The 57517-nt window shown below is 72.9% G+C and carries 49 protein-coding genes (2 of these 49 only partly in view); 27 read left to right on the plus strand and 22 right to left on the minus strand.

Annotated elements, in window-relative coordinates; translation table 11 throughout:
- Both qcrC and ctaE read right to left on the minus strand, forming a co-directional pair.
- Positions 1 to 234, minus strand: partial view of a cytochrome bc1 complex diheme cytochrome c subunit gene (qcrC, locus tag QRN89_RS08980; protein WP_290348820.1) — the 5' portion only. The gene continues 576 nt to the left of window position 1, outside the view; the window shows 234 of its 810 coding nt (coding positions 1–234); it begins with the start codon at positions 232 to 234; the stop codon falls past the left edge of the window.
- Positions 235 to 300: 66 nt separating this feature from the next.
- Positions 301 to 921: an aa3-type cytochrome oxidase subunit III gene (gene ctaE / locus QRN89_RS08985; RefSeq protein WP_093653333.1), complete on the minus strand. Its 621-nt coding sequence runs from the start codon at positions 919 to 921 to the stop codon at positions 301 to 303.
- 189 nt (positions 922 to 1110) lie between these two features.
- Here ctaE and QRN89_RS08990 point away from each other — a divergent pair, with 189 nt between their 5' ends.
- Entirely contained in the window at positions 1111 to 1509 is a 399-nt protein-coding gene (locus QRN89_RS08990; protein WP_290348821.1) for a hypothetical protein, read from the plus strand.
- Positions 1510 to 1532: 23 nt separating this feature from the next.
- Here the strand turns inward: QRN89_RS08990 and QRN89_RS08995 are convergent, their stop codons facing one another.
- From QRN89_RS08995 to ctaC, 4 genes are all read right to left on the minus strand, one after another.
- Positions 1533 to 2786, minus strand: coding sequence for a L,D-transpeptidase (locus tag QRN89_RS08995; RefSeq protein WP_290348822.1), 1254 nt, complete (start codon positions 2784 to 2786; stop codon positions 1533 to 1535).
- A 120-nt stretch (positions 2787 to 2906) separates the two neighbouring features.
- Positions 2907 to 3305, minus strand: coding sequence for a cytochrome c oxidase subunit 4 (locus tag QRN89_RS09000; protein WP_290348823.1), 399 nt, complete (start codon positions 3303 to 3305; stop codon positions 2907 to 2909).
- Positions 3302 to 5032 carry an aa3-type cytochrome oxidase subunit I gene (gene ctaD, locus QRN89_RS09005; protein ID WP_290348824.1) on the minus strand — a complete coding sequence of 577 codons (1731 nt, stop codon included), beginning with the start codon at positions 5030 to 5032 and terminating at the stop codon, positions 3302 to 3304. The genes QRN89_RS09000 and ctaD overlap by 4 nt, the downstream gene beginning before the upstream one ends.
- Positions 5029 to 6033, minus strand: a complete 1005-nt coding sequence (ctaC, locus tag QRN89_RS09010; RefSeq protein ID WP_390702472.1) for an aa3-type cytochrome oxidase subunit II — start codon at positions 6031 to 6033, stop codon at positions 5029 to 5031. Before ctaC ends, ctaD begins: the two co-directional genes overlap by 4 nt.
- A 282-nt stretch (positions 6034 to 6315) precedes the next feature.
- On the opposite strand from ctaC, the gene QRN89_RS09015 reads away from it, so the two are divergent.
- Entirely contained in the window at positions 6316 to 7683 is a 1368-nt protein-coding gene (locus QRN89_RS09015) for a cysteine desulfurase/sulfurtransferase TusA family protein (RefSeq protein ID WP_290348826.1), read from the plus strand.
- 152 nt (positions 7684 to 7835) lie between these two features.
- Here QRN89_RS09015 and QRN89_RS09020 read toward each other — a convergent pair whose 3' ends face one another.
- Positions 7836 to 8810 (minus strand): carbohydrate kinase family protein, encoded by a 975-nt coding sequence (locus QRN89_RS09020; RefSeq protein ID WP_290348827.1) that lies wholly within the window; start codon positions 8808 to 8810, stop codon positions 7836 to 7838.
- Positions 8811 to 8939: 129 nt separating this feature from the next.
- On the opposite strand from QRN89_RS09020, the gene QRN89_RS09025 reads away from it, so the two are divergent.
- Positions 8940 to 9170: a hypothetical protein gene (locus QRN89_RS09025; protein WP_290348828.1), complete on the plus strand. Its 231-nt coding sequence runs from the start codon at positions 8940 to 8942 to the stop codon at positions 9168 to 9170.
- 108 nt (positions 9171 to 9278) lie between these two features.
- Positions 9279 to 10763, plus strand: coding sequence for a hypothetical protein (locus QRN89_RS09030; protein WP_290348829.1), 1485 nt, complete (start codon positions 9279 to 9281; stop codon positions 10761 to 10763).
- Positions 10764 to 10907: 144 nt separating this feature from the next.
- On the opposite strand, the gene QRN89_RS09035 is transcribed toward QRN89_RS09030, so the two are convergent.
- A complete protein-coding gene (locus QRN89_RS09035) occupies positions 10908 to 11264 on the minus strand; it encodes a HesB/IscA family protein (RefSeq protein ID WP_017950180.1) in 357 nt (118 codons plus the stop codon).
- Between the two features lie 298 nt (positions 11265 to 11562).
- Between QRN89_RS09035 and nadA the strand changes: the two genes are divergently transcribed.
- On the plus strand, positions 11563 to 12783 hold the full coding sequence (nadA, locus tag QRN89_RS09040) for a quinolinate synthase NadA (protein ID WP_384146308.1): 1221 nt from the start codon (positions 11563 to 11565) through the stop codon (positions 12781 to 12783).
- Between the two features lie 599 nt (positions 12784 to 13382).
- On the opposite strand, the gene QRN89_RS09045 is transcribed toward nadA, so the two are convergent.
- The 5 genes from QRN89_RS09045 to QRN89_RS09065 all read right to left on the minus strand — a co-directional run bounded on the left by QRN89_RS09045 (position 13383) and on the right by QRN89_RS09065 (position 19977).
- The gene (locus QRN89_RS09045) at positions 13383 to 16538 is read right to left on the minus strand and encodes an efflux RND transporter permease subunit (RefSeq protein WP_290348830.1); all 3156 of its coding nucleotides are present in this window, start codon (positions 16536 to 16538) and stop codon (positions 13383 to 13385) included.
- 171 nt (positions 16539 to 16709) lie between these two features.
- Positions 16710 to 17396: a response regulator gene (locus QRN89_RS09050; protein ID WP_290348831.1), complete on the minus strand. Its 687-nt coding sequence runs from the start codon at positions 17394 to 17396 to the stop codon at positions 16710 to 16712.
- Positions 17393 to 18664 (minus strand): sensor histidine kinase, encoded by a 1272-nt coding sequence (locus tag QRN89_RS09055; protein WP_290348832.1) that lies wholly within the window; start codon positions 18662 to 18664, stop codon positions 17393 to 17395. The genes QRN89_RS09050 and QRN89_RS09055 overlap by 4 nt, the downstream gene beginning before the upstream one ends.
- Before the next feature lie 227 nt (positions 18665 to 18891).
- The gene (gene pspAA, locus QRN89_RS09060) at positions 18892 to 19170 is read right to left on the minus strand and encodes a PspA-associated protein PspAA (protein WP_290348833.1); all 279 of its coding nucleotides are present in this window, start codon (positions 19168 to 19170) and stop codon (positions 18892 to 18894) included.
- A gap of 12 nt (positions 19171 to 19182) precedes the next feature.
- The gene (locus QRN89_RS09065) at positions 19183 to 19977 is read right to left on the minus strand and encodes a PspA/IM30 family protein (protein WP_290348834.1); all 795 of its coding nucleotides are present in this window, start codon (positions 19975 to 19977) and stop codon (positions 19183 to 19185) included.
- Between the two features lie 289 nt (positions 19978 to 20266).
- On the opposite strand from QRN89_RS09065, the gene QRN89_RS09070 reads away from it, so the two are divergent.
- From QRN89_RS09070 to QRN89_RS09080, 3 genes are all read left to right on the plus strand, one after another.
- On the plus strand, positions 20267 to 20863 hold the full coding sequence (locus tag QRN89_RS09070) for a DUF3043 domain-containing protein (protein WP_290348835.1): 597 nt from the start codon (positions 20267 to 20269) through the stop codon (positions 20861 to 20863).
- 140 nt (positions 20864 to 21003) lie between these two features.
- Positions 21004 to 21714, plus strand: coding sequence for a class I SAM-dependent methyltransferase (locus tag QRN89_RS09075; RefSeq protein WP_290348836.1), 711 nt, complete (start codon positions 21004 to 21006; stop codon positions 21712 to 21714).
- A gap of 358 nt (positions 21715 to 22072) precedes the next feature.
- On the plus strand, positions 22073 to 23839 hold the full coding sequence (locus tag QRN89_RS09080; RefSeq protein ID WP_290348837.1) for an ABC transporter ATP-binding protein: 1767 nt from the start codon (positions 22073 to 22075) through the stop codon (positions 23837 to 23839).
- 243 nt (positions 23840 to 24082) lie between these two features.
- Here QRN89_RS09080 and QRN89_RS09085 read toward each other — a convergent pair whose 3' ends face one another.
- On the minus strand, positions 24083 to 24289 hold the full coding sequence (locus QRN89_RS09085) for a hypothetical protein (RefSeq protein ID WP_290348838.1): 207 nt from the start codon (positions 24287 to 24289) through the stop codon (positions 24083 to 24085).
- Positions 24290 to 24405: 116 nt separating this feature from the next.
- Between QRN89_RS09085 and QRN89_RS09090 the strand changes: the two genes are divergently transcribed.
- The 4 genes from QRN89_RS09090 to QRN89_RS09105 all read left to right on the plus strand — a co-directional run bounded on the left by QRN89_RS09090 (position 24406) and on the right by QRN89_RS09105 (position 28226).
- On the plus strand, positions 24406 to 25605 hold the full coding sequence (locus QRN89_RS09090) for a bifunctional adenosylcobinamide kinase/adenosylcobinamide-phosphate guanylyltransferase (protein WP_290348839.1): 1200 nt from the start codon (positions 24406 to 24408) through the stop codon (positions 25603 to 25605).
- Positions 25606 to 25894: 289 nt separating this feature from the next.
- A complete protein-coding gene (cobT, locus tag QRN89_RS09095) occupies positions 25895 to 27037 on the plus strand; it encodes a nicotinate-nucleotide--dimethylbenzimidazole phosphoribosyltransferase (RefSeq protein ID WP_290348840.1) in 1143 nt (380 codons plus the stop codon).
- 281 nt (positions 27038 to 27318) lie between these two features.
- The gene (locus tag QRN89_RS09100) at positions 27319 to 27510 is read left to right on the plus strand and encodes a hypothetical protein (protein WP_290348841.1); all 192 of its coding nucleotides are present in this window, start codon (positions 27319 to 27321) and stop codon (positions 27508 to 27510) included.
- Entirely contained in the window at positions 27507 to 28226 is a 720-nt protein-coding gene (locus QRN89_RS09105; protein WP_290348842.1) for a hypothetical protein, read from the plus strand. Before QRN89_RS09100 ends, QRN89_RS09105 begins: the two co-directional genes overlap by 4 nt.
- Here QRN89_RS09105 and QRN89_RS09110 read toward each other — a convergent pair.
- On the minus strand, positions 28145 to 28933 hold the full coding sequence (locus tag QRN89_RS09110) for a hypothetical protein (protein WP_290353634.1): 789 nt from the start codon (positions 28931 to 28933) through the stop codon (positions 28145 to 28147). The genes QRN89_RS09105 and QRN89_RS09110 overlap by 82 nt on opposite strands.
- Positions 28934 to 29001: 68 nt before the next feature.
- Here QRN89_RS09110 and QRN89_RS09115 point away from each other — a divergent pair, with 68 nt between their 5' ends.
- Entirely contained in the window at positions 29002 to 29796 is a 795-nt protein-coding gene (locus tag QRN89_RS09115) for an adenosylcobinamide-GDP ribazoletransferase (RefSeq protein ID WP_290348843.1), read from the plus strand.
- A 227-nt stretch (positions 29797 to 30023) separates the two neighbouring features.
- On the opposite strand, the gene QRN89_RS09120 is transcribed toward QRN89_RS09115, so the two are convergent.
- The 4 genes from QRN89_RS09120 to QRN89_RS09135 form a co-directional block, all read right to left on the minus strand.
- Positions 30024 to 30827, minus strand: coding sequence for an endo alpha-1,4 polygalactosaminidase (locus QRN89_RS09120; RefSeq protein WP_290348844.1), 804 nt, complete (start codon positions 30825 to 30827; stop codon positions 30024 to 30026).
- A 12-nt stretch (positions 30828 to 30839) separates the two neighbouring features.
- Positions 30840 to 32252 (minus strand): hypothetical protein, encoded by a 1413-nt coding sequence (locus tag QRN89_RS09125; protein ID WP_290348845.1) that lies wholly within the window; start codon positions 32250 to 32252, stop codon positions 30840 to 30842.
- A complete protein-coding gene (gene pelF / locus QRN89_RS09130; RefSeq protein WP_290348846.1) occupies positions 32249 to 33823 on the minus strand; it encodes a GT4 family glycosyltransferase PelF in 1575 nt (524 codons plus the stop codon). Before pelF ends, QRN89_RS09125 begins: the two co-directional genes overlap by 4 nt.
- 162 nt (positions 33824 to 33985) lie before the next feature.
- On the minus strand, positions 33986 to 36124 hold the full coding sequence (locus QRN89_RS09135; RefSeq protein WP_290348847.1) for a hypothetical protein: 2139 nt from the start codon (positions 36122 to 36124) through the stop codon (positions 33986 to 33988).
- A 302-nt stretch (positions 36125 to 36426) separates the two neighbouring features.
- On the opposite strand from QRN89_RS09135, the gene QRN89_RS09140 reads away from it, so the two are divergent.
- The 6 genes from QRN89_RS09140 (at position 36427) to QRN89_RS09165 (ending at position 47073) form a co-directional block, all read left to right on the plus strand.
- Complete coding sequence (locus tag QRN89_RS09140; RefSeq protein ID WP_290348848.1) at positions 36427 to 37935, plus strand: leucyl aminopeptidase; 1509 nt, start codon at positions 36427 to 36429, stop codon at positions 37933 to 37935.
- Between the two features lie 354 nt (positions 37936 to 38289).
- Positions 38290 to 39678, plus strand: coding sequence for a dihydrolipoyl dehydrogenase (gene lpdA / locus QRN89_RS09145; protein ID WP_290348849.1), 1389 nt, complete (start codon positions 38290 to 38292; stop codon positions 39676 to 39678).
- A 95-nt stretch (positions 39679 to 39773) separates the two neighbouring features.
- The gene (gene sucB, locus QRN89_RS09150; RefSeq protein ID WP_290348850.1) at positions 39774 to 41630 is read left to right on the plus strand and encodes a 2-oxoglutarate dehydrogenase, E2 component, dihydrolipoamide succinyltransferase; all 1857 of its coding nucleotides are present in this window, start codon (positions 39774 to 39776) and stop codon (positions 41628 to 41630) included.
- A 284-nt stretch (positions 41631 to 41914) separates the two neighbouring features.
- The gene (locus QRN89_RS09155; RefSeq protein ID WP_290348851.1) at positions 41915 to 42538 is read left to right on the plus strand and encodes a GntR family transcriptional regulator; all 624 of its coding nucleotides are present in this window, start codon (positions 41915 to 41917) and stop codon (positions 42536 to 42538) included.
- 527 nt (positions 42539 to 43065) lie between these two features.
- On the plus strand, positions 43066 to 45750 hold the full coding sequence (gene aceE / locus QRN89_RS09160) for a pyruvate dehydrogenase (acetyl-transferring), homodimeric type (RefSeq protein ID WP_290348852.1): 2685 nt from the start codon (positions 43066 to 43068) through the stop codon (positions 45748 to 45750).
- A 336-nt stretch (positions 45751 to 46086) separates the two neighbouring features.
- A complete protein-coding gene (locus tag QRN89_RS09165; RefSeq protein WP_290348853.1) occupies positions 46087 to 47073 on the plus strand; it encodes a helix-turn-helix transcriptional regulator in 987 nt (328 codons plus the stop codon).
- Here the strand turns inward: QRN89_RS09165 and QRN89_RS09170 are convergent.
- Positions 47064 to 47984, minus strand: coding sequence for an SDR family oxidoreductase (locus tag QRN89_RS09170; RefSeq protein ID WP_290348854.1), 921 nt, complete (start codon positions 47982 to 47984; stop codon positions 47064 to 47066). The genes QRN89_RS09165 and QRN89_RS09170 overlap by 10 nt on opposite strands.
- A gap of 274 nt (positions 47985 to 48258) precedes the next feature.
- On the opposite strand from QRN89_RS09170, the gene QRN89_RS09175 reads away from it, so the two are divergent.
- The gene (locus QRN89_RS09175) at positions 48259 to 48777 is read left to right on the plus strand and encodes a DUF4240 domain-containing protein (protein WP_290353635.1); all 519 of its coding nucleotides are present in this window, start codon (positions 48259 to 48261) and stop codon (positions 48775 to 48777) included.
- 137 nt (positions 48778 to 48914) lie between these two features.
- A complete protein-coding gene (locus QRN89_RS09180; protein WP_290348855.1) occupies positions 48915 to 49595 on the plus strand; it encodes a TetR family transcriptional regulator in 681 nt (226 codons plus the stop codon).
- On the opposite strand, the gene QRN89_RS09185 is transcribed toward QRN89_RS09180, so the two are convergent.
- Positions 49588 to 50112, minus strand: coding sequence for a GNAT family N-acetyltransferase (locus tag QRN89_RS09185; RefSeq protein ID WP_290348856.1), 525 nt, complete (start codon positions 50110 to 50112; stop codon positions 49588 to 49590). The two genes, QRN89_RS09180 and QRN89_RS09185, sit on opposite strands and share 8 nt — an antisense overlap.
- Positions 50113 to 50146: 34 nt before the next feature.
- Between QRN89_RS09185 and QRN89_RS09190 the strand changes: the two genes are divergently transcribed.
- Entirely contained in the window at positions 50147 to 51049 is a 903-nt protein-coding gene (locus tag QRN89_RS09190) for a TIGR01777 family oxidoreductase (protein ID WP_290348857.1), read from the plus strand.
- Between the two features lie 727 nt (positions 51050 to 51776).
- The gene (locus tag QRN89_RS09195; protein WP_290348858.1) at positions 51777 to 53111 is read left to right on the plus strand and encodes an NAD(P)/FAD-dependent oxidoreductase; all 1335 of its coding nucleotides are present in this window, start codon (positions 51777 to 51779) and stop codon (positions 53109 to 53111) included.
- Between the two features lie 181 nt (positions 53112 to 53292).
- Here QRN89_RS09195 and QRN89_RS09200 read toward each other — a convergent pair whose 3' ends face one another.
- Positions 53293 to 54744, minus strand: coding sequence for an NsdA family TPR-like regulatory protein (locus QRN89_RS09200; protein ID WP_290348859.1), 1452 nt, complete (start codon positions 54742 to 54744; stop codon positions 53293 to 53295).
- Between the two features lie 256 nt (positions 54745 to 55000).
- Here QRN89_RS09200 and lipB point away from each other — a divergent pair, with 256 nt between their 5' ends.
- From lipB to QRN89_RS09220, 4 genes are all read left to right on the plus strand, one after another.
- Positions 55001 to 55840 (plus strand): lipoyl(octanoyl) transferase LipB, encoded by an 840-nt coding sequence (lipB, locus tag QRN89_RS09205; protein ID WP_290348860.1) that lies wholly within the window; start codon positions 55001 to 55003, stop codon positions 55838 to 55840.
- A 102-nt stretch (positions 55841 to 55942) separates the two neighbouring features.
- Positions 55943 to 56932 (plus strand): lipoyl synthase, encoded by a 990-nt coding sequence (gene lipA / locus QRN89_RS09210; protein WP_290348861.1) that lies wholly within the window; start codon positions 55943 to 55945, stop codon positions 56930 to 56932.
- A gap of 234 nt (positions 56933 to 57166) precedes the next feature.
- On the plus strand, positions 57167 to 57370 hold the full coding sequence (locus tag QRN89_RS09215; RefSeq protein WP_290348862.1) for an SCO2195 family GlnR-regulated protein: 204 nt from the start codon (positions 57167 to 57169) through the stop codon (positions 57368 to 57370).
- Positions 57371 to 57389: 19 nt separating this feature from the next.
- Positions 57390 to 57517, plus strand: the 5' end (the start) of a protein-coding gene (locus tag QRN89_RS09220) for a DUF4191 domain-containing protein (RefSeq protein ID WP_290348863.1). Its footprint extends 571 nt past the window's final position; 128 of the gene's 699 nt are visible here — the first part of the coding sequence; the start codon lies at positions 57390 to 57392; the stop codon falls past the right edge of the window.

The following is a 57517-nucleotide window of genomic DNA, read 5'->3' on the forward strand; positions in this document are numbered from 1 at the left end:
GATCAGGGACGGCCCGTCGGAGGTGCCCTGACCGCCGGTTCCGTGGCAGCTGGCGCAGCCGACGGTGTAGAGCTTCTTGCCCTCCTCGATGGCGAGGGACTGGGCGGTTTCATCGGCCTGCGCCTTGTCCGCGGGTGCGAACGCGGCGTACAGCCCCCCAGTGGCCGCCAGCGCGAGGAGTAGGACGACGACCGCCGCCAGAGGATGGCGTCGTCGTGCGGAGAGCTTTTTCACGGATTACCCCGGTGTCAGGATCTTCTGCGTCGATGCTTCTGGAAGGTGTGCGGGTACGGAGCCCGGCTACTTGATCATGTAGATCGTGGCGAAGAGGCCGATCCAGACGACATCGACGAAGTGCCAGTAGTAGGACACGACGATGGCGGCGGTTGCCTGCTCGTGGGTGAATCTCCGGGCCGCGTACGTCCTGCCGAGAACGAGCAGGAAGGCGATGAGACCGCCCGTCACGTGCAGACCGTGGAAGCCGGTGGTCAGGTAGAAGACCGAGCCGTACGGGTCCGACGAGAGCGAGAGACCCTCGTGCTTGACCAGCTCGGTGTACTCGAACACCTGGCCGCCGATGAAGATCGCACCCATCACGAACGTGATCACGAACCAGGTGCGGAGCTTCTTCACGTCACCGCGCTCGGCGGCGAAGACGCCGAGCTGGCAGGTGAGGGAGGAGAGCACCAGGATCGTGGTGTTGGTCGCCGAGAAGGGGAAGTTCAGGGTCGAAGCCCGTTCTGCCCAGTACTCGGCACCCGTCACCGATCGCAGGGTGAAGTACATCGCGAAGAGGGCCGCGAAGAACATCAGCTCGGAACTCAGCCAGATGATGGTTCCGACGCTGGTGAGGTTCGGCCGATTGACCGACGGGTGCGCGTGCCCGGTTTCTACTGTCGTTGCTGTCGCCACGACCGACATTATGTCGGTCGCTTATCCAGCCCTCACTCCGGGGGGTGCCGTTCGGTGTGTCAGTGAGTCGTGTCCAGCCCGAACGGCCCATCAAAAGCAGTCATTGAGCCGGTACGAGCGGTGCTGAGCGGGCCCGGTGAGGAGTAGCATCCGGCGCATCGGTGCAGCCCCGTTCTCCCCGACGAACCCGGAGGAACAATGCAGTCGACCGCCACGGTGCTGGTGTACAGCGACAACGCCGGCACCCGCGAACAGGTGCGGCTCGCCACGGGCCGCCGCCCGGCCGCCGACGTTCCCGCGGTCGAGTTCATCGAGTGCGCGACCCTGCCCGCGGTGCTCAAGGAGCTGGACAAGGGCGGGATCGACGTCTGCGTGCTCGACGGCGAGGCGGTGCCCGCCGGCGGCATGGGCGTGTGCAGGCAGCTCAAGGACGAGATCTTCCGCTGCCCGCCGGTCCTGGTGCTGATGGGGCGCCCGCAGGACGCCTGGCTGGCCACCTGGAGCCGCGCGGACGCCGCGGTGACGCTCCCCGTCGACCCGGTGGAGTTCGCCGACGCCCTGGCCGGCCTGCTGCGCGGAGGACGGGCCGCGGCCTGAGGCCGGGGCCCGTCCCGCTCGCCTCAGACCCGGGGGCGCAGCCGTGCGACGTCGGCCGCGCTGCTGCCGTCCCGGGTGCCCTCCAGCAGCGCGCTGCCGGCGCGCCATTCGTCCCATTCGAGGTTCCAGTCGCCGAAGCCGTTCCCGAACGGGTCCATCGGGGCACCCAGGCTGTTGACGACCTTGACGATGTCACCCTCACGGACGGTCCTGAAGAACCAGGCCGCGTTGCCGGTGGACATGCCGGTGCAGCCGTGGCTGACGTTCGCGTACCCCTGGGAGCCGACGGACCACGGCGCGGCGTGGACGTACTCACCGCTCCAGGTGACCCGCGTCGCGTAGTAGACGGGCAGGTCGTAGGACTCCGCGCTGCCCACCGGGATGCCGATGCTGGTACCGCGCATACGGACGAAGTACTCCTTGCCGAGCACCACCTTGACGCCGTTGCGCGTGGAGAAGCCCGGCTTGCCGGTGGTCACCGGAATGGTGTTGATCACTTCCCCGTTGCGCTTGACCGTCATCTGGTGCGTGGAGGCGTCGGTGACGGCCTCCACGCGGTCGCCGATGGTCAGCTTCAGGGGCTTCGTGGGACCGCCGTACAGCCGGTCTCCGACCTTCACGCCGTCCAGGTTGCTGCGCACCTCGACGGAGGCGCCGGCGGGCCAGTACTCCTTCGGGCGGTAGTGCAGCTTCTTGTCGTCCACCCAGTGCCAGGCGCCCTCGACCTCGGGGGACGAGGTGACCTTGAGGGACCGTTCGACCGCGGCCCGGTCGGCCTTGGCTGCCACGGGGTGGTTGAGCTCGGCGATGACGGGCTGGCCGACCCCGTACGTGCCCGTCTTCGGACCCAGTTCCACGCCCAGGAGCCGCTTCGGGGAGGCGGTCTCGAAAGTGAGCGTACGGACGCCGGGAGCGCCGCCGCCGTTCTCCGTGGAGACCTTGACGGTGTAGCGCGTTCCGGCCGCGAGAGGGCCCGTGGAGCGCCATCTCGCCCCGTTCGCGGAGAGTTCGCCCGCCAGATAGCGACCGGCGGTGTCGACGGCGGTGACGTCCGTGATCCGGCCGTCCTTGCCCTTGGCGGTGACCACCAGGGGCTTGTCCGGATCCGCCTTGGTGCCCGAGGGGGGCGCGTTGAAGGCGACCTGACGCGCCGCGTCGTACGGCCTCGCCGACAACGGGTGGCTGTCCTGGCCGCTGCACGCGGTCACCCCGGCCCCGAGGGCCAGGGCGAGCACGGTGCAGCTCGCTACGGTGCGCTTGCGCGGCGTGTCGTTCATGAGCACACGCTATGAAGAACCTCCGGCAGCGGCGCGCCGGATGACTGCAAACGAGGGGCCCGGACACCACCCTTTCGGGTCAGTGTCCGGGCCCCTGCGTGGTCCGGAGCGGTGCGGCCGCTACTGGTTCTGGTTCTCTCCGCGGTAGTACTCGAACACCCAGCCGAAAACGCCGACCAGGATCAGCGGGGCCGAGAAGTACATGATCCACCAGCCCATCGCGACGGACAGGAAGGCCAGCGCACCGCCGAACGCGAGGGAGAGCGGCTGCCAGCTGTGCGGCGAGAAGAAGCCGACCTCACCGGCCTCGTCCGCGACGTCGGCCTCCTTGTCGTCCTGTGCCATGGCGTCCACTCGCCGGGCCGTGAAGGCCAGGTAGTAGCCGATCATGATGCTCAGGCCGAAGGCCAGGAAGAGCGCGGTCGTACCGGCCGGCTCCTTCGACCACACGCCGTAGAGGATGGCCATGGCGAGGATGAAGACGCTCAGCCAGATGAACATCCTGCCTTGGATCTTCACTTGCCGGCCTCCTTGTCAGCGGTGATGGCACCGTGACCGGCGTGGTCGAGCTGGTCGAGAGCCGCGATCTCCGGGTGGTGCAGATCGAAGGCCGGGGATTCGGAGCGGATCCGCGGCAGGGTGAGGAAGTTGTGCCGCGGCGGCGGGCAGGACGTCGCCCATTCGAGCGAACGGCCGTAGCCCCACGGGTCGTCGACCTCGATCTTCTTGCCGTACTTGGCCGTCTTCCACACGTTGTAGACGAACGGGAGGATCGACAGGCCGAGCAGGAACGAGCTGATCGTCGAGATGGTGTTCAGCGCGGTGAAGCCGTCGGCGGCCAGGTAGTCCGCGTAACGCCGCGGCATGCCCTCGGCGCCCAGCCAGTGCTGGACCAGGAACGTGCCGTGGAAGCCGATGAACAGCGTCCAGAACGTGATCTTGCCGAGGCGCTCGTCCAGCATCTTGCCGGTGAACTTCGGCCACCAGAAGTGGAATCCGGCGAACATCGCGAAGACCACGGTGCCGAAGACGACGTAGTGGAAGTGCGCGACGACGAAGTACGAGTCGGAGACGTGGAAGTCCATCGGGGGCGAGGCCAGGATGACGCCGGTCAGACCACCGAAGGTGAAGGTGATCAGGAAGCCGATCGTCCAGAGCATCGGGGTCTCGAAGGACAACGAGCCCTTCCACATGGTGCCGATCCAGTTGAAGAACTTCACACCGGTCGGTACCGCGATCAGGAAGGTCATGAAGGAGAAGAACGGCAGCAGCACCCCGCCGGTGACGTACATGTGGTGGGCCCACACGGTCACGGACAGACCGGCGATCGCGATGGTCGCGGCCACCAGGCCGATGTAGCCGAACATCGGCTTGCGGCTGAACACCGGAATGATCTCGGAGACGATGCCGAAGAACGGCAGCGCGATGATGTACACCTCCGGATGGCCGAAGAACCAGAAGAGGTGTTGCCACAGCAACGCGCCGCCGTTGGCCGCGTCGAAGATGTGGGCGCCGAACTTGCGGTCCGCCTCCAGGGCGAACAGGGCGGCGGCCAGCACCGGGAAGGCCAGCAGGACCAGCACACCGGTCAGCAGCACGTTCCAGGTGAAGATCGGCATGCGGAACATCGTCATGCCCGGGGCGCGCATGCAGATGATCGTGGTGATGAAGTTGACCGAGCCGAGGATCGTGCCGAAGCCGGAGAAGGCCAGACCCATGATCCACAGATCGGCGCCGACACCCGGCGAGCGGACGGCGTCCGACAGCGGGGAGTAGGCGAACCAGCCGAAGTCGGCCGCACCGTTCGGGGTGAGGAAGCCGCCCACCGCGATGAGCGAGCCGAAGAGGTAGAGCCAGTACGCGAACATGTTCAGCCGCGGGAACGCCACGTCGGGCGCGCCGATCTGCAGCGGCATGATCCAGTTGGCGAATCCGGCGAACAGCGGCGTCGCGAACATCAGCAGCATCACGGTGCCGTGCATCGTGAACGCCTGGTTGAACTGCTCGTTCGACATGATCTGCGTGCCCGGACGGGCGAGCTCGGCGCGCATGAAGAGCGCCATGACGCCGCCGATGCAGAAGAAGAAGAACGAGGTCGCCAGGTAGAGCGTGCCGATCGTCTTGTGGTCGGTGGTGGTGAGCCACTTCACGACCACGTTGCCGGGCTGCCGGCGCCGGACGGGGAGCTCGTTCTCGTACGAGTCGTCGGCCGTCGCGGCACCCTGGGGTTCGTTGAGGATGCTCACAGTTGGTTCTTCTCCGCATTCCGGGCCGGGTCAGACTGCGCGATGCCCGACGGGATGAAGCCGGTCTGCCCCTTCTCGGCCAGCTCCTTCAGGTGCTGCTGGTAGCGCTCCGGGGAGACGACCTTGACGTTGAAGAGCATCCGGGAGTGGTCGACACCGCAGAGCTCGGCGCACTTGCCCAGGAAGGTGCCCTCCTTGTTCGGAGTGACCTCGAAGACGTTGGTGTGACCCGGGATGACGTCCTGCTTGAACAGGAAGGGAACCACCCAGAAGGAGTGGATGACGTCCCGCGAGGTCAGGATGAAGCGGACCTTCTCACCCTTCGGCAGCCACAGCGTGGGGCCGGGGTTGCCGGTCTGCGGGTTCCGGTCGCCCGGGATGCCGGCGTCGTAGACGCCCTCGGCACCCTTGGGGAAGTCGTTGGTGTACTTGTCCGGAATCGCGTTGAGGGTCTTCTGCGCCGCGGCATCGCCGGTGGCCGGGTTCCCGTCCACGTCCTCGAGGTAGTTGAAGCCCCAGCTCCACTGGTAGCCGACCACGTTGATGGTGTGGGCAGGCTTGTCGGAGAGGGCCAGGAGCTTCGACTCGTCACGCGCGGTGAAGTAGAACAGCACCGAGACGATGATGAGCGGGACCACGGTGTACAGCGCCTCGATGGGCATGTTGTACCGGGTCTGCGGGGGAACCTCGACCTTGGTCCGGCTGCGCCGGTGGAAGATGACGCTCCACAGGATCAGACCCCACACCAGCACGCCCACGGCGAGGGCAGCCGCCCACGAGCCCTGCCAGAGGGAGAGGATCCGGGGAGCCTCCTCCGTGACGGGGGTGGGCATACCGAGGCGGGGGAAGTCCTCCCAAGTGGGGGAGCAACCCGTGGCGGTTGCCACGATCAAGCCCGCCGTCAGCACCTGCGGCAGCTTCTGCCGCATCGGGCGCCGCGACATGGGGGTACCGCCCCCGCCGTTCGGGCGGTGGGGGAGGTCGGAGCCGTTGGGACTCACGTAGCGCCTTCCCGAGAGTCTCGCCCGCGCGGCCGCCCGCGGCCGTCTGCTGGTCGGTCGCCGGCCCTGGCGCGGGCAGGGGTTTGGATGTTTATGCGGACCAAACCCTACTGGACGCTATTTGGGGTCGCGCATGGAGGGTGCCCAACGCGCCGTCCGACGACCCGAAGGGGTGGACCGTACGGTTCCGGAGGCCGTGCCTGGCCTGGTCACAGGCCCCGGACTGTGCGCCCGCGGCCGCCTTCTGACGCCTTCTTACGTCCCGCGCGTTAGCGTGGGCGCGTGCCCTACTTCGACGCCGCGTCCTCCGCTCCCCTGCACCCCGTCGCCCGGCAGGCGCTCCAGGCGTCCCTGGACGAGGGATGGGCGGACCCCGCCCGGCTGTACCGCGAGGGCCGGCGCGCGCGGCTGCTGCTGGACGCGGCACGGGAGGCGACGGCGGACGCCGTGGGCTGCCGCCCCGACGAGCTCGTTTTCACCTCTTCGGGGACACGTGCCCTCCATACGGGCATCTCGGGCGCCCTCGCCGGCCGGCGGCGGGTCGGGAGTCACCTGGTCGTGTCCGCGGTCGAGCACTCGGCCGTGCTGCACGCGGCGGAGGGCCGTCCCGTCACCGAGGTGCCCGTGGACCGGTGGGGCGCCGTGTCACCGGGCGGCTTCGGAGAGGCACTGCGCGCGGACACGGCACTGGCGTGCCTGCAGTCGGCGAACCACGAGGTGGGGACCGAGCAGCCGGTCGCCGAGGTGGCCGAGCGCTGCCGGACGGCGGGCGTGCCGCTGCTCGTCGACGCCGCGCAGTCCCTCGGCTGGGGCCGGGTCGCCGGGGACTGGTCGTTGCTCACCGCGAGCGCACACAAATGGGGCGGTCCGGCGGGTGTGGGACTCCTCGTGGTCCGCAAGGGGGTCCGCTTCGCCCCGCAGGACCCCGCCGACGAACGGGAGTCGGGGCGCGCCCCCGGCTTCGAGAACATCCCGGCGATCGTGGCGGCCGCGGCGTCGCTGCGGGCCGTGCGGGACGAGGCGGGGTCGGAGGCCCGGCGGCTGCGGGAGCTGGTGGACCGGATCCGCACGCGGGTCCCGGAGCTGGTGCCGGACGTCGAGGTGGTCGGCGACCCGGTGCGCCGGCTCCCCCACCTCGTCACCTTCTCCTGTCTCTACGTCGACGGGGAGACGGTGCTGCACGAGCTGGACCGGGCGGGCTTCTCCGTCTCCTCGGGCTCGTCCTGCACGAGTTCGACGCTCACCCCGAGCCATGTGCTGCGGGCGATGGGCGTCCTGAGCGAGGGCAACGTACGGGTGTCCCTGCCGTCGGGCACGGCGGAGGAGGACGTCGACCGCTTCCTGGAGGTCCTGCCGGGGATCGTCGCCGGCGTCCGCGGGCGCCTGGGGGCACCGGCGGCCGAGGCCCCTTCGCCCGCCGGGCCCGGGTCCCTCGTGGTGGACGCCCTCGGCAAGCGCTGCCCCGTCCCCGTCATCGAACTCGCCAAGGTCATCGGGGACGTCCCGGTCGGCGGCACCGTCACCGTGCTCGCCGACGACGAGGCGGCCCGGCTCGACATCCCCGCCTGGTGCGAGATGCGCGACCAGGAGTACGTGGGCGAGTCCCCCGCTCCCGGCGGGACGGCGTACGTGGTGCGCCGCCGGGGCTGACGGCGGCCGCGTACCGCGCCGGGTGCCTTCCAGGGCGGCGGCTCCGGAAGAACCGGCGGGGTCCCGGCGGGCCCCGGAACGGCGGAACGCCACGCCCGGCAGGGCGCGAGGCTCTGCGGGCGTGGCGTCCGGGGCCGCGGCGGCGGCCCGGGTCAGGACAGGTGCGCCCGGACGTCCGAGGCGGCGTCGTGGCCGTACGCCTTCGTGAAGCGGTCCATGAAGTGGGCGCGGCGCAGCGTGTACTCCTGGGTGCCCAGCGTCTCGATGACCAGGGTCGCGAGCATGCAGCCGACCTGCGCGGCGCGCTCCTGGCCGACGCCCCACGACAGGCCCGACAGGAAGCCCGCGCGGAACGCGTCGCCGACGCCCGTCGGGTCGACCTTGGAGTCCTCCTCGGGGCAGCCGACCTCGATCGACGGCTCACCCTTGGTCTCGATGCGCACCCCGCGCGAGCCGAGCGTGGTGACGCGGTGCCCGACGCGGTCCAGGATCTCCTCGTCCGTCCAGCCCGTCTTCGACTCGATGAGCCCCTTCTCGTACTCGTTGGAGAAGAGGTAGGTCGCCCCGTCCAGCAGTATCCGGATCTCGTCGCCGTTCATCCGCGCGATCTGCTGCGAGAAGTCGGCGGCGAACGGGATGCCCCGGGACCGGCACTCCTCCGTGTGGCGCAGCATCGCCTCGGGGTCGTCGGCGCCGATGAGCACCAGGTCCAGTCCGCCGACGCGGTCCGCGACCGACTTCAGCTCGATCTGGCGCGCCTCGCTCATCGCGCCCGTGTAGAAGGAGCCGATCTGGTTGTGGTCGGCGTCGGTCGTGCAGACGAAGCGCGCGGTGTGCAGCACCTCGGAGATCCGTACGGACGCGGTGTCGACGCCGTGCCGGTCGAGCCAGGCGCGGTACTCGTCGAAGTCGGAGCCCGCCGCTCCGACCAGGACCGGGTTGGTGCCGAGCTGGCCCATCCCGAAGCAGATGTTGGCGCCGACCCCTCCTCTGCGCACATCGAGGTTGTCGACGAGGAAGGAGAGGGAGACCGTGTGGAGCTGGTCCGCGACCAGTTGGTCGGCGAAGCGGCCGGGAAAGGTCATCAGATGGTCGGTGGCGATGGAGCCGGTGACTGCGATTCGCACGGCTGAGTGCTCCTGGAGGGAGGCGGAGTTGACAGTTAACGCTACCGGTTCGGACAGGCTCCTCTGTAGGACGGAAACTACCCGATAGTAGGGCTTTTGCCTCAGCGTCACCCTGCGTACGGTGCCCGTATGCCGAACCCCACGTCGTACATCGCCTTCCGGGAGCGCCGGCCGGCCGAGCCCGGGCAGATCGAGATCAGTCTGGCGGAGCTGCGCGGCGACAGCGCGCGGATGGCGCCGCACTGGGTGGTGCCGCCGATCGCCGCGGCCGCTCCGGTGCCTCCGTCGCTGATCCACGGGGTCGCCGTCTCCCCGGCGTCGGTGCGGCTGGTCGGCTCGATGTCCGTGTACGGCGACTGACCCGTACTCCAGCGGTCCGCTACGGCACACGGCGCACTGCGGGAACCGCGCGCTCCCCCACTCCGTCCCATGGGTGTCACCCGAAGAGGGTCCCGAAGGAGCGATGCGGTGAGCAGCACAGAGCACCCCCAGAAAAGCGTCGACGACGCCGGTGGTCCCGAGGGCACCGTGGTCCGGCGTCTTCGGAGGTCTCCGCTGGCCGTAGCGTCCGTGGCCGCCGCGGTGCTGCTCGCCGGGGGTGGCGGCGCCTGGCTGGCCACGACCGCCTCCGACGGCGGGGGCGGCGCGCCGGGGACGGACCCGAAGCCCCCGCCGCTGGCGCTGGACGGCGGCACGGGGATCGCGGTCGGCGAGCCAGGCCCGCACGGCGTGGAGTACCGGGCGCGGACCGCGCTGCCGGACGGCCCCGGTTCCGCTCACCTCTGGAAGGTGAACGGGACGGTCGGGAAGGCGCAGGTCGAGGCGCTGGCCAGGGCGCTCGGCGTACCGGGCCCACCGCGGCTGCAGGGCGGAGTGTGGAGGTCCGGTACGGACGGGGACGGCGGCGGCCCCCTGCTCCAGGTGAACCGGCAGGCCCCGGGCACGTGGACGTTCAGCGCCTACGGGCAGCCGAAGGGGGACGACTGCGTGAAGAAGAAGGACGTGTGCACCCCCGGCGGGTCGGTGCCCTCGGCGCACCGGCTGCCGTTGGTGCGGACGGTCGGCGAGGAGGCGGCGAAGAAGGCCGCCGCTCCCGTGCTGGCCGCGCTGGGCCTGGGCGACGCGCGGCTGGACGCGAAGCAGACGCTGGGCACGCACCGGGTCGTGCGCGCGGATCCGCTGGTCGGCGGCCTGCCCACGTTCGGCTGGGCCACCAGCGTCCACGTGGCCGCCGACGGCACGGTCGGGAACGGCAGCGGGCAGTTGGTGAAGCCGTCCCGGGGACCCGAGTACCCGGTGATCGGCGCCGAGGAGACGCTGAAGCGACTGAACGCGGAAGGCGGGGGCGGCACGGTCGGCATCGGGGGCTGCGCGACGCCCGGACCGCTGGCGGAGGACGAGCCGGCCGCTCCGTGCGAGCCGAAGAGCGGTACACCGGGCCCGGCCGAGGTGGTGACGATCACCGGGGCGGAGTTCGGGCTGGCCGTGCACTCCGTCGCGGGACGGCCCGCGCTCGTGCCCTCGTGGCTGTTCTCGACCGAGGCGAAGGGCGAGTCCCGGGGGTCCACGATCACCCGGCCCGCCGTGGCGCCGGAGTTCCTGAAGCCGGCCGCGCAGCGGCCGCCGGTGCCGTCCGGTACCGCGGTGCCGTCGCCGCCCGACGCCTCGAAGCTGCCGGAGACGACGGTGCGGGGCGTGGAGTCGTACGCCGTGGCGAAGGACGGGCGCACCCTGACGCTCCGCTTCTGGGGCGGGGTCTGCAGCGACTACTCGGCGGAGGCGCAGGAGACCGGCACCGAGGTGAAGGTGAAGATCATCGAGTCGCGGCCGGATCCCGGACGGGTCTGCATCCTGATCGCCAAGGAGCTGACGGAGAAGGTCACGCTGGACGAGCCGCTCGGTGACCGCACGGTCGTCGACGTCGAGAGCGGTGACGCCGTGCCCCGCAAGTGAGCGGTGCCCCGCGGGTGAGCGGCCGTCCCGCGAGTGGGGCGCGTGCCCCGCAGGTGGGGCGCGTACTCCGCAGGCGAGCGGGCGGACGAACGCCGGAGGGCGGTGACCCGGGAAGGGGTCACCGCCCTCCGGCGTACGGGCGGCTCAGCTGAAGGAGTCGCCGCAGGCGCAGGAGCCCGTCGCGTTCGGGTTGTCGATCGTGAAGCCCTGCTTCTCGATCGTGTCGACGAAGTCGATGGAGGCGCCACCGAGGTACGGCGCGCTCATGCGGTCGGTCACGACCCTGACTCCGTCGAACTCCTTGACGACGTCGCCGTCGAGCGAGCGCTCGTCGAAGAAGAGCTGGTAGCGCAGGCCGGAGCAGCCACCGGGCTGAACCGCGACGCGCAGCGCCAGGTCGTCCCGGCCCTCCTGCTCCAGAAGGGCCTTCACCTTGGCTGCGGCGGCGTCGGACAGGAGGATGCCGTCGCTCACGGTGGTGGTCTCGTCCGATACGGACATCTGCTTCTCTCCCGGGTTGTACGGAGACTGCTTGCCGACGTTGGCAACCGGCGGGGCCCCGGATTCATTCCGGACCGGCCCCGGTCTTTCCCTTTCATGCTCGCACATGCCCTCCCTTCGGGTCATCGACCAGTGGACGGCTCGGCACCGGGAATTGCGTCACATCGACGCTATGGACATCGTCAAAGTGACGTGAAGCGGTTATGATAGATAGCGTCAAATAGACGAAAAGGTTCTCCGGTGCACCCCGGGGATCCACCGGTGGCGGCTCCGTCGCCCCGACCGAAGAGTAGAAAGGGTGCGTGACGTGACCACCGCCCAGCCCTCCCTCACCGCGCCCGGCGTGGCAGGGGGCTCCCAGGATGTCCAGCCGACGCCGCTCGCCCTGCTGCTGCTCGGCCGCGAGGCCGACCCCAGGAGCGAGCGGGGCGTCGAGTGCCCCGGCGACCTTCCCTCCCCCTCCGACCCGGACCTGGTGGAACGCGCCCGTGCGGCGAAGGAGAAGCTCGGCGACAAGGTCTTCGTGCTCGGCCACCACTACCAGCGCGACGAGGTCATCCAGTTCGCGGACGTCACCGGCGACTCCTTCAAGCTCGCGCGGGACGCGGCGGCCAGGCCGGAGGCCGAGTACATCGTGTTCTGCGGTGTGCACTTCATGGCCGAGTCGGCGGACATCCTGACCGGTGACGACCAGAAGGTCGTCCTCCCCGATCTCGCCGCCGGCTGCTCCATGGCCGACATGGCCACGGCCGAGCAGGTCGCGGAGTGCTGGGACGTCCTCACCGAGGCCGGCGTCGCGGAGCGGACCGTGCCCGTCTCGTACATGAACTCCTCCGCGGACATCAAGGCGTTCACCGGCAAGCACGGCGGCACGATCTGTACGTCCTCGAACGCGAAGCGCGCGCTGGACTGGGCCTTCGAGCAGGGCGAGAAGGTCCTTTTCCTGCCCGACCAGCACCTCGGCCGTAACACCGCCGTCCGGGACATGGGGATGTCCCTGGACGACTGCGTCGTCTACAACCCGCACCGGCCGAACGGCGGGCTCACCGCCGAGCAGCTCCGCGGCGCGAAGATGATCCTGTGGCGCGGCCACTGCTCCGTGCACGGCCGCTTCTCGCTGGACTCGGTGAACGACGTCCGCGAGCGCATCCCGGGCGTGAACGTCCTGGTCCACCCCGAGTGCAAGCACGAGGTCGTCGCGGCGGCGGACTACGTGGGCTCCACGGAGTACATCATCAAGGCGCTGGAGGCCGCTCCGGCGGGCTCCAAGTGGGCGATCGGCACGGAGCTGAACCTGGTTCGCCGCCTGGCGAACCGTTTCGCTCCCGAGGGCAAGGAGATCGTCTTCCTCGACAAGACGGTCTGCTTCTGCTCGACGATGAACCGGATCGACCTGCCGCACCTGGTCTGGGCGCTGGAGTCCCTCGCGGAGGGGAACCTGGTCAACCGGATCCAGGTCGACAGCGAGACCGAGAGCTTCGCCAAGCTCGCCCTGGAGCGCATGCTGGCGCTCCCCTGACGGTGACGGACGCGCCCGCCGCGTCCGCAGCCCCGCGTCGCCCCGGCACACGGCTCACCCCGTGTGCCGGGGCGACGGCGTTTCCCGCGGGGTGGGGCAGGGCGCGTGGATCGCGCTTCCGGGGCCGGGGCGCGGGCCGGGCGCGCCCCACCACCAGGCCGGGCACCCCCCGGACCTCACGAGATCCGGGAACGCCCGCGCACACGGGCGTCCCCGGGACGGAGCGCCCGCGCACACGCGAGCGTGACACCCGGCGCCCGGAACGAACGCGACCGGGCGCCCCGCCGCCAGGCCGGGCACCCCCTGGACCTCACGAGATCCGGGAACGCCCGCGCACACACGGGCGTCGCTGCGTCCGGGACGGAGCGCGGGCCGGGCGCGCCCGGCCCGGGCCGTTGTCCCGCGCGCGAGCCGCGCAGCGGTCCCGGCCCTCGCGTCGGCCGCCAGGGGCGGGCAGGGGTTCGCGGCGCCGGACAGGCACGCCGCGCCGCGGGAGAGCCGCGCCGGCACGGGCGCGAACGCCACCGCCCCCGGTGCCCCGGGTCGGAACCCGGGGCACCAGGGGCGGCAGGGGTGCGGGGACGGCCGCCGCGTGTCGGCTACGCGTTGGCCGGCTCCGGGGACTCCTCCTGCGCCCGCTCCGGCACATCGCCGGACTTCCGCGCCCGCTTCGCCTCGCGCTTCGCGCGCCGGCGCTCCTTGCGGAGCTCGACCATCGCGTAGAGCGTCGGCACCAGCAGCAGCGTCAGCAGGGTGGAGGTCACCAGGCCGCCGATGACGACCACGGCCAGCGGCTGGGCGATGAAACCGCCCTCGCCCGTGACGCCCAGCGCCATCGGCAGCAGCGCGAAGATCGTCGCCAGGGCCGTCATCAGGATCGGGCGGAGCCGGTGCCGGCCGCCCTCGACGACCGCCTCGACCACGCCCAGGCCCTGCGCCCGGTACTGGTTGATGAGGTCGATGAGCACGATCGCGTTCGTGACCACGATGCCGATCAGCATCAGCATGCCGATCATGGCCGGAACACCCATCGGGGTGCCGGTCGCGATCAGCAGACCGAGCGCGCCCGTCGCCGCGAACGGGATGGACACCAGCAGGATCAGCGGCTGGACCAGCGACTTGAACGTGGCGACCAGCAGCATGAACACGATCGCGATCGCCGCGAGCATCGCCAGGGCCAGCGAGGCGAAGGCCTCGTCCTGGTCCTCGGAGACACCGCCGATCGACGCGGTCGCGCCCTCCGGCAGGTCCAGCGCGTCGATCTTCGACTGGAGCGCCGTGCTCACGGCACCGGTGTTGTCGCCGGTCGGCTTCGCCGTGATCGTCGCGGCGCGGGCGCCGTCGATACGGGTCATGGAGACCGGGCCGGGCACGAGCTTCACCTCGGCGATGTCCCCGAGCTTCACCGGCCCCAGGGGGAGCTTCTTCAGCTCGGCCATCGTCGTCGCCGGCTCGGCGGAGGTGATGACGACGTCCCGCTCGGTGTCGCCCAGGATCGCCTTGGCCGCCGGGGTGCCGCGGACGGCCTGGGCGACCGCGCCGCCCAGCGTGGCGTCGTTGAAGCCCGCCTGGGCGGCCTTGGCATCGGCCTTGACGGAGATCCGCGGCACGGACTGGGCCAGGTCGCTCTGGACATCGGTGACGTCGTCGAGCTTCGCGACCTCGTCCCGCACCTGCTCGGAGGCGGCGCGCAGGGTCTGCGGGTCGGCGGCCTTCACCACGACGCTGAGGTCCTGGTTGCCGAAGCCGTCGCCCGCCGCGATGGTCGTGTCGCCGATGCCGTCGAGCTTGCCGAGCTCCTCGTCGATGCGGTCGCGGGTCCTCTCGTAGGAGGCCGCGTCCTTCAGGGTGAGCTGGTACGAGGCCTGGTTGGCGCCCGTACCGCCGCCGAAGGCCGCCATGAAGCCGGAGGAACCGACGGTGACCTGGTAGTCCTCGATCTCGTCGATACCGCCGAGGACCTTCTCGATCTTCTTCGCGGAGGCGTCGGCCGCCTCCAGGCTGGTGCCCGGCTTCAGCTCCTGCTTGATCGACATGACCTCCTGCTCGCCCTGGTCGAAGAAGTTCGTCTTCAGGAGCGGCGCCATGCCGAAGGTGCCGACGAGCACGACGAGCGCGATGGCCACGCTGGTGAGACGGCGGCGGGTGGCGAACCGCAGCACCGGCACGTACATCCGCTGCAGCGGGCTGCGGGCCTCCTTCTCCTCGGCCTTGCGGCGCGCCTCGTCCGGATCGGCGTCCCGGACGTCCTTCGGGGCGCGGAGGAACCAGTACGAGAGCACCGGTACGACGGTGAGCGAGACCAGCAGGGACGCCAGGAGCGCGGCGGTGACCGTCAGGCTGAACGAGCCGAAGAGCTCCCCGACCATGCCGCCGACCAGACCGATCGGCAGGAACACGGCGACCGTGGTGAGGGTCGAGGAGGTGACCGCGCCCGCGACCTCGCGGACGGCGGTGAGGATCGCGGCCTGGCGCTCCTCGCCGTAGCCGAGGTGGCGCTTGATGTTCTCCAGGACCACGATCGAGTCGTCCACGACGCGGCCGATCGCGATGGTCAGCGCGCCGAGGGTGAGCATGTTGAGCGACAGGTCGCGGGTCCACAGCACGATCAGCGCGAGGACGACGGACAGCGGGATGGAGACCGCGGTGACGAGCGTCGAGCGGATCGAGGCCAGGAAGACCAGGATGATGACCACGGCGAACAGCAGGCCGAGCGCGCCCTCGGTCGTCAGGCCGGAGATCGACTTGGAGACGGCCGGGCCCTGGTCGGAGACGACGGACAGCTCTGCTCCGGCGCCCAGGTCCTTGCGGAGCCCGGGCAGCTTCTCCTTGACCGCGTCGGAGATGGCGACGGCGCTGCCGTCCTTGTCCATCGTGGCCATCACGGCGAGGCTGGGCCGGCCGTTGGTGCGGGTGAGGGAGACGCGCTGCGACTCCTCCTGCTCCACGGTGGCGATGTCGCCGAGACGGACCGGCTTGGCGGGCTTGCCCGACTTCCCGCCCGGGGCGGCCTGCGGCGCGATCCGCAGGTCCTCGATCTGCTTCAGCGAGGTGAAGCCGCCGCCGACCTGGACGGTGCGGCTGCTGCCGGCCTCGGAGAACGAGCCGGCGGGGATCGTGGCGCCGCCCGCCTTGAGCGCCTCCGCCAGCGCCATCGTGTTCAGTCCGGCCGCGGCCAGCTTCCGGTCGTTCGGCGTGACGGAGACCTGGAGGTCCTGGACGCCGTCGATGCTGACCTGGCCGACTCCCTCGATGTCCTCGAGCGCCGGGACGACGGTCCGCTCCAGCCGGCCGGCGAGGGCCTGCTGGTCCTCGTCCGAGCTGACGGCGAGGACCACGGTCGGGATGTCGTCGGTCGAGCCGGCCACGACCTGCGGGTCGACCTCGTCGGGCAGCTGGACCCGGGCGCGGTTCACGGCCTGCTGGACGTCGGCGACGAGCTGCTTGGTGCCCTCGTCCCCGTAGTCGAACGAGGCCATGATGACGGCGTTGCCCTCGCTGGCCGTGGACGTGATGCCCTTGATGCCGTCGACGGCCTTGAGGGTGCTCTCGAGCGGCTCGACGACCTGCTTCTCGACCACATCGGGCGACGCGCCCTGGTAGGGGGCCAGCACGGACACCATCGGCAGTTCGATGGAGGGCAGCAGCTGCTGCTTGAGCTGGGGGATGGCGATCGCTCCGAAGACGATCGCCACGATCGACATCAGCCCTATCAGGGCCCGTTGCGCGAGGCTGAATCTGGACAGCCAGGACATGGGGTCTCTCTTCTGTGGCGTGTGGCCGGCGGCATGGCTTCGCTGACGCGGGAGTGGGGCGGGGTCAGGTGCCCGTCTATACGATCAGCCATCCGCGAGGGCGATCCGTCGGTCCCAGGTCCAGATCCTTACGCGCCGCATACTCCGCATGGAGTACTGACGGGTGGAGACTCAGTCCACCCGTGGGCGTACCAGGCCCGATTCGTACGCAATGACCACCAATTGCGCCCGGTCGCGGGCGCCGATCTTCGCCATCGCCCGGTTCACATGCGTCTTGACGGTGAGCGGGCTGACCTCCAGCCGGTCCGCGATCTCGTCGTTGGAGTGGCCGCCTGCGACGAGGACGAGGACCTCGCGCTCCCGGACCGTCAGCGCGGCCAGCCGTTCCGAGTACACCCCGGAGTCCTGGCCGCCCTCCGGACTGCCGCCCTGGGCGAGGAACTTGGCGATGAGGCCCTTCGTGGCAGCGGGCGAGAGCAGCGCGTCACCGGCGGCGGCGATCCGGATGGCGTTCAGCAGCTCCTCGGGCTCCGCGCCCTTGCCGAGGAAGCCGGAGGCCCCGGCCCGCAGCGACTGGACGACGTACTCGTCCACCTCGAACGTCGTCAGCATCACCACCCGCACCTCGGCGAGTCCGGGGTCGGCGCTGATCATGCGGGTGGCGGCGAGTCCGTCCGTACCGGGCATGCGGATGTCCATGAGGACGACGTCGGCGCCTGCGGAGCGGGCGAGCTCCACGGCCTCTGCCCCGTCCGCGGCCTCCCCCACGACCTCCATGTCGGGCTCGGAGTCCACCAGCACCTTGAACGCGCTGCGCAGCAGAGCCTGGTCGTCGGCGAGCAGCACCCTGATGGTCATACGTCCTCGTCCCCCTCCGCGCGGGCCTGGACGGGCAGTATCGCCTGGACCCGGAAGCCGCCTCCGTAGCGGGGGCCGGCGGTCAGGGTGCCGCCGAGGGCCGTGACGCGCTCGCGCATGCCGATCAGACCGTGCCCGCCGCTGTCGCCCCCGCCCGCCGGGTCGCCGTCCGAGCCGCCCTCCCGCACGGTGCCGGCGGGGCAGCCGTCGTCGAGGACGGTGACCTCCACGGTCCGGCCCACCCGTACGACGCTGACCTCGGCCCTGGCCGCCGCCCCGGCGTGCTTGCGCACATTGGTGAGCGCCTCCTGGACGATCCGGTACGCGGCGAGGTCGACGGCGGCGGGGAGGTCGGTGTCCTCGTCGGTGCGGGCCAGCTCGACCGGCAGTCCGGCCCGCCGGAAGCCGTCGAGCAGCGGGTCGAGGACGGCCAGTCCGGGCGCGGGTTCCGTGGGTGCCTCCGGGTCGCCGGACTGCCTGAGCAGACCGACGGTGGCCCGCAGCTCGTTCAGCGCCGAGCGGCTGGCCTCCCGCACATGGGACAGGGCCTCCTTGGCCTGGTCGGGGCGCTTGTCCATGACGTGCGCCGCCACTCCGGCCTGCACGTTCACCAGGGCGATGTGATGGGCGACGACGTCGTGGAGGTCGCGGGCGATCCGCAGCCGCTCCTCGGCGACGCGACGGCGTGCCTCCTCGTCGCGGGTGCGCTCGGCCCGTTCGGCCCGTTCCCGTATGGCGTCGACGAACGCGCGCCGGCTGCGCACGGCGTCGCCCGCCGCGGCCGCCATGCCGGTCCAGGCGAAGATGCCGAGGTTCTCCTGGCTGTACCACGGCGCGGAGCCGAACAGCATGGCCGATCCGGTCAGCACGGTCATCGTCGGCAGGCCGACGCGCCAGGTCGTCGGGCGGTCGGTGCGCGACGCGACCGTGTAGAGCGCGATCACCGCGGACATCGCGACGGGCGCGGGCGGGTCGCCGGCGACGAGTTCGGCGACGGACACGGCACCGGTGACCGCGAGCACGGCCATGGGGCGGCTGCGCCGGAACACCAGGGCCCCGGCCGCCACCACCATCAGCAGCAGGCTGCGGAGCTCGGGGGTACGGGTGCCGAAGGTCGGCCCGTGCGGCCCGTGGGGGTCGGCGAACGACGCGACGACCATGCAGACGAGCACCGCGGCGGCGAGGCCTGCGTCGAACGCCGTCGGGTGCGCGTGCAGCCAGGAGCGCGTCGGCGCGAGCCGGCCGAATCCGGTGAGAGGTGCGGTCACGTCAGGCAACGGTACGGGGTGGGACGGGGGGCCGGGGCGGGGTGGCGGCGGAGGGGCCGCGGGGCAGCGGAGGGGACGGCCGGGGCATGGGCGGCCCGACGACGCGGGGCACCTGGGACCGGACGGGCCGCGGCGGGGGCTGCGGCTGCGGCACCGATGACGCGGCCCGCGCCGGACGGGTCGTCCGGACGCGGGCCGCGGTCGCAGGGCGTGAGCCGGGCCGGGGGTCAGCCCGGGATGAGGCCGTTGTCGCTGAGCATGGCGCGGACCTCGTCGAGCGTCGCGTCCGGGGAGGGCAGGATCAGCTCGGAGGGCTCCAGCGCGTCGTCCGCGAGCGGCGCCCCGCAGCGGCGCACCTCGTCGAGCAGGGCGCAGAGGGTGCGGCGGAAGCCGTTCTGGTCACCCGCCTCCATCTCGGCGAGCAGCTCGTCGTCGAGCTTGTTCAGCTCGGCGAAGTGGCTGTCCGCCACGGTCCACTGGCCCTCCCCCATGATCCGCACGATCATGACGCGCCGTCCCTACTGCTTGTCGAACTTGTGCTGGGTGCGGCCCTGGGCCTGGTCCTGCGCCGAGCCGTCGCCGCCCTCGATGGCCTGCTGCGGGGTGCCGCCCCCGGCGAGCTCGGCCTTCATCCGCTGCAGCTCCAGCTCGACGTCCGTGCCTCCGGAGATGCGGTCCAGCTCCGCCGCGATGTCGTCCTTCGCCATCCCCGTCGGGTCGTCCAGCGCACCGGACGCGAGGAGCTCGTCGATGGCACCGGCCCGCGCCTGCAGCTGGGCGGTCTTGTCCTCGGCGCGCTGGATGGCCAGACCGACGTCGCCCATCTCCTCGGAGATGCCGGAGAACGCCTCGCCGATCCGGGTCTGCGCCTGGGCGGCCGTGTAGGTGGCCTTGATGGTCTCCTTCTTCGTGCGGAAGGCGTCGACCTTGGCCTGCAGCCGCTGGGCGGCGAGCGTGAGCTTCTCCTCCTCGCCCTGCAGCGTCTGGTGCTGGGTCTCCAGATCGGTGACCTGCTGCTGGAGCGCGGCCCGGCGGGACAGCGCCTCACGCGCGAGGTCCTCACGACCGAGGGCCAGTGCCTTGCGGCCCTGGTCCTCCAGCTTCGAGGACTGGCTCTGGAGCTGGTTCAGCTGCAGCTCCAGGCGCTTGCGGGAGGTCGCCACGTCGGCGACGCCGCGGCGGACCTTCTGCAGCAGCTCCAGCTGCTTCTGGTACGAGTAATCGAGGGTCTCGCGCGGATCCTCGGCCCGGTCAAGGGCCTTGTTTGCCTTCGCGCGGAAGATCATCCCCATACGCTTCATGACACCGCTCATGGGCTTCGCGCGCCCCCTTCTGACGGACTCAGCTCCGGCTTCTCCAGAACCCACAGTACGGGCCCTGCATCCATTACCGCACTGTTCGAGCGCCGATGCGCTCATCCCCAAGAAGGACCTGTGGGTTGCCCCGCTCCCGCGCAAGGAGTAGGTGGTCTTCAGGGGAGGCGGCGGTCGTGTCGCCCCGTGCACCTTCCTGCTGCTTCTGACCCGTACGGACGCGCGCCGTTGCCGGATCGTTCCCCAGGGGGCTGGGGCAGCCGCCCGCCACCCCGTACCCTTGTGTTTTGTGTTCCGTAGCCGTTCCAAGGAAGAGAAGGCCCCCACCGACAAGGTGACGGCGGACCTCTCCAAGCAGCCCCGCGACCCCGAGGCCCCCAAGGGCCGCCCGACCCCGAAGCGGAGTGAGGCCCAGACCCAGCGCCGCCGGGCGCAGTCGGCACCCCTCGACCGCAAGGCGGCCATGCGCCGACAGCGCGAGGCGCGCCGTGCCGATCTGGCCAGGCAGCGCGAGGCGCTGGCCGGTGGCGACGAGCGCTACCTGCCGCCGCGCGACAAGGGCCCGGTGCGGCGCTTCGTCCGCGATTTCGTGGACTCGCGGTTCTGCATCGCCGAGTTCTTCCTGCCGCTGGCCGTGGTGATCCTGGTGCTCTCCATGATCCGCGTGCCCCAGCTGCAGAACATCGCGCTGCTGCTGTGGCTCGGTGTCATCGTGATGATCGTGATCGACTCGATCGGCATCTGGATCCGGCTCAAGAAGCAGCTGAACGAGCGCTTCCCGGACGAGCCGAAGCGCGGCGCGGTCGCCTACGGTCTGATGCGCACGCTCCAGATGCGCCGGCTTCGCCTGCCCAAGCCCCAGGTCAAGCGCGGAGAGCGGCCCTGAGCGCGGACGTCTCCTCGGTTCCCGACGTCGCCTCGAAGTCCGACGTCTCCGGCAGAGGCGACGTCTCCGGTTTCGCGAGCGGCGCCGCCGCCTGGCTCAAAGGCCTCGGCGGACTGCGCAACACCGTCCGGCAGGAGCTCGTGGCGCGGCAGCTCGACGAGCAGCTGGCCGCCCGGTTCCCCGTCGGTCAGCGGCTGCGCGTCCTCGACGTCGGCATGGGCCAGGGCACCCAGGCCCTGCGCCTGGCGCGGGCCGGGCACAAGGTCACCGGTCTGGAGTCCGACGCAGGGATGCTGCAGGTCGCCCGTGAGGCGCTGGCGCACGAGCCCGAGGGCATCCAGGAGCGCTTCCGGATGATCGAGGGCGACGGCCGCGACACGGGCGTGCACTTCCTGCCCGGCTCCTTCGACGTGGTGCTGTGCCACGGCGTGCTGATGTACGTCGAGGAGCGCGACGCGATGCTCGCGGGCCTGGCGCGGATGCTCGCACCGGGCGGTCTGCTGTCCCTGCTCGTACGGAACGCGGACGCGCTGGCGATGCGGCCCGGACTGGCCGGGGACTGGGACGCGACGCTGACCGCCTTCGACACGGACACGTACACCAACCGCCTCGGGCTCCAGGTGCGCGGAGACCGCCTGGGGTCGCTCACGGCGACCCTGGAGGGGATCGCGGCGCCGCTGCACGCCTGGTACGGGGTGCGGGTCTTCACGGACACGGCGGCGGACGACGCGGAACCGCCGTGCGGGGACGAGCTGACCCGGCTGCTCGCGGCCGAGGACCGCGCCGGCCGGACGGACCCGTACCGCTCGGTGGCGGCGCTGCTCCATCTGTGCGGAGTGCGCGGCCAGTAGCGGGGCCTGCGGACCTCCCCCGTCCGGGCGCCGGTCCGGACGGGGACGGCTCCGCGGGGCACGGCCGGCCGACGCACACAGGCACGGACACGAACGCCCCGGCCGGATCATCCGGCTCGACACCGACTCGGCGCACGCCCCCGCGGCACGGCGGCATGACGGGCACGCGCGCAGGAACACAGCCGCCCCGGCACGTGTCCACCGGCCCGGCACCCACGTCCGGCACCTCCCACGGCACCTGCGGGAGCGGGCCGCCCGGCACCGGCTCCGGCGAACGCGCCGCAGGCTCAGGTGCCAGGGCCTTCGGTGCGTCCGTCTCCGTGTGACCCCTGCATCCGACGTGCCCCCTGCATCCGACGTGACCGCGACGGACACCCCCCGTCTGCCCGCCCGTGAGACGTTCCGGGAGCTCTACCGCCATTTCCGGCCGCACCGCTGGACCGTGGCGTTCGGAGCGCTCCTCGCCCTGCTCGGGGCGGCGAGCGGACTCCTGCAGCCGCTGGCCGCCAAGGCCCTGGTGGACCGGCTCGGCGCGGGCGAGTCCGTCAACGGGATCCTGCTGTTGCTCACCGCGCTGGTGGTCCTCGGCACGGTGATCCACGCGTTCGGCGCCTATGTGCTGGAGCGCACCGCCGAGTCGGTCGTGCTGGCCGCCCGGCGCACGCTCATCGGGCGGCTCCTGAGGCTGCGGGTACCGGAGGTGGAGCGGACCCAGCCGGGCGATCTGATGTCCCGGGTCACCTCGGACACCACCCTGCTGCGCGCCGTCACCACCCAGTCGATCGTCTCGGCGGTCACCGGATCCCTCTCCTTCGTCGCGACCCTGGTGATGATGGCGGTGATGGACGCCGTCCTGCTCGGCGTCACCCTGGGGGTGATCGTCCTGATCGGCGGCGCCGTCGCGCTGGCGATGCCGAGGATCGCGCGGGCGACGCAGCGGGCGCAGGAGGCGGTCGGGGAGATCTCCGCCGTGCTTGAGCGGGTGTTCGGCGCGTTCCGTACGGTCAAGGCGTCGGGCGCCGAGGAGCGGGAGACCGCCGTCGTCGACGCGGCGGCGCGACGGGCCTGGCGGTACGGCGTGCGGACCGCGAAGTGGCAGTCGGTGGCCGGATCGTCGGTGGGCCTCGCCGTGCAGGTGTCGTTCCTGGCGGTGCTGGGGATCGGTGGGGCGCGGGTCGCCTCGGGGGCGATCTCCGTCTCCACGCTGATGGCGTTCCTGCTCTACCTCTTCTATCTGATCGAGCCGGTCACGGAACTGGTCGAGGCGGCGTCCCAGTACCAGGTGGGCTCGGCGGCGGTCGCCCGGATCGCGGAGGCGGAACGGCTGGAGGCGGAGGACCTGGAGCCGGCCGGTCCGGCGCGGGGGCACGACGCTCCCGGCGGTGCGGCGTCCGTGCGGTTCGAGGACGTGACCTTCCGGTACCGGGACGGCCTGCCGTACGTCCACCACGGCGTGACCTTCGAGGTGCCCGGCGCCGGGATGACGGCCTTCGTCGGCCCTTCGGGCGCGGGCAAGACGACCGTGTTCGGCCTCGTCGAGCGCTTCTACGAGGCGACCGGCGGCCGGGTGCTGGTCGACGGCAGGGACGTACGCGACTGGCCGCTGGCCGAGCTGCGCGCCGCCATCGGCTATGTGGAGCAGGACGCCCCGGTGCTGGCCGGGACCCTGCGGGAGAACCTGGTCTTCGCGGCGCCCGGCGCGACCGAGGACGAGATCCGGGACGTCCTCGTGCGGGCGAGGCTGGACGCGCTCGTGGACCGGTTGCCGGACGGCCTGGAGACGGTCGTCGGGCACCGCGGCTCGAAGCTGTCGGGAGGCGAGCGCCAGCGGGTGGCGATAGCCCGCGCGCTGCTGCGCCGGCCCCGGCTGCTGCTCCTGGACGAGGCGACGTCGCAGCTCGACGCGGTCAACGAACTGGCGCTCCGGGACGTCGTCGCCGAGGTCGCCCGTGAGGTGACGGTCCTGGTCGTCGCCCACCGGCTGTCCACCGTGACGCTGGCCGACCGGATCGTGGTGATGGACGCGGGGCGGGTCCGCGCGATCGGCACGCACGCGGAACTGGTGGCGGAGGACCCTCTGTACGGGGAGCTCGCGGCGACGCAGTTCCTCGCGGCGGCGCGGTGAGGGCACGGGGTGCTTCTGCCTGCAGCACGGTGAGAGCACGGGGTGCCTCTGCCCACGGCACGGTGCGTGGGCGGCCGGCCCGCAGGGCGTTCCCGTCCGCGGCACGGTGCGTGGGCGGCCGGCCCACAGGGCGTTCCCGTCCGCGGCACGGTGGGCGTGCGGGGCCCGCGGGGCGGCCGCGACGGAGAACCGCGGGCCCGACGCGCCGCCTCGGCGGCACCGCGGGCCCGCGGCTCCGACGGGTCAGCTCTCGGCGTGCAGGCTCATGGGGCCGTAGACACGGCTGCCGTCCTCGTAGAGGAAGACCTGGTCGGCGCCGCCCTCCTGGAGCTCGCGCCAGACCTCACCGATCCAGGACTCGGCGTCCCCCTGCGTGCTGAACTCCTCCGGCTCGACGGCCGGCTGGACCTCCGTCCCGTCGGACTTCTCGAACCGCCACGTCCATGCCATGTGCGCCTCCTGGTCCCACCACGTGATCGCTGTGCCGATCGTCCATGCCGATCACCTTGCTGCCCGCAGCGTAGCCGGGCGCGCACTCGCCGCGGGGACGCGGGAAGATCGTGACCGTGGAACTGACTCTGCTCGGCACCGGAGCCCCCACCGGGCTCCCTCGCCCCGACTGTCCCTGCGCCGTCTGCGCCGCCGCCCGCGGCGACCGGGCGCGAGCGGCGACGGCCCTGCTCGTGGACAGCGCACTGCTGCTCGATCTGACACCCGGTGCCGCGCTGGCGGCGGCCCGCGCGGGCCATTCGCTCGTGGGCGTGCGGCAGGTGCTGCTGTCGCACCCGCACAGCGGGCCGGCCGTGGAGCTGCCCGCCGGACTGCCGTCCGCCGGGAGGGTGCCGGACGGCCAGGAGCTGACGCTGATCAGCGGGCACCGGGTGCGGGCCGTGGCCCTGGACTCGCCGGGCACGGGCTACGAGGTCACCTCCCCGGACGGGGAGCGGCTGCTGTACCTGCCGCCGGGTGGGGCGCCGGCCGGCGTCACGGACGGCGACCCCCTCCCGTACGACATGGTCGTCGCCGATGTGCTCGGGCGGCCGGACGGGCTGGCGAAGCTGCGGGCCGGCGGCGCGATCGGGGCGACGACCGACGTCATCGCCGTCCACGTCGACCACGACGTGCCACCCGGCCGGGAGCTGGACCGTCGGCTGGCGGCGGCGGGGGCCCGGGCCGTACCGGACGGCACGACGCTGTACGTGGGCGAGTACCAGGACGTACCGGACGTGCCCCGGCGCACGCTCGTCACCGGTGGGGCGCGGTCCGGGAAGTCGCTGGAGGCGGAGCGGCGGCTGGAGACGTTCCCCGACGTCGTGTACGTGGCGACGAGCGGGACGCGCGGCCACGACACCGAGTGGACGGAGCGCGTCGCCGCCCACCGTGAACGCCGGCCGGGGAGTTGGCGGACGGTGGAGACCTGCGACCTCGTCCCGCTGCTGGCCGAGAACGGACCGCCGCTGCTCATCGACTGTCTGGCGCTGTGGCTGACGGACGCGATGGACCAGGTGGGCGCGTGGGACGACGAGCGCTGGGAGACCGTCGGCCGTGCGGCCCTGCGCCATCGCACGGCCGCCCTCGTCGAGGCTCTGCGCGCCACACGCCGCACGGTGGTCGCCGTCACCAACGAGGTCGGTTCGGGGGTCGTCCCCGCGACCGCGTCGGGTCGCCGCTTCCGCGACGAACTGGGCCGTCTGAACGCCGCGTTCGCCGCGGAGTGCGAGCATGTGCTGCTGGTGGTGGCGGGGCAGGCGCTGCCGCTGCGGTGACCCGCGGCCGTGCGGAGTGCCCGGCGGTGTCCCCGCCGGCCCGGCGGGCCGCCGCCGGGGCACGCGGGGCCCGGGCCGGTGCCGTGGGTCCCGTACCTCGCGGGCCTGTCCCGTGCCGGGCCCCGGGCGCACCGGCCCTGCGCCCCGCCGGCCCCCGGGCCCGCGACCGGTGACGCCCGCACACCGCGGACGGACCCCGGCCGGGGCGTCTCGGGGCGCTGTCCGGCCACCGGGATCGCGACGCGGCCCGGCGGCGGAACAGCGGGCACGGGCCGGTACTGTTCGGCGAATGAGCTCGCTGAATCTCGACGACTTCTCCGACCTGATCGAGCGCCCCGACAGCGGTGTGCGGCGCGACGCCGAGGAACGCCGGGAGCGGCTTGGCGTGCCGCCGGGCGCCCTGGGGCGGCTGGACGAGCTGGGCGAGTGGCTGTCGGCGGCGCAGGGTGCCGTACCGGTGCGAGCCGTCGAGCGGCCCCGGGTGGTGCTGTTCGCCGGGGACCACGGGGTGGCGGAGCTGGGTGTGTCCGGCCGTGCGGCGGGCACGGCGCACGAACTCGTGCGGTCCGTGCTGGACGGGGCGAGCCCGGTCGCGGTGCTGGCACGGCGCACGGGCGTTCCGGTCAGGGTCGTGGACGCCGGTCTGGACTGCGATCCGGGGCTTCTGCCGGAGGACGTCGTCCGGCACCGGGTGCGGCGCGGCAGCGGGCGGATCGACGTCGAGGACGCGCTCACGCCGGAGGAGGCCGAGCGGGCCGTACGCCTCGGTGTGGCGATCGCCGACGAGGAGGCCGACGCCGGCACCGACCTGGTCGTGCTCGGCGATCTCAGCGTAGGGGGGACGACGCCAGCCGCCACGCTGGTGGCCGCGCTGTGCGGTACGGACGCCTCCGTCGTCACCGGCCGGGGCGGCGCCGGCATCGACGATCTGGCGTGGATGCGCAAGTGCGCGGCGATCCGCGACTCGCTGCGCCGGGCGCGGCCCGTACTGGGCGACCAGCTCGCGTTGCTGACGGCCGTGGGCGGCGCGGATCTGGCCGCGACGACCGGGTTCCTGCTGCAGGCCGCGGTGCGCCGGATGCCGGTGATCCTGGACGGGGTCGTGTCGGCCGCGTGCGCGCTCGTCGCCCAGCGGGCGGCCTTCCGGGCGCCGGACTGGTGGCTCGCGGGGCAGGTCAGCGGGGAGCCGGCCCAGGCGAAGGCGCTCGACCGGATGGCCCTGGAGCCGCTTCTCGAGCACGGGGTCACGGTCGGGGAGGGCACCGGCGCCCTCCTCGCCCTCCCCCTCGTCCAGGCGGCCGCCGCGCTCGCCGCGGAGCTGCCCGAGCGCCCGGACCCGGTCGGGAGCGACGACGGGAGCGAGGCCGGGGACACTGCGCCGGCCGGGGCGGAGAGCGAGAGAGTGACCTCCACCGGCGGCCAGACGGGCTGACGCGCGGCGAGGCGGGCCGGCACGAGCCGACGCGGGTGGCACCACCGCCCGCCGCACGTAGCCCTCGCGGATCACCCGTCACCCGTCACCCGTCACCCGTCACCCGTCACCCGTCACCCGTCACCCGTCACCCGTCACCCGTCACCCGCAAGAGATCGGGATCACTCCGGCGGGAGTCAACTTCCGGGCATTCCGCCGGGTCTTGGAACATGGCGCGACGCTCGGGCGGGACGGTGCCGGGGCCGTGACGTCCGTGGCCCGGCCCCGGCACCGTCCCGCCGGTGGTGGATCGAGTCCGGATCGAGTCGTCGTACCGCGCCCACGCCGAGTACCGACCCGTCCGGGAGCCACGTTCCATGCTCGCCCACGAGAGTGCCGATCCCCCGCGGACCGGCACCGTTCCCAGCCCGCCCGCAGGGCTCCACCGCGCGCCCGCACTGCCCGACCGCGTGCCCCCGGCGGACGGCCGGTGAACCGGGCGCGCGCGTTCGCGCGCCGTGAGTGGGGGCCGCTGTACGGGACCGTGCGGACGGCCCTCGCGACGAGGACGTGGCGTGCCGTCCCCCTGACGCTCACCGCGGTCTGCCTCACCGCCCTGTGCCAAGTCGTGCAGAACCAGTCGTGGGGCTACGGGCCGGTGCAGGGCATCGGCTCGGTGCGGGCCGAGGACCCGCTCTGGCTCGCTCTGCTCCGCACGCCGCTCTCCCTCTTCGTCCCGGCGCTCGACCTGCCGGTGTGGGGCGCGCTGGCACAGATCCTGCTGGTGTTCGGCATCGCCGAGATCTGCCTGGGGCGGCCGCGCACGCTGGCGGTCGCGTACGCGGCGACGCTCGCAGGGACGATGTACGCCCGGGCCGGGGTCGCGCTCGGGCCGGACCATCCCCTCGGTCTGCCCGCCTCGGACGCCCACGTCGTGGACACCGGGCCGTCCGCCGCGGTGGTGGGCCTCGCCGTGTACGTGTGCATCCGCTGCGCCGCCCGGCTGACGATGGGCCTGGTGGTCCTCGCGATGGTCGTGGAGGTGCTGGTGAAGCCCAATCTGGCCGGCAAGGAGCACCTCGCGGCGATCGCCGCGGTGCTCGTGGCGATGGGCGTCGCCGCGTGCTTTCAGCGCGGTTCGCGGTCCCGGCCGGGTCCGGAGGGGCCGGTCACCGACAGCCGGTCGGGGGCACCGCCGATCAGGTCCTGAAACTTGCGGCGCGGTCCGCTCCATCGCCTGTCGTGACGGAAGGCGCGCAGCATCGCCCGGGCCCGGGAGCGCGGCCGGCGCCGGTAGAGGCGCTTGGCCCACGGCGAGGCGGGTCTGGCCAGCCGCAGGGCGCCGACGATCGCGACGAACGGCACCAGCGTCCCGATGATCGCCATGCGCAGCTTGCCCTTGAAGAGGGAGATCAGGACGAACATGAAGTTGACGGCGAGGGTGAGCAGGAAGGCCCGTCGGTCGTCGCGTTCGTCGGCGGTGAGGTCGTTGACGCCGAGGGGAGCGAAACCGCCGAGGGTGAGCAGGAGCAGGGACGCCGTGAGGACGACGACCTCGACGCTCTTGCGGCCGTCCTCGGTCCAGTAGACGTCGTCCAGGTGGAGGATCAGCGCGAACTCGTCCAGGACGAGTCCCGCGCCCACTCCGAAGACGACGGCGAACACCACCGTCCCGGCGCCGGTGTGCTGGCTGCTGGCGACCGAGCCGAAGCCGCCGACCACGGTGAGGACGACGCCGGGCACCACGTGGTGGATGTGCAGTCCGCCCGCTTTGACGTTCCCGAAGGGCCCCTTGCCCGCCCGGATCATCCGGGTGACGGTCCGGGTGATCAGGAAGGTCAGGACGAACGATCCCAGCGCAAGGAGCAGCGGGAGCTTCCCGGGCTCCACGATGTTCCGGTAAAACCAGTGACCCATGCCACCCGCTCCCGTTTTGTCCGTCATGCGCAATTTACCGTCGCGGCGCACCGGCTACCCTGCGCGCGGTGAGCTCTCTCGACACAGACGGCCCCAAGGGCATCCGGTTCGCCTTCGGCACCCTCACCGTGCTGCCCGTGCGCGTGACCCGCTGGGACCGCGACGCCGCACGGGCGGGGATGCGGTGGGCCCCGCTCGCCGGTCTCGTCGTGGGCCTCTGCGCGGCGGCCGCCGGCGGGCTGCTCCTGCTGCTCGGCTCGGGTCCGCTGCTCGCCGCGGTCGCCTCCGCCGCCGTGCCCGCCGTCCTCACCCGCGGTCTGCACCTGGACGGACTCGCCGACACAGCCGACGGGCTGGGCAGCGGCAAGCCCGCCGAGGACGCGCTGCGGGTCATGAAGCAGTCGGACATCGGGCCGTTCGGCGTGATCACCCTGCTCTTCGTGCTGCTGGCCCAGGTCGCGGCGCTGTACGAGCTCTACGGGCGGGGCTGGGCGTACGGGGCGACGGCGGCGGCGACCGCCGGTGTCGTCGCCCGGCTCGCGCTCACCCTCGCCTCACGCACCGGCGTCCCGGCCGCCCGGCCGGAGGGACTGGGCGCCATGGTCGCCGCCACCGTCCCGGTGCGGCAGGCTCTGGGAGTCGCCGTTCTGGTCACTGCGGCGTGCTCCGCCTGGGGGACGCTGCCCGGCGGGTACGGGCCGCTCCGGCTCGCCCTCTCGGTTCTCGCCGGGGCGGCCGCGGCCGAACTGCTGCTGCGGCGCTGCGTACGACGCTTCGGCGGGGTCACGGGCGATGTGTTCGGGGGGCTCGCGGAGACGGCCGCGACGGCGGCGCTCGTCGCGCTCGCCGTCGGTCCCCGGTAGCCGGTCGCACCGTTCGCCGGACGGCACACGACGGCCGGGGCCCGGCACCGGCCGTGCGGATCACCGCGGACGACCGGCCGTGCGGATCACCGCGGATCACCGAACGTGCGGATCACCGGCCCGCGACGGCGCCGGGCCCGTGCACCGCCGCCCGTACCCGAAGCCTCCCGTCGGACAGCGGGCGACCACCCGAGCGGCCGACGGCCCCTGAGACCCGCCGGGCCGTGTCAGCAGGGCCTGCGCCAGGCGTCCAGCTCGTAGCGCTTCAGCATCGAGCTCAGTCCGAGCCGCCGCGCCCGGGGGCAGAAGCGGCCGGTCGGCACCTCGTACTCGACGTGGAAGACGGCCTTGCCGGCCTCGACGAACGGCCGCAGCGCCTCGCACTCCCCGTACTGGGCGCACTGTTCGTTGACGGCGAAGTCGAAGTCACCGACGAGGGCCGGGATCTGGTCCAGGTCGTTCTTCAGCCCCACGGCAAGCCCACGGTCATGCGCCATCCTGGCGATCAGCCGGTTGTAGCGGAGCTGGTCGGCGGCGGTGAGGGGGAAGCCGGTGTCGTTGGCGTAGCCGTCCATGTTGTCGGGCTCGACCGCGTCGAAGCCCTTGTCCCGGCACATGTCGAAGCGCTTGGCCATCAGCGGCTCCAGCACGTCCGTGCGCCGGATGTCGAGCCAGCGCTCCCCCTCCCAGCCGTTGCCCCTGCCGAGCAGTTCCGGGGGGAACTCGCCCGCGTCGGGGCGGAACTCCTCCCAGGCGCCGGTGGACAGGTAGCAGATCACCTTGCGGCCGCGCCGCTGCAGGTCGGCGACCGTGGACCTCGGGTGCTCGAAGCCGTCGATGTCGTACACCGGGACGTCCACGGCCGGGTCCAGACGGCCGCTGAGCTGCCACTGCCACGGTGTCCCGGGCGCCGGCCGCCAGCGGGTGGTGCGCGGCGGCACGGGGTCGTCCGGGACGGCGGTGCAGCCGGCGAGCAGCAACAGGGCCACCAGCGGCGGCAGAAGGCCGCGCGTCCGGGCGGGAAGGCTCATCTACGGGCTCCCTCAGCGATGTGCGGTGATCCGGCCCAGCTGAGCACAGACCAGCAGGACGAGCACCGCGGACGCGGCCGCCGGGACGAACAGCCGCTCCGAACCGGGCAGGAGCAGCGGTACGAGCGCGGCCGCACAGCACACCGCGGCCGGGCTCAGCACCGCCCCGAACGCCTGGAGCAGCAGGCCGGTCCACAGCACCGCGCCGAGCGGCAGCGCCCCGGCCGCCGGGGCCGCGCCCGGTCCGCCGCCACCGGGCCACAGCAGCAGCGCCGCCGCCATGAGCGTCAGCAGGGCGCCCGCGTACCCGGCGAGGGAGCGCACCAGCGCCGCCGCGACCGAGAGCCGGAAGGCGCGCGGGGAGGTGGAGGCCCGCAGTCCGGCGAGGGCCTCCGCACGGAACCGGTACAGCAGCCACTCGGCGGGGCCCGTGCCGAGCGTGAGCGCCACCGCGAACGGCGGTGAGTCCAGGGCGACATGGAGCACCAGCGCCCCGGAGCCGAGTCCGAAGAGGCCGTACGGCACCGAATCGCCGAGCCCCCTCAGCTCCGCGCGCCGGCTGCCGCGCACGCCCCGGCCACCGGGGTCCGCGGGCCGGAGCACCCCGGCGACCGCGCCCGCCGCGAGGCCCGCGGCGGCCGTGACCGCGGCCAGGGGCAGCACGAGGTGCGCCCAGGCCGGCATCGGGTGGAACGCCGCGAACAGCGCCCCGCCCACCAGCGGGAGGAGGGCCGGCAGCAGGACGCGCTCGCGGCCCAGCACCAGCAGCACCGTCGCCGCGGCGAGATAGATCGACTGGCCCGCCGCGAACAGCACCGCCGGGGCGGGGGCCGGCGCGACGGCCGCGGCGGCGGCCGTGCCGAGGACCACGCCCACGGGCGCGCCCCGCAGCAGCGTCCGGGCGGCCGCGGCCCGGTCGCCCAGGCCCAGCCGGGTGTACGCGCGGTGGGCGAGGGCCTGGTTCCAGGTCCAGCCGGCCAGCGCGGCCGCCAGCAGTGGGGCGTACCCGGTGCGGCCGCCCGCGAGGACCGGCGCGGCCAGGACGTGTGCCAGTCCGGGGAGGGTGAACAGCAGGCCCCGCAGCAGACACCCGAGGAGCGTCGGACTGCCGGCGCCGGGCGCCGGGTCCTCGGGCGAACGCGGGAAGCGCCGCTCGACGCGGGCGTACAGGTCCTCCGCCAGGGAGAAGGAGTCCTCGTGCCCGTAGCGCCGCCGTATCTGCTCGTCGGTCAGCCCGTCGGACTCCAGCAGCGCCGCCACCTCGTCGGGATGGACGGCGGCGGCGACGAAGTCCTCCAGCCGTCCCGCGAGTTCGCCGACCGGGTCGGTCCCGGTCGGGTCGGACGGACGGTGTCTCCCCGGCGTCCGCGGCAGGGTGTCCCGTGCGGCCGTACCCGGGTCCCTCAGCCACAGCGAGCCGCTCACCGGACCGCCCCCGCGACGGGCCCGGCGGATTCGGCGGGCTCGGACCAGTGGTGGCCCCATGCCGTGTGCTCCTGGTACCAGGGGTCCCTCAGCTCCAGGGTCCAGTCGGCGACCGTCTCGGCGGCGGGCGGCTCGTACACCGCACCCGGCGTTCCGGCGAGTTCCCGGTAGATCTGCCGGAAGGCGTCCACCGAACGCCGCAGGGTGAAGAGGTCGACGACCCGCTGCCGGGCGCGCCGGCCCAGTTCGGCGCGGCGCCCGTCGTCCCGGAGCAGTTCCAGGGCGGCGGCGGCCAGCGCCTCGGGCTCGCGCGGCGGGACCACCAGACCGGTGTCGCCGACGGCCTCGCGCACCCCGCCCACATCGGTGGACACCGTCGTGCGCCCGCAGGACATCGCCTCGATGATCGAGAACGGGAAGCCCTCGCTGATGCTGGAGAGCATCACCACGTGCCCGGCGGCGTACGCCCGCGCCACGTCGCCGACCCGGCCCTCCCAGGACACCCCGTCGGTCACGCCCAGTTCGGCGGCGAGCTTCTCCAGGACGGTGGCGTACCACTCGCACCCGGCCGGGGCGGCGCCGAACAGCCGCAGCCGCAGTGCCGGGAGCTCGGCCCGGGCCAGGGCGAAGGCGCGGATCAGCGTCTCCAGGTCCTTGATGGGGTCGATCCGGCCGGCCCAGGTCAGGGTGGGCACGGACGGTTCGGCCCCGGCGTGCGGGAAGGCGTACGGGTCGACGCCGTTGTAGACCGTGCGGATCTTTCCGGGGAGGGCGCCGCCGCGCTCCTCCCAGCGGCGGTTGTAGCGGTTGCACGGGGTGATCAGACCGGCGCGCTCGTAGCCGAGGGTGTTGAGCTCCCGGTAGAAGCCCAGCATCAGGGCCTTGACCGGCCAGCGCTGCGTCCCGGTGCGGTAGCCGAGGTAGCGCTCGCGCAGATAGATGCCGTGCTCGGTGAGGAGGAACGGCACCCCGTCCAGCCGCTGGGCGGCGAGCGCGGGCAGGGTGGCGAGCCCGCTGCTGACGGCATGGGCGACGCTGTCGCCGGGGATGCGCACCGCCAGCGGACGCAGGGCGTGTTCCAGCAGGTCGACGGCGGTGAGGGCGTCGTGGGCGGTGGGTCCGGCGGCGGCGGTGGGCAGGTGGGGCCGGGTCCAGAGGCGCATCAGGGTACGGACGGCGGTCTCGGTGCGGAGGGCGGCGCAGAGCCGGCCCGCACGCGCCTCGTCGGCCAGCTCGTCGAGCGCGGTCCCGAAGTCGCCGTGCGCGTCGGGGTCGAGCAGGGACAGCAGGAACCGCTCGAAGGTGTCGAGGAAGCGGCGCCTGGCGGCACCGCGGCGCGGGGCGTGGGCGCGTCCGGGCCGGGGGCCCCACAGGGGTACGGGGGTGTGGGTGCGGACGTTGGGCGGCAGCTCCCAGGTGACGGGCTCACGGCCGCTGCCGGTGAGGGAGACGACGGTGAAGTCGACCTCGGGCATGCCCCGGACCAGCTGGTCGCACCAGGTGCTGACGCCGCCGTGGACATGCGGATACGTGCCTTCGGTGAGCATGGTGACATGGCGTCCCTGGCTCATCGTGCTGAGTCCCCCTGGACATAAGGGTGCTGAGGGAAGTGCCGGCGCACCGGAGGGTGCCCGGGCACAACGGGTGAGGGGTGCGGGAGCGCGCGGGCGCGGCGCACCCCGGCCGTGCGGGCCGGGGTGCGCGCGGGACTACCGCGATCAGGTCAGGTCAGGTCAGGAGGGCAGTCGCAGGGTGACGGCGGACTGCAGCAGCTCCGGCTGGGTCCAGGCCGAGCGCTGACCCGCGTACGCGGTGCCGAAGACGCTCGTCCCCAGCAGGAGTTGCTTGCGGGTGCCCTCGGGCGTGGTGACGGGGGCGACGACCCCGCCGGGGGCCTGCACGGTGACCGTGGTGCCGATCCGGTACGCCGTGACCCGGCCGGAGTCCAGGGCCGACTGCCAGGCGGCGCGGCGGCTCAGCTCCGTGCCGGCGTCGCGGTGGCGCGGGTTGACGAGGGGCGTGTTGTCGGCGAACAGCGCCCGGTAGTCGGCGAGGATCCGGTCGAGGACCGGGTACAGGATGCGGCCCTCGGCCAGGTTGGACTGGTGGACGTAGTGCGGGCGCGGGTCGTTGGCCACGACGTGGCCGAGGGCGATCCTGGCCTCCTGCGGGACGATGTACGTCCCGTAGCCGGTGGCCACGTCCAGCGGCTCGTCCAGGCAGGTGGAGGCCGGATTGGTCTCGCAGATGCCGCTGCCCCCGTCGGCCCGGGAGGTGTAGATCCAGTTGTACTCGTCGGCCATCTCGGCCGCCGTGCCCACGTTGTAGTACACGTTCATCGGGTGGCGGGGCACGGTGACCGCGCTGCCGACGGGACGCTGCTGCGGCTCGCGGGAGTTGTCGCTCGCGATCCACTTCACGCCGTTGTCGGCGAGCGCGGGCGCCAGGTTGGGGTTGTCCACCGGCTGCTGCGGAAGCGTCTTCAGCCCCGAGTGCTCCCCGGTGACGAGCTCCGTGCGATCGACCTGGATGCCCTTGTTCACCGCCCAGTTGTGGTTGTCGCGGATCTGCGCGGAGATCTCGGCGCGGCTCATCCAGCGGGTGTTGCCCGCCGCGTCCTTCGAGCACTGCCAGGGGACGACGGAGACGTCCTGGACGCAGCCGAGGAACGGGTGGGTGTAGGTGTGGTTGACCCAGCGGTACTGGGCCCGGTCGGCGAGGAGTTGCGCGGTGAGCGCGTCCGTGCCGCCGTTCCCGGCCTTCCACTCCTCGCCCGCGCCCGCGTTGTAGACCATGTCGAGGGTGAAGCCGCTGGTGCGCTGCCACTGGGCGGCGTACTGCGCGTCGGCGGCGGTCATCCGGATGTCCGGAGCCTGCTCGCCCGCTCCCCCGGCGCAGTCGATGTCGCCGGGCGTGCAGTTGCGCTCGGTGTCCCAGCGGGCGTCGGGGGCGAAGACGTCGTCGACGTGGACCGAGAAGTAGTTGCGGCTCTGCCCGAGGTGGACGCCCTGGGTGAGCCATTCGACGATGCCGCGCGCCAGCAGCCGGAACTGCCGCTGGTGCTGGTTGTACGCGAAGGTGACGACGAGCTCGCGGCGCCCGTCCTGGGCGTACTCCCCGAGGAGGCTGGCGCGGCCCTCGCCGCCCGGCACGGGGGCGTCGACGTAACTGGTGTAGCCCTCGCGCGGGCGGGCCAGATAGCCGTAGCTCTCGCTGATGTCCGGCGCGTTGTCCTCGAAGGCCAGGGCGCCGTCGAGGTAGCCGAACGGGCCGGAGCGGCCCGCCGCGGTCACGGCGGCGGCGGTGCCGTCGAGCGTCCCGGACCAGCCGCCCTCGCTGGTGTAGTCGAGCCCAACCCCCGGGTGCGCCCAGGTGTAGGCGTCGACCTGGCGGACGCCGAACCGCTTCTCGTACGCGACGAGCGCGGCCTGCTCGGCGGCCCCCGCGGAGTCCGGCCCGAACGGCGCCTCGTTCGGCAGCACCACCCCCTGGTACTTGGCGCGCGGCCGGCCGCTCACGGTGTCGCTGAGGAACGCGGCGTCGATCTTCGGTCGGCCCGGGTCCCCCAGGTCGAGCACGCTGTACGGGACGCCGGTGCTGCGCAGTTCGGAGGTGACGGCGGCGACCGCCGAGCCTCCGTCGTCCACGACGAGGACCTTCAGGTCGATCCGCGGCACCGGGTCCGCGGCGGCCGCCGGGGACGCGGGCAGAGCCGCCGCGAACAGCGCCGACGTGGTGAGCGCGACCGCCACCGCGCCGAGCCTGCCCCCTCGGCCGGGCCCCCGCCCGGCCGCTCCCCCCTCGTGCGCGGCGCGCGCGGATCCGCTCGTCAGTGCACGCCTGCCGAACCCCGTGGCGAATACGGGTGCCATGGTGTTTCCCCCACCCCTTGTTCGACCCACCCCGGCGGAGACACCGGGGAGGACATGTGGAAATCATGCAAAGCAGCCACTTGCTCCCTTGCGTATTCGGGCCGAGTGTGACGTAGGACTCGCTGTCCGGGCGGGGAACCCGTCGGAGACACCACGGATGGGTGAATCCCCGTCGGCACGAGCGAACATCGCGGGCGCGCGTAGGCTCGTGGCGGCGCTCCGACCCGCCCGACTTACGATGCGCCGGGCGGCCGACCCACCTCTTCGGCCCAGGAACTCAACGGAAGCGAGATTTCACCACCGTGACTGCTCTCACTCTCAGCACTGCCGGCGCTGCGACGCTGCGCGCCGACGCGGTCGTCGTCGGCGTCGCCAAGGGCGCCAAGGGCCCGGTCGTCGCGGCCGGCGCCGAGGCCGTGGACGCGGCGTTCGACGGGAAGCTCGCCACCGTCCTCGAGACCCTCGGTGCCTCCGGTGCCGAGGGCGAGGTGACCAAGCTGCCCGCGCCGTCGGGCCTGAAGGCCCCGGTCGTGATCGCGGTCGGGCTCGGCACCGCCCCTGAGAAGGACGACGCGTACCCGGCCGAGTCGCTGCGCCGCGCGGCCGGTTCCGCGGCCCGCGCGCTGGCCGGCTCGAAGAAGGCCGCGTTCGCGCTGCCGGTCGAGGCCGCCGAGGACGCCCAGGCGATCGCGGAGGGCGCGCTGCTCGGCGCGTACGCCTTCACCGCCTACCAGGACGAGAAGAACGCCAAGAAGCCGCTGGCCGAGGTGGCCCTGCTGGGCGCCAAGCCGCGCGACAAGGCCTTCAAGGCCGCCGCCGAGCGGGCCGTCGCCGTGGCCGAGGAGATGAACCGCGCCCGCGACCTGATCAACACGCCGCCGAACGACCTCTACCCCGAGTCGTTCGCCGCCGTCGCCACCGCCGCCGGCAAGGAGCACGGCCTCAAGGTGCAGGTCTGGGACGAGAAGGCGCTCGTCAAGGGCGGGTTCGGCGGCATCCTCGGCGTCGGTCAGGGCGCGGCCCACGGCCCGCGCCTGGTGAAGCTGGCGTACACGCACCCGGACGCGGAGAAGACCCTCGCCCTCGTCGGCAAGGGCATCACCTACGACTCCGGCGGCATCTCGCTGAAGCCGGCCGGCCACAACGAGACGATGAAGTGCGACATGAGCGGCGCCGCCGCCGTGTTCGCGGCCGTCGTGGCGGCGGCCCGGCTCGGGCTGCGCGTGAACCTCACCGGCTGGCTGGCGCTGGCCGAGAACATGCCGTCGGGCAACGCCACCCGCCCCGGCGACGTCCTGCGCATGTACAGCGGCAAGACGGTCGAGGTGCTCAACACCGACGCGGAGGGCCGTCTGGTGCTGGCCGACGCGATCACCAGGGCCTCGGAGGAGAACCCGGACGCGATCGTGGACGTGGCGACGCTGACCGGCGCGATGGTCCTGGCGCTGGGCAACCGGCGCTTCGGGATCATGTCCAACGACGAGGCGTTCCGCACCTCGGTCCACGAGATCGCGGAGGAGGCCGGCGAGGACTCCTGGCCGATGCCGCTGCCCGCGGACCTCCGCAAGGGCATGGACTCCCCGACCGCCGACATCGCGAACATGGGCGAGCGGATGGGCGGCGGCCTGGTCGCGGGCCTGTTCCTGAAGGAGTTCGTCGGCGAGGGCATCACCTGGGCCCACCTGGACATCGCGGGCCCGGCCTTCCACGAGGGCGCGCCCTACGGCTACACCCCCAAGGGCGGCACCGGCTCCGCGGTCCGCACCCTGGTCAGGCTGGCCGAGCGCACGGCCGACGGCGACCTGGGCTGACGCCCGCGCGCCGGGTTCCGGGAGCGTTCCCGGAACCCGGCGCGCGCCGGGCCGGCGCCCCGGGCCCCGGGTCCGCGGGAACGGTCCGCAGGAATATCGGGCGCCGGCTATCCGTTCGCCCTCGACGAAATCCTTGGGGCCGTACATACGGTCAACCGGCGGGGACGGCCGAACCGCCGTCCCGTATCCCGGCCCCGCGTCCCGCCTTCCGTCGACAAGTGCGAAGATGGGTTCTCGGCAGGACAGGGCCCCCACCACAGGGCCGAAGACAAGCGGCCGAACACCAGCCGCCGCCCGGTAGTCCCCCGCCCTGGGAGGCACCGGCGCCCGGCGCACATGCATGGAGGACGTGACGTGGCGAACGACGCCAGCACCGTTTTCGACCTAGTGATCCTCGGCGGTGGCAGCGGTGGTTACGCCGCGGCCCTGCGCGGAGCTCAGCTGGGCCTGGACGTCGCCCTGATCGAGAAGGACAAGGTCGGCGGCACCTGCCTGCACCGCGGATGCATTCCCACCAAGGCCCTGCTGCACGCCGGCGAGATCGCCGACCAGGCTCGCGAGAGCGAGCAGTTCGGCGTCAAGGCCACCTTCGAGGGCATCGACGTCCCGGCCGTGCACAAGTACAAGGACGAGGTGATCTCCGGGCTGTACAAGGGCCTGCAGGGTCTGATCGCCTCCCGCAAGGTCACGTACATCGAGGGTGAGGGCCGACTGTCCTCCCCCACGTCCGTCGACGTCAACGGCCGCCGGGTCGAGGGCCGCCACGTCCTCCTCGCCACCGGTTCGGTACCGAAGTCGCTGCCCGGTCTGACCATCGACGGCAACCGGATCATCTCCTCCGACCACGCGCTGGTCCTGGACCGGGTGCCGCAGTCCGCGATCGTCCTGGGCGGCGGCGTCATCGGTGTCGAGTTCGCCTCGGCCTGGAAGTCCTTCGGCACCGACATCACGATCATCGAGGCCCTGAAGCACCTCGTCCCGGTCGAGGACGAGAACAGCTCGAAGCTCCTCGAGCGTGCCTTCCGCAAGCGCGGCATCAAGTTCAACCTCGGCACCTTCTTCGAGAAGGCCGAGTACACCGAGGACGGTGTGCGGGTCACCCTCGCCGACGGCAAGACCTTCGAGGCCGAGGTGCTGCTGGTGGCCGTCGGCCGCGGCCCGGTCTCGCAGGGCCTGGGCTACGAGGAGCAGGGCGTCGCGATGGACCGCGGCTACGTCCTGGTCGACGAGTACATGCGCACGAACGTGCCGACCATCTCGGCCGTCGGCGACCTCGTCCCGACCCTCCAGCTCGCGCACGTCGGCTTCGCCGAGGGCATCCTGGTGGCGGAGCGACTGGCCGGTCTGAAGACCGTCCCGATCGACTACGACGGCGTGCCGAAGGTGACGTACTGCCACCCCGAGGTCGCCTCCGTGGGCCTGTCCGAGGCCAAGGCCAAGGAGGTCTACGGCGCGGACAAGGTCGTCGCTCTGAAGTACAACCTGGCGGGCAACGGCAAGAGCAAGATCCTGAAGACCGCGGGCGAGATCAAGCTCGTCCAGGTCAAGGACGGTGCCGTGGTCGGCGTCCACATGGTCGGTGACCGTATGGGCGAGCAGGTCGGCGAGGCCCAGCTGATCTACAACTGGGAGGCTCTGCCGGCCGAGGTCGCGCAGCTCATCCACGCGCACCCGACGCAGAACGAGGCGCTCGGCGAGGCCCACCTGGCCCTCGCGGGCAAGCCCCTCCACTCCCACGACTGAGCCACGTCAACGGGCGCGACGACCACTACCGCACTTCCCCCGCTCGGCGCTTCGCGCGAGCCGGGGAGACCCCACCGTAAGGAGCAACCGAAACCATGCCGGTTTCCGTAACCCTCCCGGCGCTCGGCGAGAGCGTCACCGAGGGCACCGTCACCCGCTGGCTGAAGGCCGAGGGCGAGCGCGTCGAGGCCGACGAGCCGCTGCTCGAGGTGTCGACCGACAAGGTCGACACCGAGATCCCCGCACCGGCCTCCGGTGTCCTGGCGTCCATCAAGGTCGCCGAGGACGAGACCGTCGAGGTCGGCGCCGAGCTGGCCGTCATCGACGACGGCTCGGGTGCGGCGGCCGCCGCCCCGGCACCCGCCGCCGAGCAGGCCCCGGCCCCCGAGCCGGAGCAGCCCGCCCAGGCCGCCCCCTCCACCGAGCAGGCCGCCCCCGCACCGGCCCCGACCGCCGAGGCCGCCGCCGGTGGCGGCGGCGCCGAGGGCACCGACGTCGTGCTGCCCGCGCTGGGCGAGTCGGTCACCGAGGGCACCGTCACCCGCTGGCTGAAGGAGGTCGGCGAGGAGGTCGCGGAGGACGAGCCCCTGCTCGAGGTCTCCACCGACAAGGTCGACACCGAGATCCCCGCACCGACCTCCGGTGTGCTGCTGGAGATCGTGGTCGGCGAGGACGAGACCGCCGAGGTCGGCGCGAAGCTCGCCGTCATCGGCGCCCCGGGCGCCGCTCCGGCCGCCGCCCCGGCTCCGGCGCAGCCCGCTGCCGCCCCGGCCCCCGCGGCTCCGGCGCAACCCGCCGCCCCGGCCCCCGCGCCGGCGCAGCCCGCTCCCGCCGCTGCCGCCCCGGCCCCCGCGGCTCCGGCGCAACCCGCCGCCCCGGCCCCCGCGCCGGCGCAGCCCGCTCCCGCCGCTGCCGCTCCGGCCCCCGCGGCTCCGGCGCAGCCCGCCGCCCCGGCCCCGGCTCCCGCAGCTCCGGCGCAGCCCGCCGCCCCGGCCCCGGCTCCCGCCGCCGCGGCCACGGACGAGGGCGCCTACGTCACGCCGCTGGTCCGCAAGCTCGCGGCCGAGAGCGGTGTGGACCTGTCCTCGGTCAAGGGCACCGGTGTCGGCGGCCGTATCCGCAAGCAGGACGTCGTCGCCGCCGCCGAGGCCGCGAAGGCCGCCGCCGCCGCGCCGGCTCCGGCCGCCGCCGCCCCGGCCGCCAAGAAGGCTCCGGCGCTCGAGGTGTCCCCGCTGCGCGGCCAGACCGTCAAGATGACCCGCATGCGCAAGGTCATCGGCGACAACATGATGAAGGCGCTCCACGGCCAGGCCCAGCTGTCCTCGGTCGTCGAGGTCGACGTCACGCGGCTGATGAAGCTGCGCGCCCAGGCCAAGGACGGGTTCGCGGCCCGCGAGGGCGTCAAGCTCTCCCCGATGCCGTTCTTCGTCAAGGCCGCGGCCCAGGCGCTGAAGGCCCACCCGGTCATCAACGCCCGGATCAACGAGGACGAGGGCACCATCACCTACTTCGACTCGGAGAACATCGGCATCGCCGTGGACTCCGAGAAGGGCCTGATGACCCCGGTCATCAAGGGTGCGGGCGACCTCAACCTGGCCGGTATCGCCAAGGCCACCGCCGATCTGGCGGGCAAGGTCCGAGGCAACAAGATCACGCCGGACGAGCTGGCCGGTGCGACCTTCACGATCAGCAACACCGGTTCGCGCGGTGCGCTGTTCGACACGATCATCGTGCCGCCGAACCAGGTCGCGATCCTGGGCATCGGCGCCACGGTGAAGCGTCCGGCCGTCATCGAGACCGCCGAGGGCACCGTCATCGGCGTCCGCGACATGACGTACCTGACGCTCTCCTACGACCACCGTCTGGTGGACGGCGCCGACGCCGCCCGCTACCTGACGGCGGTCAAGGCGATCCTGGAGGCCGGTGAGTTCGAGGTCGAGCTCGGCCTCTGAGCGCGTCGGCTGTAACCAGCCTCACCAGCGGCGGCCCCGCCCGGGAGTACTTCCGGACGGGGCCGCCGCCGTATTGTCTAGGGCGTGTGGCGAAAGTCCCTCCTGGCCCGCGACGCCTGGCACGCACGCTCGCTGCGTTGTCGGAGTCATCCGAGTACGTCCCGTACGAGGATGGTCCTCCGCCTCGCGATCGCGCACCGGACGCCGCAGGCCCCGCCCAGCGGGCGGACGGAGCTGCTTCCGCCGCACGCCCCAGGGGTCTTCTCTTCGTGAAGGAGCGGTTCATGACCATGCCCGTCGTCCACTCGCTGCGCGATCAGATCCGCGAGCACATCGTGGAGGGCATCGTCAGCGGCCGCTGGAAGCCGGGCGAGCGGATCGTGGAGCGCCGTATCGCCACCGAGCTGGCCGTGAGCCAGACGCCGGTACGGGAGGCCCTGCGCGAGCTGGAGTCCCTGCGGCTGATCGAGTCGGCGCCCAACAAGGGCGTACGGGTGCGCAACCTCACCGCGGCCGACCTCGAGGAGAGCTACCCGGTCCGGGCCGGCCTGGAGCAGATCGCCGCCGAGCTGGCCGCGGAACGGCTCGCCGACGACTGCTCGGCGCTGGAACCGCACGTCGCGGCCCTGTACGAGGCGGACCGCGCCGCGGACGGGACGGCGCAGGTGCGGCACACGGTGGCGTTCCACCGGGAACTGGTGAAGGCGGCGGGCAACGGGGTGCTGCTGCACACGTGGGAGGGCCTGGGGATCGAGGTCTTCACCGCGCTGTCCATCCGGTGGCTGGGGACGAAGCAGAAGTCGTACGCGGAGGAGCACGAGGAGCTGGTGGAGGCGTTCCGCCGGCGCGATCCGCAGATCGGCGCGCTCGTGAAGGCCCACGTCCTGGGCTGCGCGCCCCGCGCGTAGCGCCGGACCCGCGCGCGGCGCTCGGTGCCACCGCGTTCCCGCGCGCGGCGCCGCGTCCGGCGCTGCGCTCGCGGTGAGCAGCCCTCCCCTGCGGAACCGCCCGCATACGCAGTGCGCGCGCCGCGGGACCACGGCGGGCTGCCCCCTTCCCAACGGAACCGTCCGTGCCACGCACGGGCACGGCCCCCGGGCGCCCTGCGGGCAAGGACCGCCGGGGCGCTCGTCGCCGGAGCCCCACGCCCGGCGCACCCACGCCCGGCGCACCCCTGCCGCGCCGCTCCCGCAGGGCGACGCACACGGAGAACGGGCCGCGCACGTGCCGTACAAAGCCGCCGCACACCGGCACCCGGTGCCCCATTTCGCGGCACCCTGTGCCGACTTTCTCGATCCGAAGAAGTTTTTCGCTCAACGCTTTGATCGATCATCGATCGGCGGCTTACAGTTCACCACGGACTCACCAGTCCGCCCGGCCCCGTCCTGCCAGACAGGCCCCTCTCCACCCCTCCTCCTCTCCGGAAGGCGGTGTCATGACCGACCCCGTAGCCATGCTTCCGAGCGAGCTCGACCAGCTCCCGGACCGTGACACCGAGGAGACCGCCGAATGGGCGGCCTCCCTCGACGCCGTCACCAAGGCCGCCGGCCCCCACCGCGCCGCGTACCTGATGCGCCGCACCCTCCAGCACGCCGAGGGCGTCGAGGGGCTCGACCTGCCCAAGCTTCTGGAGACGGACTACGTCAACACCATCCCCACCGCCGCCGAGCCCGTCCCGGCCGGTGACGAGGAGATGGAGCGCCGGATCACCGCGTGGAACCGGTGGAACGCCGCCGCGATGGTGACCCGCGGCGCCAAGCACGGCGTCGGCGGCCACATCGCCACCTTCGCCTCCGCGGCCTGGCTCTACGAGACCGGCTTCAACCACTTCTTCCGCGGGAAGGAGGCGGACGGCTCCGGCGACCAGCTCTACATCCAGGGCCACGCCTCCCCCGGCATCTACGCCCGCGCCTTCCTCGACGGACGCCTCACCGAGGCGCACCTCGACAACTTCCGCCAGGAGGCGGGGGGCAACGGCCTGCCGTCCTACCCGCACCCGCGCCGGCTGCCCTGGCTGTGGGAGTTCCCGACGGTCTCCATGGGCCTCGGCCCGCTGTCGGCGATCTACCAGGCGCGCTTCAACCGCTATCTGACCAACCGCGGCATCAAGGACGTCTCCGCGTCGCACGTCTGGGCGTTCCTCGGCGACGGCGAGATGGACGAGCCCGAGTCGACGGCGGCGCTCGCGCTGGCCAGCCGCGAGGGTCTGGACAACCTGACCTTCGTGATCAACTGCAACCTGCAGCGCCTCGACGGCCCGGTCCGCGCCAACTTCAAGATCGTGCAGGAGCTGGAGGCCCAGTTCCGCGGCGCCGGCTGGAACGTCGTGAAGACGCTCTGGGGCAACGCCTGGGACGAGCTGTTCCAGCTCGACACCACGGGGGCCCTGGTCCGCCGGCTGCGCGAGGTCCCGGACGCGCAGGTCCAGACGTACCAGACCCGTGACGCCGCCTACATCCGCGAGGACTTCTTCGGCAAGGACCCCGCACTCGTCGAGATGGCGAGGCTGCTCAGCGACGACAAGATCCTCGAGTGCTTCCACCTCTCGCGCGGTGGCCACGAGCCGCGCAAGGTGTACGCCGCGTACAAGGCCGCGCTGGAGCACAAGGGCTCCCCGACGGTGATCCTGGCCCAGACGGTCAAGGGCTACACCCTCGGCGAGGGCTTCGCCTCCAAGAACGCCAACCACCAGATGAAGAAGCTGTCGGCGGACGAGTTCAGGGCGATGCGGGACCTCCTCGACCTGCCGATCAAGGACAGCGACTTCGCGGACGGCCAGGTGCCCTACGGCCACCCCGGTGCGGACTCCCCCGAGGTCCGCTACCTCCAGGAGCGCCGCGCGGCCCTCGGCGGTCCGGCCCCGGCCCGCCGCGTCCACCCGGTCGCCCCGCTGCCCGCGCCCGCCGAGAAGTCCTTCGCCGCGTTCGACAAGGGCTCCGGCAACCAGTCAGTGGCGACGACGATGGCCTTCGTCCGCCTGGTCAAGGACCTGATCCGCGACAAGGAGACCGGCAGGCGCTGGGTCCCGATCGTCCCGGACGAGGCCCGTACCTTCGGCATGGAGTCGCTGTTCCCGTCCCTCGGCATCTACTCGCCGAAGGGGCAGACGTACGAGCCGGTCGACCGCGACCAGCTGATGTACTACCGCGAGGCGAAGAACGGCCAGATCCTCAACGAGGGCATCACCGAGGCCGGCTCCATGGCGGACTTCATCGCCGCGTCGTCGTCGTACTCGACGCACGGCGAGACGATGATCCCCTTCTACATCTTCTACTCGATGTTCGGCTGGCAGCGGACCGCCGACCAGATGTGGCAGCTCGCCGACCAGCTCGGCAAGGGCTTCCTCGTCGGCGCCACGGCCGGCCGTACGACCCTGACGGGCGAGGGCCTGCAGCACGCGGACGGCCACTCGCCGATGATCGCGGCGACGAACCCGGCGGCGCTCACGTACGACCCGGCGTTCGCCTACGAGGTCGCGGCCATCGTCAAGGACGGTCTGCGCCGGATGTTCGGCGAGGCACGCCCGGACGAGGACCCGGACGTCTTCTACTACCTGACGGTCTACAACGAGCCGATGCCGCAGCCCGCGAAGCCGGAGGGCGTCGACGAGGGCATCGTCCGGGGCCTGTACCGCTTCAAGGAGGGCGAGGGCGCCGCGGACGACCCGCGCATCCAGCTGCTCGCCTCGGGCACGGCGATCCACTGGGCGCTGGAGGCGCAGCGTCTGCTGGCCGCCGAGTGGGGCGTCACGGCGGACGTCTGGTCGGCGACGTCCTGGACCGAGCTGCGGCGCGACGCGCTGGAGGCGGACGAGGCGCTGCTGCGCGGCGAGTCCCGTGTCCCGTACGTGCGCCAGGCGCTGGACGGCGCCGAGGGGCCGGTCCTCGCGGTGAGCGACTACATGCGGCAGGTGCCGGACCAGATCGCCCAGTGGGTGGAGCAGGACTGGTCGTCGCTGGGAGCGGACGGCTTCGGTCTGTCGGACACCCGTGAGGCGGCGCGACGCCACTTCGGTGTCGACGCGCAGTCGATCGTGGTCGCGGCGCTGGCCCAGCTCGCGCGGCGCGGCGAGGTCCCCGCGTCCGCGGTGAAGGAAGCCCGCGAGCGCTACGGCTTCTGAGCCCTGGGTTCACGCCCCCGCCGCCCCCTCGGGCAGCGGGGGCGTCCGCGTTCCGCCCTGCCGGGCCGGACACGGGCCTGCCCGGACACCGCCCTGCGCGGCGCGCCACGCTGCCCACCCCGAATCCTTCCCGGACACCGCCCTGGGCGCCCCGGCACGGCCTCCCGTCGCCACCGCCCCGCTGGGCGCTTCCGCACGGCGGGCCCGCCCTGGACACTCCCCGGCGCTCCCCGCCACGAGCCCGCCCCCCACCCCACCCAGCGCGGCCCCGGTGCGGACCCGCCACCGGCCGCGGGCCGCTCCGCTCACCCCGCACGAGCCGCGACAATGGCCCTCATGCGCGCTGCCCGGCTCATCAAGATGGTTCTGCTGCTCCAGTCCCGGCCCTCCATGACCGCCGCCGAGCTGGCCCAGGAGCTGGAGGTCTCCGAGCGGACCGTCACCCGGGACGCGCTCGCACTGTCGGAGGCCGGGGTCCCGGTCTACGCGGACCGCGGGAGGGCAGGCGGGTACCGGCTCGTCGGCGGGTACCGGACGCGGCTGACCGGGCTCGCCCGGAGCGAGGCGGAGGCGCTGTTCCTGTCCGGAGTGCCCGGGGCGCTGCGCGAGATGGGGCTGGAGGACGCCGCCTCCGCCGCGCGGCTCAAGGTCTCCGCCGCGCTGCTCCCGTCGCTGCGGGACGCGTCGCGCTCGGCGGCGCAGCGGTTCCATCTGGACGCGCCCGGCTGGTACCAGGAGCCGGAGACCCCGGACCTGCTGCCGGTGGTCGCCGAGGCCGTGTGGGACGACCGCGTGGTGGCCGCCCGCTACCGCGACGCCGAGCGGCGGCTGGAGCCGTACGGCCTCGTGCTGAAGGCCGGGATCTGGTACCTGTGTGCCCTCGCCGACGGCACGTCGTTCCGCGTGTACCGCATCGACCGGTTCGCGGCCGTCTCCCTGACGGCCGAGCGCTTCGAGCGGGACGCGTCCTTCGACCTGCCGGCCTTCTGGGAGGAGCGGGCCGCGCAGTTCGCCCGCTCCATCCTGCGGGCCGAGGTGGTGCTGCGGCTGTCCCCGGAGGCGGCCCGCCGGCTGCCGTACGTCACGGACCGGGCCGCGGCCGAGGAGGCGCTGAACGCTTCGGGCCCGCCGGACGACCGGGGGTGGCGCACCATCACGCTGCCGGTGGAGTCCGAGGAGGTGGCGTTCAGTCAGCTCCTGTCGCTCGGAGCGGAGTCGGAGGTGCTGCGGCCGGAGGGCCTCCGCGAGAGGTTCGCGGAGGCCGCGGCCCGGATGCACGCCCTCTACGGAGGAGCGCCCGGAGGGACCGCCCCTCAGCGGTAGTCCTCGGCCGACCCCTCCTTTCCCCCGTACACGACGTCCTCGAAGTACGCCCAGGCGTCCGGCCGGCTCCCGTCGGTGTCCGTGAAGCCGTACTCCTTCGCCAGTTGCCCGCTGGAGAGCGACCGCCCGTTCCAGCGCGCCCGGTCAGGGTCGGCGGCGAGGGCGGCGACCGCGCGGCCGACGTACACCGGCGACTCGGCGACGGCGAAGTGGGGCTGGTCGGCGACCGCGTCCCGCCAGTTGTCCTCACGGACCCCGAAGGCCTCCAGCATCTGCTCCGAGCGCAGGTAGCCCGGGGTCACGCACACCGCCGTGCAGCCGGTGTCCTCGAGGTCGTGGCCGAGGGTGAACGCCATCCGGATCGGGGCGTTCTTGGCGAGGTCGTAGAAGAAGTTCTCGCGGAAGCGGCGGTTGGTCTCCGCCGTGCCGTCGGTGACCTCGACGACCAGCCCGCCCGGCCGGCGCGTGAGCAGGGGCAGCGCACAGCTGCTGGTGATGATGTGGCTGCGGACGCCCAGTTCCAGCATGCGCAGTCCGCGGTCGAGGTCGGTGTCCCACATCTTGGTGTCCCAGACGACGAGGTGCTCGCCGCCCCACACGTCGTTGACGAGGACGTCCAGCCGGCCGTGGTCCTCGTCGATGCGGGCGACGAGCGCGCGGACCGCGGCGGTGTCGAGGTGGTCGGTGGGGACCGCGACGCCCCGGCCGCCCGCCGCGGTGACCAGTTCGGCCGTCTCCTCGATGGTCTCGCTCGCGCGGCCGACCTCGCTCACGCGCTCCCTCGTGGTGCGTCCGGTCACGTAGACCGTGGCGCCCGCCGCACCCAGTTGTACGGCGATGGCCCGGCCGGCGCCGCGCGTCGCGCCCGCGACGAGCGCGATCTTCCCCTGCAGTGCTCTTTCGGTCGTCATGGTGCGACGCTCGCACGGAAATCCGACACCCTCTGTCCGCATTTCCCGGCAGTCCTGCACGGCAGGCGAACCCGGCCGGCCGCCGCGGCCGCCGGACCGGGCCACCCGTTCGGCTACCCGTCCCGGCCGACGGTCCAGGTCAACCGTCCGGGCCGCGGATCCCGGTCGCCGTCCGGGGCGCCCACCCCGCCGCCCCCACGGCCCCTTCCCCGAAGGGAGTATTTCGGCCGCTCCACGTGCGCGGCCTCCCGCGAGCCCCGATGCTTGTCCCGTGATGGACGAGACGGAGTTCTGGGAGATCATCGACAGCACGCGCGAGGCCGCCGAGGGTGACCCCGAGGAGCACGCCGACCTGCTCGTCGAACGGCTGCTGCAAATCGACCCCGACTCCGTCCTGGACTTCGCGCGGCACTTCGAGGCCCGCTACAACCGCGCATACCGCTGGGATCTGTGGGGCGCGGCCACCGTGCTGCTCGGCGGGGCGAGCGACGACGCGTTCGACTACTTCCGCTGCTGGCTGATCGGCCAGGGCCGGGAGGTCTTCGAGGGCGCGGTGCACGATCCGGACTCCCTCGCGGAGCTCCTCGACGACTTCGACGAGGAGATCGACGGCGACGGCGAGGAGCTGGGTTACGCGGCCGACGAGGCGTACGAGCAGCTCACCGGAACGGCCGCACCCGATCTGGGGATCACGGCGCAGGCCGCGGAGCCGGAGGGCACACCGTTCGACCTCGAGAACGACCGCGTGCTCGCGGAACGGTTCCCGGCGCTGTGGGAGCGCTTCGGTTCGTAGGCCGTCCCGTGCCCCGGCCCGGAACCGCCCGGGTGCGCGCCCTCGGACGGGGTACCGGCGGTGCACGGACGGGTGAGCCGCCCGGCCCTGACGTACGGTCAGGCCCGTGGCCCGTCGGCGGGCGTACGCTTCGTCCGGTGAACACCACGCCGCCGTCACCGCGTCGGCCGCTGACCGAGCGCCGCAAGGCCGCGACCCGGTTCGAGATCGCCCGCGCCGCCGCGGAACTGTTCACCGAGCGCGGCCCGGACGCCACATCGGCCGAGGAGATCGCAGACCGTGCCGGAGTGGCCCTGCGGACCTTCTACCGGTACTTCCGCAACAAACAGGACGCCGTCGGTCCGTTGCTGGCCGTGGGCGCCGAACGCTGGCGGGTGCTGCTCGCGGCCGCCGTTCCGGGCACCCCGCTGCCCGAGGCGCTGGAGCGCACGCTCACCGAGGCGCTCGCGGTGCCGGAGGACGGAACGGCCGAGGGCCTGCGCCGTACGAGGGCGCTGCTGCGCGCGGCCGTACGGGATCCGGCGCTGCGAGCGGTCTGGTACCGGGTGAACCAGGAGGCGGAGGAGCGGCTGGTCCCGGTGCTCGCGAGGCTGGCCGGGCCGGACGCCGATCCTCTGGAACTGCGGCTCGTCGCGGCGGTGGCCGTGGACGCCCTGCGGATCGGGCTGGAGGTCTGGGCCGAGTCGCACGGGCCGGACGGACAGCCCGGGGCCCCGGGCGACGGCGCGGGGTCACCGGCGGGGCCGGCGCTGCGGTGCCTGCGGGAAGTGTCGAGCGGGCTGCGCCCGTTGGCGCCCGCGGCACGGGCCGTCAGGTGAGCGGACGCCCCATGAGCACGTCGTCGACGTACCGGCCGGCCAGGAAGAACTCACCGGGCAGGACACCCTCGACGGTGTAGCCCTCGGACTCGTAGAGCCGGCGAGCCGGGGTGTTGTGCCCGAGCACCCGCAGGGTGACACGGACCGCTCCCTGCCGGCGTGCCTCGTCACCGGCGGCGCGCAGCAGTGCCCGCGCGACCCCCTGTCCGCGCGCCCAGTCGGCCACCGCGAGGCCCTGGATCTGGCGGACGTGCTGGTTGCAGGAGAGCGGCGTGGGGGCGCAGAGCCGGATGTACCCGGCGATTCTTCCGTCACCGACCGCGCCCTCGGTCACGGGCTCGGCGACCAGGTGCTGCTCGGGCGGGTGGTTCTCGTCGAAGAACGGCCGGTACGGCGGCACGGGGCGCGGCTGCACCGCGTGCAGCGTCGACCAGGTGGCGCGGTCGAGCGCGGCGAGGGCGTCGTCGTCGGATCTCTGGGCCGGACGTATGACGAAGGGCGTACCGGGTTCGGACATGGCGGCAACTGTGTCATGGGGCAGGATGTGACGCATGCGTATTGCTGTGACGGGCGCGGGCGGTCTGATCGGTTCGGCACTGGTGCGTTCCCTGCGGGCCGACGACGCAGGTGGCGGGCACGAGGTGGTGCGGCTCGTCAGGCGGGCGCCACGGGCCGCGGACGAGGTCCGGTGGGACCCCGCCCGGCAGTACGTCGACGCGGCGGGGCTCATCGGCTGCGAGGCGGTCGTCCACCTCGCTGGCGCCGGGGTGGGCGATCGGCGCTGGAGCGAGGCGTACAAGAAGGAGATCCGGGACAGCCGGGTGCTCGGCACGGCGGCTCTCGCGGAGGCGCTGGCGTCGCTGGAGGAGCCGCCGCGGGTGCTGGTGTGCGGCTCGGCGATCGGCTACTACGGCGACACGGGCGACCGCGCGGTCGACGAGGGCTCGCCTCCCGGCACGGGCTTCCTCCCCCGCGTCTGCGAGGAGTGGGAGGCGGCCGCGGCGCCGGCCGAGGAGGCGGGCGTGCGGGTGGCGTTCGCCCGCACGGGGCTGGTGGTGGCGCAGGAGGGCGGCGCGTGGGGCCGGCTCTTCCCGCTGTTCCGGGCGGGTCTGGGCGGACGACTGGGCAGCGGACGACAGTTCTGGAGCTTCATCTCCCTCCAGGACGAGATCGCGGCGCTGCGCCACATCATCGACACGGACACCCTGTCGGGCCCGGTCAATCTGACGGCCCCCGAGCCGGTCACCAATCGTGAGGTCACCGCGGCGATGGGCCGGGTCCTCCACCGTCCCACCCTGTTCACGGTGCCGCCGGTCGCCCTGCGGGTCTACCTCGGCGAGTTCGCGGAGGACGTCCTCGGCAGCCAGCGGGTGGTGCCGAGGAAACTCCTCGACTCCGGCTTCGTCTTCTCCCATCCGTCCGTCGACGAGGCGATCCGCGCGGCGCTCGGCTGACGCGCCCCGGCCGGGGGGACGCCGCCCCGCGCACGCGCCGCCAGGGGGCGTCTCGCGGGCAGGTACGCCGTGGGGCGGGCCGGACTGCTCCGGTCGCCGGAGGCCACCGGGCGCGGCCCGGCGGCACCCCGCCGCCGCGCTGCCGCCGCACCCCGGATCCGGCGACCGGAGCAGTCCGGCGGAAGGCCACCGGCCCTCCGGACGGTTCGCCGCAAGCCCGAAGCCGCCCGGCAGGCCGCCCCCGAAGGCCCGAACCGGCCGACGCGAAGAACCGGACACCCGACGTGGAGCCCGCCGACACACGGGACGACCGCACACCGACGCGGAGCCCGCCGACGTTCCGGCCGAACGGGACGCCACCCGTCGGACTCGTGGACAAGCCCCGGGCCGGACAGGACGCCACCGCCACCACAGCGGGGAAACCGCACCCGGTCCACGCGCCCGACCACCCCGACCCCGCGACACCCCGACCACCGGACGGCACGCCACCGGCTTCGCGCCCGGCGCTTCCGTGCGCGGACGGCAGCGCGCCTCGCGCGCCCCGGCGTGTGCGCCGGTTCCACCAGACGGTCGCACGGCCGTGCGACCCCGTGCCCCCGGGCGCCCGCCGCGCGCGCGTGGTTTCCCGCGGCCGGGTTTCTACCCTCGTTCCGAACTTCGGCATTCCGTCAGCCGGTTGGGGGCATGAGCACCCCACCACAGCCGCGCCGACCTCGGGGAGGGGCACGTGCTCAGCAGCGCACGCCACGCGGACGTCGTCATCGTCGGAGCCGGGATCGCCGGGCTCGCGGCGGCTCATCGGTTGACCAGTGCGGGAGTCACGGTCGTCGTACTGGAGGCCGGACCGGGGGTGGGGGGCCGGACGGCCACCGGCGAACTGGACGGATTCCGGCTCGACCGGACGGTCCAGTTGCTCAACACCTCGTACCCGGAACTCCTCCGCACCCCCGCTCTGGCCGGCCTTCCGCTGAGCCGGTTCTCGCCCGGTGTGCTCGTGCACAGCGAGGGCCGGCACCACCGCGCCGGAGAAGTCCCCGGCTCACGAGGAGCCGGGGGCACGCGGCGCGCGAGGGGCGCATTGACTGCGGCGCGCGCCCTGGCAAGCGCCCCTCGTACCCCTCTCGGCGGTGCCTTCGACCAGGCCCGGCTCGCGGCGGCCCTCGGACGGCTCGCCGCCACCCCGCCCCGGCGTCTGCTGGCCCGTCCTGAACTGCCCACGCACGAGGCGCTGTTCCGCCGCGGTCTGCCCCCGCGCACCGTCCACACCTTCCTCCGGCCGCTGCTCACCGCCCTGCTGAACGATGCCGAGTTGGTCGCCTCCAGCCGCTGCGCCGACCTCGTGCTGCGTGGTTTCGCCCGCGGCCGGCTCTGTGTGCCGACGGGCGGCGCCGACAGGCTGCCCCGGCTGCTCGCGGAGGCGCTGCCGCCGGGCACCGTGGTCACCGGCGCCCGGGTGACCGAAGCGTCCATCTCCTCGGTCACCACCGAGGAGCACGGCACGTTCACGTGCCGGTCCCTGCTGGTGGCGACGGGAGCCAGGGCCGCGGCGGAGCTGCTCCCGGGCCTTCGGGTCCCGGACTTCCTCCCCCTGACCGTCCTTCACCACACCGCCCCGGCGCCGCCGCTGGCCGAACCCGCCCTGGTGCTGGACGCGGACGGCTCCGGACCGGTCGCGCACACGGCCGTCATGAGCGAGGTCGACCCCTCCCGTGCGCCCGAGGGGCGGGTGCTCGTCACCTCCGCCGTGCCGGGCCCTGCGCCCACCGGGCTCGACGAACGGGTGCGGGCCCATCTCGCCGCGCTGTACGGGACGTCCACCGCCGACTGGGAGCTGCTGGCCCTGCACCACGACCCGGAGGCCGTCCCCGCGATGCCCGCCCCCCACGATCCGCGCCGGCCGGTGCGGCTGCTCTGCGGGCTCTACGTCTGCGGCGGCCACCGGGACACGAGCACCGTGCAGGGCGCGCTGTACTCGGGGCGCCGCGCGGCGCACGCGGTGCTGCGCGACTTCGGTATCCGCCCCGAGCACGCGCCCGCGCTGCTCCGTACCGCCGCGGCCTGACCGCCGGCAGTCCGGCGCCGAGGAGCCACGGGTCCCCGCCGGCCGGCGGGGACCCGTGCGGCCGGTCGCGACGGTCCGGTACCGCCCGGGGCGGTCGGGGCCTGTCCGGTACCGCCCGGGGCGGGTCGGTACTGCCCGGAGCGGGTCGTGGCCTGTCCGGGGTGGGTCGGCGATCAGCAGGTCAGCCGAGTGCCGCGACGCGGTCCCGGTAGGTGCGGACCGCCGCCGCGTCGCGGTAGGGCTCCAGGCGCCGCTCGAAGTCGCGCACGTACTCGATGGCCCGTGCCGACCTCATCTCCGAGGCCTGCTGCGCCGCCTCCACCCCCAGGGCGCACGCCTGGTCCAGCTCCCCCAGGCCGAGCCTGGAGGTGGCCAGGACGACGCGGCAGAAGAGCCGGCTGCGGGCGAACCCGGGGGCGCGCAGCTGGAGGGAGCGCTCGGCGTGCTGCACGGCCGCCCGGTACTGCTGCAGGTCGCGGTGGCAGTGCCCGAACTCGTCGGCCAGCTGCGCCTCGTCGAAGAACCGTGCCCAGTGCGGCACGTCGTCCCCCGGCCGCGCGGTGTCCAGCGTGCGCTCGGCCCGGACGAGCGAGGCCGTGCAGGAGCGGACCTCCCCGAGCACTCCGTGGCCGCGGGCCTCGACCGCGTGCAGCAGGGCCTGGACGGCGGGCGGGGCGGAGGAGCCGACGCCCTGCTGGGCGACCCGGGTGAGCTGGACGGCCTCCCGTCCGTGGCCGAGGTAGACGGCCTGCCGGGCCATCGTGACCAGCACGTACGCCCCGTAGGCCCGGTCGCCCGCCGCCTGGGCCAGCCGCAGCGACTGGACGAAGTACCGCTGGGCGAGGCCGTGGGCGGCGATGTCGAACGACGTCCAGCCCGCGAGGCGGGTGAGATCGGCGACGGCCCCGAACAACCGGCGTCCGGTGCTCTCCCCGTACGTGCCGCGCAGCATCGGCTCGGCCTCGTGCTCCAGGTAGCGGACGAGTGCTTGGCGGGCGTGACCGCCTCCGTAGGCGTGGTCGAGGGTCCGGAAGAGCTCGCCCACCGAGCGCAGGGCCGCGATGTCGCCGGGGCTCACGCGCTGTCCCGGCCCCCGGTCGGTGCCGCGCTGCCGCGGGACGGAGGCCCTGCCGCCCTGCCCGGGCACCCTGGCCTGGGCGCCGCTCTGGGCGGGCTCCCCGCGGCCCACGCGCTCGTCGGCGCGGCCGATCAGCCAGTCGCGGCTCGGGACGACGAGACCGGCCGGTGTGAACGCGATCTTGCGCAGTTCGGCGTGGCTGCCCGAGTCCTTGCGCCAGAGCCCGCTGACGATGTCCACGGCCTCCTCGGGGGTGGCGGCGAACTCCAGCCCCGCGTACACCGGCGCACACGCGTCCAGGCCCAGGTCCTGGGCGGACAGCCGCCGGCCGAGCCGCCGGGTGAAGACCTCGGCGATCAGGGCGGGCGTGGTGCCGCGCGGCTGCTGCCCGCGCAGCCAGCGGGTCACGGACGTCTTGTCGTACCGCAGGTCGAGGCCGTGCTCCAGGCCGAGCTGGTCCACCCGGCGGGCCAGCCCCGCGTTGGAGAAGCCGGCTTCGGCGATGAGTGCGGCGAGCTGGCGGTTCGGGGTGCGCTGCGGGGGTCGGTCCGTCATCAGCTGTGCGGTCTCCTGCCTTCCGGGCCCGGGTGCGGCCCTCGCAGCCTGGGGGTTCCCCCAGGCAGCTCTGGGGGGAGTAGCTCTGGGGGAGGAACGGCGCGAATTTAGCGGCCCATACCGGCGCAACCGCCGCCTTCGTCCCGCATTCATCCGATCGTGTGAGGATTGAGGGCAGCGCTGACGGGTGCGACACGAGTCGTAGAGTGGCCGGAGCGTGATGAGTGCACCGTGAACGCTTTAGGGAGGCACAACGGTGAGCGAGCTGCGATTTGTCCATCTGGGCTTCGGCGACGACGCCGTCGAGTACCAGGCTGCCTGGGACGAGCAGCGCCGTGTGCACGCGGCCCGGTTCGCCGGCGAGATCCCCGACACCTGTCTGCTGCTGGAGCACCCTCCGGTCTACACGGCCGGACGGCGTACGGAGGACAGCGAGCGGCCGCTGGACGGCACCCCCGTCGTCGACGTCGACCGCGGCGGGAAGATCACCTGGCACGGTCCCGGTCAGCTGGTCGGCTATCCGATCATGCAGCTGCCCCGGCCCGTGGACGTGGTCGCCCACGTGCGGCGCCTGGAGGAGGCGCTGATCCGGACCTGCGCGGACTTCGGCGTGGAGACCACCCGGGTCGAGGGCCGCAGCGGCGTCTGGGTGCTCGGCGACCCGGTGGACCAGCGCCCGTCGACGGGCGGGCTGTCGCTGGACTTCGACCCCCGGCTGCACGACGAGGAGTTCGACCCGCGACTCAGCGGCCCGGAGTACGCCCCGTCCAACGCCGGCCAGCGCCGTGAGGACCGCAAGCTCGCCGCCATCGGCATCCGCGTCGCCAAGGGCGTGACGATGCACGGCTTCGCCCTCAACGTGAACCCGGACAACACCTGGTTCGACCGGATCGTGCCCTGCGGCATCCGGGACGCGGGCGTGGCCTCGCTCGCGAACGAGCTGGGCCGTGACGTGACGATCGCCGAGGTCCTGCCGGTCGTCGAGAAGCACCTCCGCGAGGTGCTGGAGAACGCCGACCTGCGGCCCCGGGCCGTGGAGGGCGCCACCGGGCCGGAGGCCGCCGGCCGGGCGCCCGAGCCCGCCCCGGCGGGCTGAGGAATGCCCGCCCCTGGCCAGAGGTTGGCCACGGGTGAGGGCATCACATTCAACGGGCGTACCCTGGGGTCCGCCGAGGAATCGAAGTGTAGGGAGCCGGTCGTGTCCGCTGTAGCACCCGACGGACGCAAGATGCTGCGCCTGGAGGTCCGGAACAGCCAGACCCCCATCGAGCGCAAGCCCGAGTGGATCAAGACCCGGGCGAAAATGGGTCCCGAGTACAACCAGCTGCAGAAGCTCGTCAAGAGCGAGGGTCTGCACACGGTGTGCCAGGAGGCCGGCTGCCCGAACATCTTCGAGTGCTGGGAGGACCGCGAGGCCACCTTCCTCATCGGCGGTGACCAGTGCACCCGGCGCTGCGACTTCTGCCAGATCGACACGGGCAAGCCGCAGGCGCTCGACCGTGACGAGCCGCGCCGCGTCGGCGAGTCGGTCGTCACGATGGACCTGAACTACGCCACGATCACCGGCGTCGCCCGCGACGACCTGGAGGACGGCGGCGCCTGGCTGTACGCGGAGACCGTGCGCCAGATCCACGCGCAGACGGCGGGACGCGAGGCCGGCCGCACCAAGGTCGAGCTGCTGATCCCCGACTTCAACGCCGAGCCGGACCAGCTGGCCGAGGTCTTCTCCTCCCGCCCCGAGGTGCTGGCGCACAACGTCGAGACGGTGCCGCGCATCTTCAAGCGCATCCGTCCCGGCTTCCGCTACGAGCGCTCGCTGAAGGTGATCACGGAGGCCCGCGCGGCCGGCCTGGTCACCAAGTCGAACCTGATCCTCGGCATGGGCGAGACCCGCGAGGAGGTCAGCGAGGCGCTGCAGCACCTGCACGACGCGGGCTGCGAGCTGATCACCATCACCCAGTACCTGCGGCCGTCCGTCCGGCACCACCCCGTCGAGCGCTGGGTGAAGCCGCAGGAGTTCGTGGAGCTCAAGGAGGAGGCCGACGAGATCGGCTTCTCCGGTGTGATGTCGGGTCCGCTGGTGCGTTCCTCGTACCGGGCCGGGCGGCTCTACCAGCAGGCCATGGACCAGCGCCGGTCCGCCGCCGCGCAGCAGGACGGGGACGTCCCGGCGGCCCACGCGGTGTGAATTCACGCACAAGAACTTACCGGCCAGTAATGGCCGAGACGATGCGGCCCGTACGCTCCCCGCAGGTCGGGGGCGCGTACGGGTCGCGTCATGCATCCGGCGGTGCGCGGAAAGGTTTCATCAGTGTTTGACCGGCGAGTCACGCCCTGGTAACACCAGTCAGTGACTCTGACTTCACGCACAGCACGCACACTCCCACCGCTCACCACCCCGCCCCCGAGGGAGACCTCCGCCATGCAGGCCGCGACTTCCGTACGCGCCAACGCCTTCCCGACCCTCACCCAGGCCCTCCTCGCCGTCGAGTCCGTCATCCTGGGCGGCGGCCAGCGCACCGCCCGCCGAAACGCCTGGACCGCGGTCCTCGAGGACCGGCGCCGCGCCAAGGACCGGGTCGAGGCGCAGCACGTCCTGGAGGCCGTGGCGACTCGCTCCTCCTGAGGCACGTAAACTTCAGGACATGGCGAGGAAGGATCAGGCAGAGAACTCTGCGAACCCCGGGCGACTGAAGCAGATCGCCCTTACCTACAAGATGACCCGACGGGTCGACTCCAAGGTCGGTCTTGTCGTCGCGGGTGTGGGAATCGT

This window comes from Streptomyces sp. HUAS CB01, from assembly GCF_030406905.1.
GTDB classification, from domain to species: Bacteria; Actinomycetota; Actinomycetes; order Streptomycetales; family Streptomycetaceae; genus Streptomyces; species Streptomyces chengbuensis.

Coding starts and splice junctions, on each gene's coding strand:
- ctaE (WP_093653333.1), bottom strand. CDS start 921: ATGTCGGTCGTGGCGACAGCAACGACAGTAGAAACCGGGCACGCGCAC.
- QRN89_RS08990 (WP_290348821.1), top strand. CDS start 1,111: ATGCAGTCGACCGCCACGGTGCTGGTGTACAGCGACAACGCCGGCACC.
- QRN89_RS08995 (WP_290348822.1), bottom strand. CDS start 2,786: ATGAACGACACGCCGCGCAAGCGCACCGTAGCGAGCTGCACCGTGCTC.
- QRN89_RS09025 (WP_290348828.1), top strand. CDS start 8,940: ATGCCGAACCCCACGTCGTACATCGCCTTCCGGGAGCGCCGGCCGGCC.
- QRN89_RS09035 (WP_017950180.1), bottom strand. CDS start 11,264: ATGTCCGTATCGGACGAGACCACCACCGTGAGCGACGGCATCCTCCTG.
- QRN89_RS09045 (WP_290348830.1), bottom strand. CDS start 16,538: ATGTCCTGGCTGTCCAGATTCAGCCTCGCGCAACGGGCCCTGATAGGG.
- QRN89_RS09050 (WP_290348831.1), bottom strand. CDS start 17,396: ATGACCATCAGGGTGCTGCTCGCCGACGACCAGGCTCTGCTGCGCAGC.
- pspAA (WP_290348833.1), bottom strand. CDS start 19,170: ATGATCGTGCGGATCATGGGGGAGGGCCAGTGGACCGTGGCGGACAGC.
- QRN89_RS09065 (WP_290348834.1), bottom strand. CDS start 19,977: ATGAGCGGTGTCATGAAGCGTATGGGGATGATCTTCCGCGCGAAGGCA.
- QRN89_RS09085 (WP_290348838.1), bottom strand. CDS start 24,289: ATGGCATGGACGTGGCGGTTCGAGAAGTCCGACGGGACGGAGGTCCAG.
- cobT (WP_290348840.1), top strand. CDS start 25,895: ATGAGCTCGCTGAATCTCGACGACTTCTCCGACCTGATCGAGCGCCCC.
- QRN89_RS09110 (WP_290353634.1), bottom strand. CDS start 28,933: ATGGGTCACTGGTTTTACCGGAACATCGTGGAGCCCGGGAAGCTCCCG.
- QRN89_RS09120 (WP_290348844.1), bottom strand. CDS start 30,827: ATGAGCCTTCCCGCCCGGACGCGCGGCCTTCTGCCGCCGCTGGTGGCC.
- pelF (WP_290348846.1), bottom strand. CDS start 33,823: ATGAGCCAGGGACGCCATGTCACCATGCTCACCGAAGGCACGTATCCG.
- QRN89_RS09135 (WP_290348847.1), bottom strand. CDS start 36,124: ATGGCACCCGTATTCGCCACGGGGTTCGGCAGGCGTGCACTGACGAGC.
- sucB (WP_290348850.1), top strand. CDS start 39,774: ATGCCGGTTTCCGTAACCCTCCCGGCGCTCGGCGAGAGCGTCACCGAG.
- QRN89_RS09155 (WP_290348851.1), top strand. CDS start 41,915: ATGACCATGCCCGTCGTCCACTCGCTGCGCGATCAGATCCGCGAGCAC.
- aceE (WP_290348852.1), top strand. CDS start 43,066: ATGACCGACCCCGTAGCCATGCTTCCGAGCGAGCTCGACCAGCTCCCG.
- QRN89_RS09165 (WP_290348853.1), top strand. CDS start 46,087: ATGCGCGCTGCCCGGCTCATCAAGATGGTTCTGCTGCTCCAGTCCCGG.
- QRN89_RS09170 (WP_290348854.1), bottom strand. CDS start 47,984: ATGACGACCGAAAGAGCACTGCAGGGGAAGATCGCGCTCGTCGCGGGC.
- QRN89_RS09175 (WP_290353635.1), top strand. CDS start 48,259: ATGGACGAGACGGAGTTCTGGGAGATCATCGACAGCACGCGCGAGGCC.
- QRN89_RS09185 (WP_290348856.1), bottom strand. CDS start 50,112: ATGTCCGAACCCGGTACGCCCTTCGTCATACGTCCGGCCCAGAGATCC.
- QRN89_RS09190 (WP_290348857.1), top strand. CDS start 50,147: ATGCGTATTGCTGTGACGGGCGCGGGCGGTCTGATCGGTTCGGCACTG.
- QRN89_RS09200 (WP_290348859.1), bottom strand. CDS start 54,744: ATGACGGACCGACCCCCGCAGCGCACCCCGAACCGCCAGCTCGCCGCA.
- QRN89_RS09215 (WP_290348862.1), top strand. CDS start 57,167: ATGCAGGCCGCGACTTCCGTACGCGCCAACGCCTTCCCGACCCTCACC.